The 57,671-nt window shown below is 45.0% G+C and carries 49 protein-coding genes, 1 tRNA gene and 1 other annotated feature (1 of these 51 running past the window's edge); of the genes, 34 read left to right on the top strand and 16 right to left on the bottom strand.

What is annotated here, in order from left to right; all coding sequences use genetic code 11:
- The 3 genes in view from K9H14_01910 to K9H14_01900 are tightly spaced (at most 10 nt apart) and all read left to right on the top strand, a layout consistent with a single transcriptional unit that may run on beyond the window.
- Positions 1-657, top strand: the 3' end of a protein-coding gene (locus K9H14_01910; GenBank protein ID MCG9478946.1) for a TIGR04190 family B12-binding domain/radical SAM domain protein. The gene continues 1,062 nt to the left of window position 1, outside the view; the window shows 657 of its 1,719 coding nt (coding positions 1,063-1,719); the start codon falls outside the window, past its left edge; it ends in the stop codon at positions 655-657.
- Positions 658-667: 10 nt separating this feature from the next.
- A complete protein-coding gene (locus tag K9H14_01905) occupies positions 668-1,633 on the top strand; it encodes a polyprenyl synthetase family protein (GenBank protein MCG9478945.1) in 966 nt (321 codons plus the stop codon).
- Positions 1,630-2,580, top strand: a complete 951-nt coding sequence (locus K9H14_01900) for an AEC family transporter (protein MCG9478944.1) — start codon at positions 1,630-1,632, stop codon at positions 2,578-2,580. The genes K9H14_01905 and K9H14_01900 overlap by 4 nt, the downstream gene beginning before the upstream one ends.
- On the opposite strand, the gene K9H14_01895 is transcribed toward K9H14_01900, so the two are convergent.
- Positions 2,577-4,676 (bottom strand): transglycosylase SLT domain-containing protein, encoded by a 2,100-nt coding sequence (locus K9H14_01895; protein ID MCG9478943.1) that lies wholly within the window; start codon positions 4,674-4,676, stop codon positions 2,577-2,579. The genes K9H14_01900 and K9H14_01895 overlap by 4 nt on opposite strands.
- Positions 4,677-4,940: 264 nt before the next feature.
- On the opposite strand from K9H14_01895, the gene K9H14_01890 reads away from it, so the two are divergent.
- Both K9H14_01890 and K9H14_01885 read left to right on the top strand, forming a co-directional pair.
- Positions 4,941-7,415, top strand: a complete 2,475-nt coding sequence (locus K9H14_01890; GenBank protein MCG9478942.1) for a PAS domain S-box protein — start codon at positions 4,941-4,943, stop codon at positions 7,413-7,415.
- Between the two features lie 42 nt (positions 7,416-7,457).
- Entirely contained in the window at positions 7,458-8,336 is an 879-nt protein-coding gene (locus K9H14_01885; GenBank protein MCG9478941.1) for a patatin-like phospholipase family protein, read from the top strand.
- 1 nt (position 8,337) lies between these two features.
- Here the strand turns inward: K9H14_01885 and nadC are convergent, their stop codons facing one another.
- The 3 genes from nadC to nadA are packed head-to-tail and all read right to left on the bottom strand — an operon-like array spanning position 8,338 to position 11,744.
- Positions 8,338-9,168, bottom strand: a complete 831-nt coding sequence (gene nadC / locus K9H14_01880; protein MCG9478940.1) for a carboxylating nicotinate-nucleotide diphosphorylase — start codon at positions 9,166-9,168, stop codon at positions 8,338-8,340.
- A 19-nt stretch (positions 9,169-9,187) separates the two neighbouring features.
- Positions 9,188-10,819 carry an L-aspartate oxidase gene (gene nadB / locus K9H14_01875; protein MCG9478939.1) on the bottom strand — a complete coding sequence of 544 codons (1,632 nt, stop codon included), beginning with the start codon at positions 10,817-10,819 and terminating at the stop codon, positions 9,188-9,190.
- Between the two features lie 4 nt (positions 10,820-10,823).
- Entirely contained in the window at positions 10,824-11,744 is a 921-nt protein-coding gene (gene nadA, locus K9H14_01870) for a quinolinate synthase NadA (GenBank protein ID MCG9478938.1), read from the bottom strand.
- Positions 11,745-11,932: 188 nt separating this feature from the next.
- Between nadA and K9H14_01865 the strand changes: the two genes are divergently transcribed.
- Positions 11,933-14,002 (top strand): DNA topoisomerase I, encoded by a 2,070-nt coding sequence (locus K9H14_01865; protein MCG9478937.1) that lies wholly within the window; start codon positions 11,933-11,935, stop codon positions 14,000-14,002.
- The gene (locus tag K9H14_01860) at positions 13,947-14,813 is read left to right on the top strand and encodes a fumarate hydratase (protein ID MCG9478936.1); all 867 of its coding nucleotides are present in this window, start codon (positions 13,947-13,949) and stop codon (positions 14,811-14,813) included. Before K9H14_01865 ends, K9H14_01860 begins: the two co-directional genes overlap by 56 nt.
- On the opposite strand, the gene K9H14_01855 is transcribed toward K9H14_01860, so the two are convergent.
- From K9H14_01855 to K9H14_01830, 6 genes are all read right to left on the bottom strand, one after another.
- Complete coding sequence (locus K9H14_01855) at positions 14,762-15,310, bottom strand: FumA C-terminus/TtdB family hydratase beta subunit (GenBank protein MCG9478935.1); 549 nt, start codon at positions 15,308-15,310, stop codon at positions 14,762-14,764. The two genes, K9H14_01860 and K9H14_01855, sit on opposite strands and share 52 nt — an antisense overlap.
- Positions 15,306-16,136, bottom strand: coding sequence for a hypothetical protein (locus tag K9H14_01850; GenBank protein MCG9478934.1), 831 nt, complete (start codon positions 16,134-16,136; stop codon positions 15,306-15,308). Before K9H14_01850 ends, K9H14_01855 begins: the two co-directional genes overlap by 5 nt.
- A gap of 69 nt (positions 16,137-16,205) precedes the next feature.
- On the bottom strand, positions 16,206-16,985 hold the full coding sequence (locus tag K9H14_01845; GenBank protein ID MCG9478933.1) for a Cof-type HAD-IIB family hydrolase: 780 nt from the start codon (positions 16,983-16,985) through the stop codon (positions 16,206-16,208).
- Between the two features lie 267 nt (positions 16,986-17,252).
- Positions 17,253-18,131 (bottom strand): diguanylate cyclase, encoded by an 879-nt coding sequence (locus tag K9H14_01840; protein MCG9478932.1) that lies wholly within the window; start codon positions 18,129-18,131, stop codon positions 17,253-17,255.
- Complete coding sequence (locus K9H14_01835; GenBank protein MCG9478931.1) at positions 18,132-18,359, bottom strand: DUF2442 domain-containing protein; 228 nt, start codon at positions 18,357-18,359, stop codon at positions 18,132-18,134. It lies immediately after the preceding gene.
- Positions 18,360-18,759: 400 nt separating this feature from the next.
- Positions 18,760-18,945 carry a hypothetical protein gene (locus tag K9H14_01830; protein ID MCG9478930.1) on the bottom strand — a complete coding sequence of 62 codons (186 nt, stop codon included), beginning with the start codon at positions 18,943-18,945 and terminating at the stop codon, positions 18,760-18,762.
- A 42-nt stretch (positions 18,946-18,987) separates the two neighbouring features.
- Between K9H14_01830 and K9H14_01825 the strand changes: the two genes are divergently transcribed.
- From K9H14_01825 to K9H14_01725, 21 genes are all read left to right on the top strand, one after another.
- Entirely contained in the window at positions 18,988-23,253 is a 4,266-nt protein-coding gene (locus tag K9H14_01825; protein MCG9478929.1) for an acyl-CoA dehydratase activase, read from the top strand.
- Between the two features lie 46 nt (positions 23,254-23,299).
- On the top strand, positions 23,300-23,935 hold the full coding sequence (gene tmk, locus K9H14_01820) for a dTMP kinase (GenBank protein MCG9478928.1): 636 nt from the start codon (positions 23,300-23,302) through the stop codon (positions 23,933-23,935).
- A complete protein-coding gene (locus K9H14_01815) occupies positions 23,919-24,938 on the top strand; it encodes a hypothetical protein (GenBank protein MCG9478927.1) in 1,020 nt (339 codons plus the stop codon). The genes tmk and K9H14_01815 overlap by 17 nt, the downstream gene beginning before the upstream one ends.
- On the top strand, positions 24,935-25,768 hold the full coding sequence (locus K9H14_01810) for a stage 0 sporulation family protein (protein ID MCG9478926.1): 834 nt from the start codon (positions 24,935-24,937) through the stop codon (positions 25,766-25,768). The genes K9H14_01815 and K9H14_01810 overlap by 4 nt, the downstream gene beginning before the upstream one ends.
- Positions 25,769-25,775: 7 nt before the next feature.
- Positions 25,776-25,851 (top strand) — tRNA-Thr (locus K9H14_01805).
- 13 nt (positions 25,852-25,864) lie between these two features.
- Positions 25,865-27,502 (top strand): arginine--tRNA ligase, encoded by a 1,638-nt coding sequence (gene argS, locus K9H14_01800; protein ID MCG9478925.1) that lies wholly within the window; start codon positions 25,865-25,867, stop codon positions 27,500-27,502.
- A 24-nt stretch (positions 27,503-27,526) separates the two neighbouring features.
- Positions 27,527-28,840: a diaminopimelate decarboxylase gene (gene lysA / locus K9H14_01795; GenBank protein ID MCG9478924.1), complete on the top strand. Its 1,314-nt coding sequence runs from the start codon at positions 27,527-27,529 to the stop codon at positions 28,838-28,840.
- Positions 28,830-30,146: a homoserine dehydrogenase gene (locus tag K9H14_01790; protein ID MCG9478923.1), complete on the top strand. Its 1,317-nt coding sequence runs from the start codon at positions 28,830-28,832 to the stop codon at positions 30,144-30,146. Before lysA ends, K9H14_01790 begins: the two co-directional genes overlap by 11 nt.
- Entirely contained in the window at positions 30,146-31,645 is a 1,500-nt protein-coding gene (gene thrC / locus K9H14_01785; GenBank protein ID MCG9478922.1) for a threonine synthase, read from the top strand. The genes K9H14_01790 and thrC overlap by 1 nt, the downstream gene beginning before the upstream one ends.
- Positions 31,645-32,862, top strand: coding sequence for a cofactor-independent phosphoglycerate mutase (locus K9H14_01780; protein MCG9478921.1), 1,218 nt, complete (start codon positions 31,645-31,647; stop codon positions 32,860-32,862). Before thrC ends, K9H14_01780 begins: the two co-directional genes overlap by 1 nt.
- On the top strand, positions 32,855-33,739 hold the full coding sequence (thrB, locus tag K9H14_01775) for a homoserine kinase (GenBank protein MCG9478920.1): 885 nt from the start codon (positions 32,855-32,857) through the stop codon (positions 33,737-33,739). The genes K9H14_01780 and thrB overlap by 8 nt, the downstream gene beginning before the upstream one ends.
- A 126-nt stretch (positions 33,740-33,865) precedes the next feature.
- Positions 33,866-34,783 carry a signal peptide peptidase SppA gene (sppA, locus tag K9H14_01770; protein ID MCG9478919.1) on the top strand — a complete coding sequence of 306 codons (918 nt, stop codon included), beginning with the start codon at positions 33,866-33,868 and terminating at the stop codon, positions 34,781-34,783.
- A 194-nt stretch (positions 34,784-34,977) separates the two neighbouring features.
- Complete coding sequence (locus tag K9H14_01765) at positions 34,978-37,590, top strand: diguanylate cyclase (protein MCG9478918.1); 2,613 nt, start codon at positions 34,978-34,980, stop codon at positions 37,588-37,590.
- 74 nt (positions 37,591-37,664) lie between these two features.
- Positions 37,665-37,916 (top strand) — a binding site (T-box leader).
- Positions 37,917-37,966: 50 nt separating this feature from the next.
- The gene (locus tag K9H14_01760) at positions 37,967-39,319 is read left to right on the top strand and encodes a TrpB-like pyridoxal phosphate-dependent enzyme (GenBank protein ID MCG9478917.1); all 1,353 of its coding nucleotides are present in this window, start codon (positions 37,967-37,969) and stop codon (positions 39,317-39,319) included.
- A gap of 328 nt (positions 39,320-39,647) precedes the next feature.
- Positions 39,648-41,027 (top strand): transcription termination factor Rho, encoded by a 1,380-nt coding sequence (gene rho, locus K9H14_01755; protein ID MCG9478916.1) that lies wholly within the window; start codon positions 39,648-39,650, stop codon positions 41,025-41,027.
- An 86-nt stretch (positions 41,028-41,113) separates the two neighbouring features.
- Complete coding sequence (gene rpmE, locus K9H14_01750; GenBank protein MCG9478915.1) at positions 41,114-41,320, top strand: 50S ribosomal protein L31; 207 nt, start codon at positions 41,114-41,116, stop codon at positions 41,318-41,320.
- Between the two features lie 9 nt (positions 41,321-41,329).
- Positions 41,330-42,013 (top strand): FAD-dependent thymidylate synthase, encoded by a 684-nt coding sequence (gene thyX / locus K9H14_01745; GenBank protein MCG9478914.1) that lies wholly within the window; start codon positions 41,330-41,332, stop codon positions 42,011-42,013.
- Positions 42,006-42,914, top strand: coding sequence for a DUF1385 domain-containing protein (locus tag K9H14_01740; GenBank protein MCG9478913.1), 909 nt, complete (start codon positions 42,006-42,008; stop codon positions 42,912-42,914). Before thyX ends, K9H14_01740 begins: the two co-directional genes overlap by 8 nt.
- Complete coding sequence (gene prfA / locus K9H14_01735; GenBank protein ID MCG9478912.1) at positions 42,908-43,978, top strand: peptide chain release factor 1; 1,071 nt, start codon at positions 42,908-42,910, stop codon at positions 43,976-43,978. Before K9H14_01740 ends, prfA begins: the two co-directional genes overlap by 7 nt.
- A gap of 2 nt (positions 43,979-43,980) precedes the next feature.
- Complete coding sequence (gene prmC, locus K9H14_01730) at positions 43,981-44,877, top strand: peptide chain release factor N(5)-glutamine methyltransferase (protein ID MCG9478911.1); 897 nt, start codon at positions 43,981-43,983, stop codon at positions 44,875-44,877.
- A 54-nt stretch (positions 44,878-44,931) separates the two neighbouring features.
- A complete protein-coding gene (locus K9H14_01725) occupies positions 44,932-46,236 on the top strand; it encodes a hypothetical protein (protein ID MCG9478910.1) in 1,305 nt (434 codons plus the stop codon).
- On the opposite strand, the gene K9H14_01720 is transcribed toward K9H14_01725, so the two are convergent.
- Genes K9H14_01720 through K9H14_01705 form a run of 4 tightly spaced genes read right to left on the bottom strand, consistent with a single transcriptional unit; the run spans position 46,233 to position 49,248 of the window.
- Positions 46,233-47,489: a serine hydroxymethyltransferase gene (locus tag K9H14_01720; protein ID MCG9478909.1), complete on the bottom strand. Its 1,257-nt coding sequence runs from the start codon at positions 47,487-47,489 to the stop codon at positions 46,233-46,235. The genes K9H14_01725 and K9H14_01720 overlap by 4 nt on opposite strands.
- Entirely contained in the window at positions 47,482-47,940 is a 459-nt protein-coding gene (gene rpiB, locus K9H14_01715; GenBank protein ID MCG9478908.1) for a ribose 5-phosphate isomerase B, read from the bottom strand. The genes K9H14_01720 and rpiB overlap by 8 nt, the downstream gene beginning before the upstream one ends.
- On the bottom strand, positions 47,937-48,596 hold the full coding sequence (locus K9H14_01710; GenBank protein ID MCG9478907.1) for a hypothetical protein: 660 nt from the start codon (positions 48,594-48,596) through the stop codon (positions 47,937-47,939). The genes rpiB and K9H14_01710 overlap by 4 nt, the downstream gene beginning before the upstream one ends.
- Before the next feature lies 1 nt (position 48,597).
- Entirely contained in the window at positions 48,598-49,248 is a 651-nt protein-coding gene (locus K9H14_01705; protein ID MCG9478906.1) for a threonylcarbamoyl-AMP synthase, read from the bottom strand.
- 319 nt (positions 49,249-49,567) lie between these two features.
- On the opposite strand from K9H14_01705, the gene K9H14_01700 reads away from it, so the two are divergent.
- From K9H14_01700 to K9H14_01675, 6 genes are all read left to right on the top strand, one after another.
- The gene (locus K9H14_01700; protein MCG9478905.1) at positions 49,568-50,689 is read left to right on the top strand and encodes a cold shock domain-containing protein; all 1,122 of its coding nucleotides are present in this window, start codon (positions 49,568-49,570) and stop codon (positions 50,687-50,689) included.
- Positions 50,690-51,182: 493 nt separating this feature from the next.
- Positions 51,183-52,619, top strand: a complete 1,437-nt coding sequence (locus K9H14_01695) for an HlyD family efflux transporter periplasmic adaptor subunit (protein ID MCG9478904.1) — start codon at positions 51,183-51,185, stop codon at positions 52,617-52,619.
- A 14-nt stretch (positions 52,620-52,633) separates the two neighbouring features.
- Complete coding sequence (locus K9H14_01690; protein ID MCG9478903.1) at positions 52,634-53,380, top strand: ABC transporter ATP-binding protein; 747 nt, start codon at positions 52,634-52,636, stop codon at positions 53,378-53,380.
- 2 nt (positions 53,381-53,382) lie between these two features.
- Positions 53,383-54,627: an ABC transporter permease gene (locus tag K9H14_01685; GenBank protein MCG9478902.1), complete on the top strand. Its 1,245-nt coding sequence runs from the start codon at positions 53,383-53,385 to the stop codon at positions 54,625-54,627.
- 56 nt (positions 54,628-54,683) lie between these two features.
- Entirely contained in the window at positions 54,684-55,361 is a 678-nt protein-coding gene (locus K9H14_01680) for a response regulator transcription factor (protein MCG9478901.1), read from the top strand.
- Entirely contained in the window at positions 55,358-56,527 is a 1,170-nt protein-coding gene (locus tag K9H14_01675; protein MCG9478900.1) for a HAMP domain-containing histidine kinase, read from the top strand. Before K9H14_01680 ends, K9H14_01675 begins: the two co-directional genes overlap by 4 nt.
- A gap of 12 nt (positions 56,528-56,539) precedes the next feature.
- On the opposite strand, the gene K9H14_01670 is transcribed toward K9H14_01675, so the two are convergent.
- Positions 56,540-57,160 carry a V-type ATP synthase subunit D gene (locus tag K9H14_01670; GenBank protein ID MCG9478899.1) on the bottom strand — a complete coding sequence of 207 codons (621 nt, stop codon included), beginning with the start codon at positions 57,158-57,160 and terminating at the stop codon, positions 56,540-56,542.
- Positions 57,160-57,671 (bottom strand): V-type ATP synthase subunit B (locus tag K9H14_01665; protein MCG9478898.1); only part of this gene is annotated, 512 nt, incomplete at its 5' end. The genes K9H14_01665 and K9H14_01670, both read right to left, overlap by 1 nt.

Genomic DNA, 57,671 nt, shown 5'->3' with positions numbered 1-57,671 from the left:
AATGAACAGCTTATAGAATCCATAAGCTATGCCCTGGACAGGGGAGCAGTAAGGTTTGACCTTTATTTTATGACCGGGATTGCCGGGCAGGATCGCCAGTCCATACTGGACACGGTTGGTTTCTGTGAGGATATCTATGACCGGCTGGGCTGGGACAGCAGATTTATGCCCTTTATTTCACCCATGGCTCCGTTTATGGATCCGGGAAGCAGGACCTTTGAGCAACCTGAAAAATTTGGATACCGGCTTACCAGAAAGACACTGGCCCAGCATATAGAGGCTATAACCCAGCCTTCCTGGAAATATATTTTAAATTATGAAAGCAAATACATCAGCAGGGACCTTCTGGTACAGTCTACCTATGAGGCTGCCCTGGGGTTGAACCGGCTCAAGGGCAGGGCCGGCTCTATTAGCCGGCAGGTAATGGAGGATAACCAGAACCGGATAATGCAGGCTACCGAAACCATGAAGAAAATTGATTATGCCATGGGTATAGAGGATAAGCTCAAACAGCAACAGCTTCTTCAAAGACTGAAGCAGGAAACCGATAAATACAGCATGTCCACGGTATGTGAAAAAAAAGAGCTGGAATTTCCGTTGTTTAACCGCAGCTTTAATTGGTTTAGAATAATAAAACGGGCATTATTTAAAAAATAGGTAATAGATTATGTTAAGCAAATTCAAGGTATCCGGATTTTTAGCCCATGGACTCCAGCAGCTAGAGCAATACCTGCATGATTTTACCCAGGGGCTGGACGGGGTACTGAAACAGGGGGTTACCAATACCCTGCTTGCCGGGGGTAAAAGAATAAGGCCGGCCCTGTTTCTGATATGTGCCAAAAACAGCAATTACAATCTGGAATACCTTCTTCCGGCCGCTGCTTCTATAGAAATCATCCATACCGCATCGCTGATACATGATGATATAATTGACCGTTCTGCCCTCAGGAGGGGAAAACAGACCATACAGAGCCTGTATAACAATGATACTGCCAAGTATGTGGGTAATTATCTGTTTACCCACACTTTTTCTTTGCTAAACACTTATAACCGGCCGGAAATCTTAAAGCATATGTGCTTGGCAGCCGAGCACCTGGTGAGGGGGGAATTTGACCAGCTTAAGAAGAATAAGAATCTGGATCAGGGGGAGAAGTATTACTTTCAAATGATAAATGAAAAAACTTCTTCTTTGTTTAAGGTCAGCTGTGTGCTGGGGGGCCTGCTGTCTAATTCTGGACCCAGGGAGATTAAAGGACTGGCAAGATTTGGCAAACTTTTAGGCATTGCTTTTCAGATAAATGATGATTTACTGGATATTGATATCGGGGAGAGCCAGGATATCGGCAAACCAGTTGGAAATGATCTGCGGCAGGGAAATCTTACCCTGCCGGTAATTTATGCTTTAAAGAATAAGGAATTTAAAAAAACAGCTTCACAGATTCTTGAAAATAAGCCCTTAACTGAACAGAATATAGAGAAGATACTAAAGATGATAGATAGTACCCGGGCTGCGGATATCGCCAGAGCTAAATTTGAAAACTATATAAGGGAAGCCAGAAGGGCAGTCACTTATATAGGGGGCGAGGAGAGAAAGCAAAATTTGTTAAAAGTATTGGATTATTTTAAATCATGAAGAATATTGTAGGCCTGGTGCTGGAAGTACTGAGTATTACGGTTCCCATATTTGTGGTAATACTTATAGGCTTTTTTCTGAGGCGCAAAAAGATTATCGGAGACACGGCAGTAAGTGGACTGAACCGCCTGGCCTATAATGTGGGCCTGCCGGCGCTGATAATTATCAGTATCATAAAGTATAATCTTTCGGAGATTTTTAATTTCAGGATAATTGTTACCATATACAGTGCTTATTTTGCTTTCCTGCTGGTTATAATGGCGGTGGCCAGCTTTATAAAAGCCCCCAGGAAGACCAAGGGCGCCCTTATGGTTTCTTCTTACCGCTGCAATATGGCTTTTATCGGTTTTCCCATCATTATTTCTGCTTATGGCAACCTGGCCCTGGCCAAAGCCAGCCTTATAGTGGTGTTTTTAACCCCCATAAACATAATTACCAGCGTACTGATATTTAAACTTTTTAATCGGGGAGAGGAAAGGATAAAGGTAAAGAAACTTATTGTGGACCTGCTTTTAGATCCCCTGATTCTGTCAGCGGCAGCAGGCATTTTGATTTCCTCTATCGGTATAAATATCCCTGCGCCGGTAAACAGTGTCCTGGACATACTTTCCTCCATGTCCATAGGTATTGCTTTGCTGGCCATAGGGGCTTCTTTCAGGTTTTTTCATATCAAAAGCAATATCAGGGCCCTGGCATTTGTGAGTCTGGCCAAGCTGATAATCATGCCGGCCATAGCTCTGTTTTTTGCCATGGTGGTGTTTAAGCTGGCACCGGTGGACAGGAACATCATAGTAGTGCAGTTTTCAATGCCCCTGGCAGTTATCGCCTATGTTATGGCCAAGCAGTATCATTCTGATTATGATATGGTTTCTTCTTCCCTGATAATTACTACCATACTGTCTTCGGTAACCATATCCGGCTGGCTGCTGCTTCTAAAACTGTTTTAATCGTACAGCAGGCGGTACATGTAATAGTTGCCCATTACTTTCTTTACATAATCCCTGGTTTCATCATAGGGAATATTTTCCACAAATTCATATAGGTCCTTATCCCCCCAGCGGTTAACCCAGCTGGCCATTGCTCCCGGTCCTCCGTTATAGGCACCGGAGGCATAGAATTTGTTTCCACCAAAGCCGTTAAGCTGCTGTTTTAAGTAATAGGCTCCCATGTTGATACTTACTTCCGGATCAAACAGTTGGTCTGTATCAAATTCCTGTACTCCCAGGTCCTGGGCTATTCCCCTTCCGGTAGCGGGCATAATCTGCATCAGGCCCCTTGCTCCCGCATAGGATCCCGCATCAGGCTGGAATCTGCTTTCCTGCCTCATTACTGCCAGCACGAACAATGGATCTATTCCATAATGGCCAGAATAGTTGTTTACCATTTGCTGGAAGGCATAGGGGTACAAGAGATAGTAATAAAAATCCTTGTAGCTGTCTTCCAGGCCATACCTCAGGCTGCTGGTATTGCGGGATAAGATGCTTATGCTGTCGGTATAATCCTGCGATTGGTGGTAGAGGGTGGACAGTATAAGCAGCTGTACCGGATCATCATCTATCTCCTGCTGTCCGGCAGTTATTTCCAGGGTAGCGCTCTGAAGTAAATCTATTTTTAACAGCTCTAAAGCCTTTCTTATATGCAGCGGGTTTTCAATAGCCGAGACATCGTCATTTAAGACTTCATAGACCGAGGGTACCACCTGTTCAATGTTTGGGTTAAGCGGATTGGCGGAGCTGTCAATGGGAGGTATATACAGGTAGATATCCATCTGTTCCAGTATTTCTCTGGCTACAAAGGTGTAATAGGAATAGGAATTAATGCCCACTATCTGCTTGTATAGTTCCACTGCCTGCTGCTGCTGGCCTGATTTTTGCAGGCATTTGGCCTGCCAGAACAGGCCTTTTTCTTCCAGTTCGCTGCCCTTAAAAGAGGAAGCCATATTGGCAAATATATCCTGGGCCGGCTGGTAATTATGGCTGCTGTAGTGAATCCATCCCAGTTCCCACAGTACTTCGGAAAGACGGTCACCACTGGGATATTTTTCCAGCACCAGGTTGAAGTTTTCTATGGCTGCTTCCATCTGGTCGTCAAAAAAGTATATTCTTCCAATGCGGTAAAGGGCATCATCGCTAAAATTGCTTTGGGGATACCGGCTAACCAGGTCCTGGTAATAGTTAATGGCCTTCTGGTTGTCTCCAAGGTTGGTTGCTGCCCGGCCCAAAAAGTACAGGCTGTCGTCGGCCAGCTGGTGGTCGGCAGCGCTCTGGTAGCATTGGAGCAGGTATTGTTCGGCCTGGGCATAGTCCCTGAGGTTGTAATAACACATTCCCGCCCTGAACAGAGCCTGGGCTTTAAGCTGGGTAGAGAGCTGTGGCTGCTCCAGTATAAGGTTAAGCTGTTCCAGGGCGCTGTAGTAGTTATAGTTTTGAAAAAATATTTCGGCCCGCTGATATAACTGCTCGGGGGTGGCTACAAAGGGCTGCAGGCCGTTTTCTTCTATAAGTTTGTACAGAAAGTCCAGGGCGGTTTCAGCATATTCATTGGTGGGATAATTCAGCCATACCTGTTTGTAATTCTGGTAAGCTTGTTCCAGTTTCTGGTTATTCTGCTGGCATAATGCCAGCTGGAACTGCCCGTAAGGAGAATAGGTTGAATCAGGATGCTGGGTTAAGAATTGCTGATACAGGGTCTCTGCCCGGGGGTAGTCCTGCTGTATAAAAAACAGGTCTGCATATTCCAGAGCTGCCTTTTCGATCCAGATACTTCCAGGATGCAGCTCCATAAGGTCTGAATAATATTTTTGGGATAAAAAATATTTTTGCTGCATCAACAGGGATTTGGCCAGATAGTAATATGTATGGTCCTGAAGCACCAGGTACTGGTCCTTGATTTTGTCTAAATAAAACTGGGCCTGTATGTACTGCTGCTTATGGAAATGTTCTACTGCTTTTAAGAAGAAGTCCCGCTGGGTTTCAATTTCCAGGTTGTGGTAAAGGTCTTTGGGTAAAAATTCATCCTGGCTGTTTTCTTCGTCTTCTATCACCGGGTCCGGCTGCTGGCTTTCTACCGGTTTTTCTGCCTCTGCCGGCTCTTGCTGCGGCAGCTGGTCCTGTTGCTGGGGCGGGGGCGTTTTTATGCAGGCTGAAAGTATAAACAGGAGTAAAAAAGGTGTAAATATAAGGTAGAAATAAGTTTGCCTTTTAAAAATACGTTCCTTCTAATTTATTAATTAATTATTTGAGTAGATTTTATAATCAAAGCAACCATAAAATCAAATATTTTAATAATATGTGTTACAATCACCACTATGGAAAAAGACCATAAAAAATATAGTGATACCGGTATCTGGGTTAGCCTTTTTAATGACAGGGGCCAGGTAATGTTCTGGAGTGAGGAAGCAGAGAAGATAAGCGGATACAGCCATAAAAAGCTGCATGGAAACGACCGGGTGTGGCAGCTGCTGTTTCCTGATGGGGAATACCGGCAGCAGATAAGAGGGGCAGTCAGCAGCCCAGGCAGGGAAGCCGGCGGCAGCATGGAGGTTAGTATAACTGACCGCAGGGGGCAGCCGGTCCGCCTGATATGGAATATCCTGGACTTGTCTGGTTTGGAACAGGGTAAAGTAACCCTGGTAGTAGGAAAGCCGGCATCAGGAGAGCAGGAACAACTCCAGGGGCTGGGTGCTGCCTTTGCTGACAGCCTGCCCCATGTAGCCTATATAAAGGACCGGGATGGCAGGTTTGTTTATGCCAATGATTCATTATGCAGATTACTGGGGCTTGAACGCGGCCAGATTCTGGGAAAGAAGAACAGTCAGCTATGGCCTGAACCGGTGGCCAGGATGCTGGGGGAAAATGATCGCCAGGTTATGGCCCGGAAAAAACTCCATTCTTTTCAGGAGACTGTTGGAGACAATCAAATCTTTCTAAGCTTTAAATTCCCCCTGAAAGAGGCAGGCCGGGATTTGCTGGGGGGAATCTCTATAGATATTTCGGAAAGAATAGAAGAAGAAGAGAGTCTAAAAAGAAGCAGGCAGAGGTATGAGCAGACCCTCAGCCTGCTGCCGGATGTTGTCCTGGAAACAGACCGACAGGGGAAAATAACTTTTCTGAACCAGGCAGCCAAGAAAATTTTAGGTTTAAATCAGGCCGATCTTGAGTCAGGGGTTCATGCCCTGGATATGGTAGCAGAAAAAGACCGTCCGCAGGTAGAGTCTACTTTTTTAGAAATTCTGAAAAAGCCCAGCCAGCAGTCCAAACTTTTGGAATTTACTGCCCATGGCAAGCATGGAAATATTGCTTTAGCCGGCCATATTGCCCCTATTACCTATAATAGGGACAGGGCTGAAGGGGTGAGAGGGGTAATGGTGGATATAACCCGTTTAAAAAAGAAAGAGAAGGCTCTGGCGGATAGTGAAAAAAGATACAGGAGACTTTTTGATAATTTAAGGGACGGAATTTATGTAAGCACCCTGGAGGGTAAATATGTTGATGTTAATCCTTCCCTGGCAAGCATGCTGGGTTATAGCAGCCGGGAGGAGCTCCTTTCCAAGGATATTAAAAAAGATATTTATGTGGATGGCAGCAAAAGGCCCATGCCCACCCAGAGGACGCAGCCTTTTGAAACCCAGTTAAAAAAAGCTGACGGCAGTAAGATATGGGTGGAGATCAGCTGTCAAGTAATCGAGCAGGATGGAATACCGACTTACTATGAAGGGGTAGTAAGGGATATTTCGGTACGAAAGGAATATGAACTGAAACTTAGGTATAAATCATTTCATGACAGTCTGACCGGGCTTTATAACCGGACTTATTTTGAAGAGGAGCTGAAAAGGCTTGACCGGAAAAGGCAGCTTCCTTTAAGTATTATCATCGGGGATGTAAACAGCCTGAAGCTTATCAATGATGCCTTTGGGCACCAGCAGGGAGACCAGCTGCTGAAGAAAGCGGCAGATATCCTCAGGAAAGCCTGCAGAAAAGAAGATATAATAGCCAGATGGGGAGGGGATGAATTTGCTATCCTGCTTCCCCGTACCCCTCAAGAAGTTGCTGCTAAAGTTGTGGCCAGGATCAAGGATATCGCCGGCGGTTACAACATAGCCGATGTCCCGGTAAGCATATCCCTGGGAAGGTGTACCAAGGGTGATTACAGCCAGGATATACAGGAAGTAATAGAAGAAGCAGAAGACAGCATGTATCATCATAAACTGGTGGAAAAAAAGAGATTGAGCGGAGAAGTTATAATGTCCATGGAACAGGCACTGTTGAGAAAGAAGTATGTTAGTCTGGAACATATACAGATGGTAAAAAAAGCTGCCCTGACCATAGGCAGAGCCCTGGGCCTTACCGCAGGCCAGCTGGAGGATCTGTCTCTGCTGGCTGGTGCCTATCAGGTGGGCAAGGTTTCTATTCCTGACCAGGTGCTGAACAAGCCGGGGCCCCTGGAGGAGCTGGAATGGAAATTAGTGAAAAAATATCCGGAGGTGGGCTACAATATTGCAGAGGCTATTCCCCAGATATCCCATCTTTCTGAGGCAATACTCTCCCATCACGAACGCTGGGACGGTACTGGGTATCCCCAGGGCCTTTCCAGGGAAGATATTCCCCTTTATGCCAGGATAATAGCCATTGCTGATGCCTATGCGGCCATGGTGTCCGGGCGGGAATACCGCAGGAAATTAAGCAGCAGCCAGGCGGTAGGGGAGATCAAAAAAAATGCAGGTGCCCAGTTTGACCCCTACATGGTAGAAAAGGCTTCCCCGGCGCTTGAGGATTGTAATTGAAACATTTATAAAAAATGTTTTTGGGATTATAATTTAGCTGTAATGTTTAAGAAGAAGAAAATAGGTTTAGCGCTCTGCGGGGGAGCTGCCCGGGCTCTATGCCATGTGGGGGTACTAAAGGTTCTAACCCAGCTGGATTTAGATATTTCAGCAGTCAGCGGTACCAGCATGGGCGCAATTATTGGCTCATTATACTGTTCGGGAGTGCCCCTGGAGGATATTGAGGATTTCGTCAAAGAAATGGACTGGCGCAGCATGCTGATGTTTTCAGATATAACCCTTCCCCGCATGGGAATGGTTAATGGGAAAAAGGTAGAGAAAATACTGAAAGATTTTCTGGGGACAAGGACTTTTGATCAGTGCCGGCCACAGTTTTGTTGTACAGCCGTAGATATGCTGAGCCAGAAGAGGGTGATTTTATCACAGGGCGGGCTGGTGGATGCAGTAAGGGCTTCCATATCTATTCCCGGTTTTTTTTCTCCGGTAATCTTTGATGGAATGGTTCTGGTGGACGGGGGAGTAATCGAGCCCCTTCCGGCGGAAGCAATTGGCATATTTGATGTAGATTTTACCATAGGGGTATCCATTGTGCTTGACCAGGTTAAAGATTCATCCCAGTATTATAAAAAGCTTACCGATTATGAATCTGAGAGCAGGGCAATGGGGTTTTTCAGGAGAGTGTTTAATCTAAGGAAAAAGAGAAAATTTCCTACCACCTATGAGATCCTGAATACCAGTTTTAATATCATACAGCGGGAAATGGCTAAGAATTACTATAAGTATACGGATATAGTCATAGAGCCAAAAGTAGGGGAATACGGCTTTTTTGATTTTACCAAGGGTTCAGAGATTATAGAAAAGGGATGTATTGCTGCCCGGGAAAAGGTTCCTGAACTTAAGCAGAAACTGGGCCTGAAATAATCTAGACAAATTCCATGGAAAAATCGGCTGCCGGAGCAGAATGGGTTATGTATCCGGTGGAAATCAAATCAATGCCGGTACTGCAGTAGTCTTCCAGATTATTAAGGGTTATATTTCCTGATACCTCGATTAATGTATTTTTATTAGCTTCTGACCTGATTTTTTTTACTGATTCCTCTATCTGGTCCGGGTTCATATTATCCAGCATTATGATGTCTGCCTGTGCAGCTATAGCCTGTTGGAGCTGGCTGCTGTCCTGTACCTCTACTTCAATTTTTAAAGGATGGGGGATACTGCCCTTTATGGCTTTTACTGCCTCTACAATGCCGCCTGCTGCACGGATATGGTTGTCTTTTAGCATTATCCCGTCAAAAAGACCGAACCTGTGGTTATAGCCTCCTCCGATCTCTACGGCGTATTTTTCCACCAGTCTGAGGTTGGGCTTAGTTTTTCTGGTATCCACAATCTTGACTCCCCGGGCAGAGGCAAGGGTAGAAAATTTTTTGGTTATGGTAGCAATGCCTGAAAGATGCTGTATAAAATTCAAGGCAGACCTTTCTGCAGCAAGAAGGGACGCAGTAGGCCCGCTGAGGGTAGCTACTTTCTGGCGGCGGGAAACCATATCCCCGTCTTCTTTAATCTTATTAAGCTTAATACTGCTGTCTACTTCCTCCATCAGCCAGCCTGCAATGTTTATGCCGCAGAGAACCGCCGTATCCTGCTTGCACCAGATATAGGCCTGGCTGTGATGGTCGGAGGGCAAAAGATATTTGGAAGTTATATCACCAAATCCTGCCAGGTCTTCGGACAGGGTCCTGCGGATGAGATCCATAACCTGGCTTTTTTTCAGGCTAATCATTTTTTACCTCTTGGAATAATATTTTGTCTTTTTGCAGCAGTATATGTTTCCGCCAGTTGTTATCATCTGTTTGGGGGAAATCATTTCGCTGATGGGTTCCCCTGCTTTCTTTTCTTATGGCTGCCGCCTTGGTTATAAGGTGGGATACAATAAGCATATTGGCCAGCTCAATGCTTGATTTATCCTTATTATTATAAAGGGAAGGGTTAGTTAAAAATTTTTGCACAAACCCGGCTGCTTCTGAAAGTCCTTTGGCATCTCTCAGTATTCCTGCCTTTTGGCTCATTATCTGTCTGAGCTGGCTTTTAGTTTTTTCAATGTCCAGGTCTTGTTTGCCTTCTGGTATGGAGTCAAAGGTATCAAAAAGGGTATCGATGCCATCCCCGGGGTCAGTTTTTAGCCGGTGGTCTATTTCTTTATATATATTCCAGCCGTAAACCAGGCCTTCTATCAGTGAATTAGAGGCCAGCCGGTTTGCCCCATGGGCGCCGGTGGCCGCTACTTCGCCGCATGAATAGAGCCGGTCTATGGTGGTAAGTCCCTGATAATTGGTTTTTACTCCTCCATTCATGTAATGGGCGGCAGGGGACACTTTTATTAAATCCTGTTTAAGGTCCAGGCCGTTTTCCTTAAGTTTATACAGTATATTGGGAAACCTTACTTTCAAAGTGGTGGCCGGCAAGTGGGTTGCATCCAGGTATACAAAATTACACCTGGTTTCATTCATAACCCTGACCATTTCTTTTACCACTATATCCCGGGGCGCCAGCTCGGCCAGATGGTGCTGATTTAACATAAACCGGTGGCCATTACAGTCTCTCAGATAAGCGCCTTCGCCCCTTAAGGCTTCACTTATCAGAAAAAGTTCTTCATCCCTGGTTTTAAATACGGTGGGGTGGAACTGGATAAATTCAATATCCATTATGGATGCTCCTGCCCGGTAGGCCATGGCAATGCCGTCTCCGGTGGAAATATCCGGGTTGGTGGTAAGTTCAAAGACCTGTCCGATCCCTCCGCTGGCCAGCACCACAAAGGAGGCAGGGTGTATCTGCAGCTCCCCGGTTTTCAGGTTAAGGCCCAGCACTCCGGTGCACTGATTATTATGGGCAAGTATATCTACAGCCAGGTAATCGGGAAAAAACTCTATGTTATTGGCGGTCTTGGAATACTTTACCAGCTTTTTTTCTATCTCTTCGCCGGTAGCGTCTCCACCGGCATGCAGTATACGGGGATAGCTGTGGCCGCCCTCGGTGGTAAGGCTTATTTCTCCTTCCGAAATATCAAAAATTATTCCCAGCTCTACCAGTTTCTCAATCATTTTGGGGGCATTTTTTACCAGTATCTTAACTGCTTCCGGGTCACACAGGCCCTGTCCTGCCACTATGGTATCCTGGTAATGGTTTTTCCAGAAGTCCGGTTTTTTTATGGCTGCTGCTATCCCCCCCTGGGCATACCAGGTAGTGGATTCGGATAATGAGCTTTTGGTCAGTACCTTAACCCGGTGTTTTTCAGACAGCCTTATGGCAGTAGAAAGCCCGGCAATACCGCTGCCTATGACTATGCAGTCACAGTGGTCTGCCTGCTTATCACAGCCTGTGGGATCTATTAAATATCTTGGTATCATATTATTAGCTTACAGCCAGCATCCTGTCTATGGCTCCCCTGGCTTTCTCTATTATGTCCCTGCTCAGCTTAATCTGGTACTGCTGCTCTTCCAGCGCCCAGTAAATTTTTTCCAGGTTAATCAGTTTCATATTGGGGCATATGCTTTTAGGAGAGGCAGGATAGAATATCTTTTTGGGGTTTTCTTTTTTCATGCGGTGAATGATTCCGGTTTCTGTCCCTATTATAAATTCTTTCCTGGATGAATTCTTTACATAATCCAGCATGCCTCCGGTGCTGGCTACCTTGTCGGCTACATCTATAACATCGGGAGGAGCCTCAGGATGCACTATCACCGCTGCATCCAGATGCTCTTTTTTAAGCTGCACTATATGTTTGGCGCTTATGGAGACATGGGTGGGGCAATAACCGTTCCACAGCACCATTTCCCTGCCGGTTTTTCTCTGGACATAGCTGCCCAGGTACTTGTCGGGGATAAAAATTATTTGTTTATGTTTATCGATTGAATTAATTACCTTTACTGCATTGGAAGAGGTGCAGCATATGTCGCTTAAGGCTTTTACCTCGGCAGTAGAATTTACATAACAGACTACTACTGCTTTCGGATATTTCTGCTTGAGCTCTTTTAACTGCCCGGCATTAATCATATCTGCCATGGGGCATCCGCTGTACTGGTCGGGCAGCAGCACCATTCTTTCCGGAGACAGTATCTTGGCTGTCTCGGCCATAAATTTTACTCCGCAGAATACTATGATGTCACTCTTGGTTTCAGCTGCCTTAATGCTTAACTGAAGGGAGTCACCAACAAAGTCTGCTATATCCTGCACTTCCCCTATCTGATAGTTGTGGGCAAGTATGACTGCATTCTTTTCTTTTTTAAGTTTTGCTATCCGGGTGGAAAGCTCTAATTTTGTATTCATAATCATATTATGGTTACTAAACAACAGTTGTTATTTTAGAACAACCTGGCCTAAATTTGAATATGCAAATATTTACTTTAATATTAAATGTTTTTTATCCCGGGAGATAAAGGGCCGGGTTTGTATAAATATTTTTGCCGCTATTTCATTACCCCCGCCTTTTGTGATATTATTTCAAATTCAAGGTGATTTTAATGAAACTTATAATATCGGAAAAAGAAATAGCAGCCAGAAGAATGGCAGACATTCTGTCCGGCGGCAAAGCCAAAGAGGAAAAGGTATATGGAATACCTACCTACCTGTTTGGCCTTGATGGTCAAAACTACCGGACTATCGGGCTGAAAGGTCATATACTGAAGGTGGATTTTCCCAAGAAATATGCTAACTGGTTTAAGGTAGATCCCATGGATCTTATAGATGCCGAGATAGAAAAGATGCCTATACAGAAAAAGATCATACAGGCGCTAAAGAAATCCGCCAAAGAGGTTGACCAGATAATCGTGGCCACTGACTATGACCGGGAGGGAGAGCTTATTGGTTATGATGCCCTTACTCTGGCCCAGGAGGTAAACGGGGAGGCTGATTCCAGGAGGGCCAAGTTTTCTTCCATTACCCCCCGGGAATTGTCTTCATCTTTTGGCAAGCTGGATAGAGTAGATCTGAATCTGGCTTTTGCCGGCAGGGCCAGGCAGGACATAGACCTTATATGGGGTGCCACCCTGACCCGGTTTATTTCCCTTGCCTCTTATCAGGTAAAAGATAAATTTTTATCGGTAGGGAGGGTACAGACTCCCACCCTTACTTTGATAGTGGACCGTGAAGAGCAGATAAAGAGATTTAAACCGGTACCCTACTGGGTTATAAAGGTGCTGCTGTCCACCGAAGACGGCCAGGAATTTGAGGCGGGGCACCGGCAGAAAAGATTCAGCAAGAGGGAGAAGGCAGAGGCAGCTTACAACCGTATGGGCAGCCAGGGAGAGGTTACCCAGATAAAGGAGAGGCAAAAAAAGATTAAGCCTCCCATACCTTTTAATACCACCGGTTTGATAGTAGCAGCCAGTTCTCTTGGCTTTACTGCTAACCGGACCATAAGTACTGCTGAAAACCTGTATATGAATGGATATATAAGTTATCCCAGGACCGACAATACAGTATTTCCGAGCTCTATAGATCTGGCGGAAGTTACCAGGGAGATAGGCAAGTCCTCCTATTTTAAATCCGCCTGCTCGCATATTCTGGCCCAGGATAAGGTAACTGCTACCAGGGGCAGGAAGAGGTCTACCGACCATCCCCCTATCTACCCCACACTGCCGGCAGAAAAGAATAGCCTGTCCAGCGATGAGTGGAAAATATATGAACTGGTGGTAAGCAGGTTTCTGGCCACTCTTATGCCTCCGGCAGTAATGAAAAGCATATCTGCCAGGATTGATATAGGCGGAGAGACTTTTGTGGCCAACGGCAGCCACCTTATAGAAAAGGGATGGGTGGATGTCTATCCCTATTACAAGCATAAGGATTCTTTTATCCCCCATCTTGAAGAGGGACAGATACTTACGGTTAAAAACAAGCATATGCTGGATAAGGAAACCAAGCCTCCGGCCAGGTATACCCAGGGAAAGCTGGTAGAGAAAATGGAGGAGCTGGGCCTGGGCACCAAGGCCACCAGGCATACCATTATCCAGAGCCTGATCAGCAGGGGCTATATAAAGGGAAATCCCCTGGAGCCTTACGAGAAAGCCATATCGGTGATTAAGATGCTGAAAAAACATGCTGAAAAAATATCCAGCCCGGACATGACTGCCGAGCTGGAAATGGATATGGACGGGATAGCCGCCGGCGATGAAACCAGGGAAGAGGTAGTGGATAAGTCCAGGGAAATGTTAAAAAAGGTAATGGCCAGGCTGAAGAATGAAAAAGAAGAGATTGCCAAGGAAATAAAGAATGGGGTAAAGGAAGACCTGAAGGTAGGAAAATGTACCCAGGATGACTGCGATGGGGACCTGATCATAAGGACCAGCAGAAACAAGAAGAGATTTATTGGATGCAGTGCCTATCCCCAATGCAGAAATACCTTTTCTCTTCCCCAGAAAGGCCTTATACTTACTACCAAGGATAAGTGCAAGGAATGCGGTTTTCCCATTGTAAAGGTTATAAACAGGGGGCGGCGACCCTGGAATCTATGCATAAACCCCCAGTGCCCGGCCAAAGATGAAAAGTATAAAAATTACAACCGTAAAAAAGCAGGTAGAAAAGCTGATAGCTGAGGCCAGCTTTAATCTGCCCCCGGATATAATTTCTGCCATCAAACATTCGCTGGCTGCGGAGACCAGCCCGGTAGCCAAAAAGATACTGGGATACATACTGGAAAATGAGCAGGTAGCCAGGAAGGAAAAACTTCCCCTTTGTCAGGATTGCGGTACGGTATATATAAGTCTGGGTATAGGCTCTGATGTGTGCATAGAAGAAAGCGGGCGCCTGTACCGGGAGTTAAATGATGCGGTTGCCAGTGCATACAGCAGTAATTATTTGAGGAAGTCCATTGTGGATGATCCTCTTTATGGCAGAAAAAATACCGGCACCAATACCCCGGCCATAGTCAGCACCAGTTTTACCGGCCGGCAGGGGATATCTGTAGAGGTACACCTGAAGGGAGGGGGAAGCGAGAATTGCTCCTATCTGAGGATGCTAAATCCTTCATCCGGCCCCGAGGCGATAATTGAGGAAGTAAAAAGTATAGTAGAAGAAAATGTTACCAAGTGCTGCCCCCCGGTTATTATTGGCCTGGGTATCGGGTCCACTGCTTCCGGGGTTACTTCACTGGCCAGGAAGGCCAGCTTCAGGAATCTGGATATAAGAAATGCTGATCCCCGGTACCGGCAGCTGGAACAGCAGATTCTAAGCAAGATAAACAGCCTGGGTATCGGACCCCAGGGCCTGGGCGGCAACACTACAGCCCTGGCCTGCAATATTGAGGTAGCTCCCTGCCATATGGCTACTCTGCCGGTGGCTGTATTTTTGGGATGTCATTCTTTGCGCAGGGTTTCAGCAAAGATATCCCCGCCATATACATCATAGGCTACAAATAAGGGGAAACGGTCCAGCTTTATTTCATAGATGGCCTCTGCCCCCAGATCCTGGTAGGCTATAGGCTTTATGCTCTTAATTTTTAATCCCAGGCAGGCAGCAATTCCTCCCACCGCCACCATGTATACCGCCCTGTATTTTTTTAGAAGCCGGCGGTAGGCCGGGCTGCGTTTGCCCTTACCTATCATTGCCCTCAGTCCCTGTTTTAGCAGGGGTTCAGTTAAGCTGTCCATTCTGGCGGAGGTGGTTGGGCCTACTGACCCGCTGGCTCTATGGGGCGGGGCGGGGGAAGGGCCTACATAAAATATAGTGGAGTTCTCCAGGTCCAGGGGCAGCTGCTGGCCTGTTTTTATGGTAGTTATCAGTCTCTGGTGGGCCATATCCCGGGCACCGTAGACGGTGCCGGTTAGAAGTACCATGTCGCCTGCCCTCAAGTTTTTGATTTTGTCTTCAGTCAGGGGGGTATCAAGTTCAATCCCTTTATCAATAGTCATCTAGATGCTTTTCTTTTTTAAAGTAATTGTCATAGGAGTAAAGGGGTTTGCGGCTGTCTTTTTGCCGGCGGCCTCTTCTGGAACTAAAAACCAGGGCAAATATTATGAATATTATGAACAGCCCGATCAGGCCCAGGGCGATAATAAGGAAATAGGATAAAAATTTAGTTTTCTTCCCTTCTATCCTTATATCCCTTTTTTGCCCGTACTTTATGTTCCATATGGCTATATTGTTATCACCAATGACATCGGCATTGGATTCTATAATTTTTACCGGAAACTTAATCTGGTAGGTTATGCTCAGCAGATCAGAATCTGCCTGAATCAGGTCCTCCAGGCGGCGGTAATCGGAGTTCTGGCCGGAAGCTTCAATCAGGCTCTGGTCCACTTCCATATCCACATAGTCAAAGAAGAAATAATCGCTGTAAAAAAAGTAGTCATCGGTGCTCATTTTGGCGTAAAACCGGGGGGTCGGTTCCTGGGAAAAATTATCTATGGATATGTGCTGTAAAAAGTTTATGTCCTTGAAAGTGGCAGTAGATCTAAAGTGGGTATAATCCTGCTGTTCATAAGTGTCTATTTCCCCTTCAGGAAGGGTGGCGGTAAGCTTCTGGTACAGGCTCTGTTCCCCGGACAGCACCACATCACCCTTCTGCAGGTATTCGGTCTTAACTGCCAAATCCACCACTCTGGTTCCGCTGTAATCAGTATTTAATTCGGTGTAAATGTCTATCAGAGTCTGGTTACAGGCAGTGGCGAATATAATAATTACCGTTAGTAGGAATATCAGTGTAATTTTATATGCCAGGGTTCTTTTCATTTGGGTATAATTCTATCATATTAAATTTGTATAGAATAGGAAAAAACCTTTTTATGCCCTGGCTGACAGTTATATGCCCAGGACCCTGCTCAGGGCCTTGCTTACTCCGTCATGGTCCAGGTCCTCGGTTACAAAATCTGCTGCCTTCTTTAGCTGGCTGCAGGCATTGCCCATGGCTACCCCAATTCCGGCCATAGTTATAATTCCCAGGTCATTCTGGCCGTCTCCAATGGCCATTACCTGGCTGCTGTCCAGATTTAGGTAGCCCAGCACTTTTTTAAGGGCAAAGGTTTTTCCTGCCTGGCGGTTGAATATGTTTACATAGTTAAATCCTGCATCCCTTATCTTTATACCCTTTTTATCGGGGGCGATATGATGGTATTTGATAGGTTCGCAGTCCTGCCTTCTTAAAATGGTGGCCAGAAGTACCTGGCTGGTTACCTCTTGGGCCAGCAGGTCTTCAACCTTCCTCATATAGTGCTTATGTTCTATACCATGGAGGGTTTTTTCGTACAGAAGGTCTCCGTCCAGGGTGCTGGTAAGCAGCAGCTGGCCGGTTTTTCTGGCAAATTTTACAATGGCCTTAAAGGAGCCGGGGTCAATCAGCCGGTAGTCAAGATGCTGGAGACCTTGGTCTACTATGAGGGTGCCATTGGATACTACATGGGGGTTGGGCGGAGAAAAGGTATCTATAATCCGCCTGGCTGATTTCAGGTTCTTTCCGGTTATCAGTACTACCTTCAGCCCTGTTTGTATGCATTTATTTATGGCTGCCTGGTTGGCTTTACTTATTTTGGAGCTGGAGTCAAGCAAGGTGCCATCGGCATCTATGGCTATTAATTTAATCATACTTTAATTTCCTAAAAAATTCCTAATAATATATTTTACTTTATATCTACAGCCTTAAATCATCTTTTGCCCGGTTTAAAAATAGTATAACTTCATTTTTTTTAAAATCAATCTGTTAAAAACTGCCATAAAATGTTGGCATGAGATTACATAATGGTTTCGACTTCTATATTGGTGAGGGTTATGTAGATTGTGGTGGTGGAGATGTCGGAGCATACATTTAAATATGTCTGAAATTGCTTAAGCTTTGTGGGCGAGACGTGATTTTTAAGGTATGGAGCATGATTTAATCAGGCCTCTACCGCCCTGCTTTGCTTCATACATTGCCATATCCGCTTTTTTTATTACACCATCGGCTTCCAAGCCTTTCTGGTATTGGCATATCCCTACCGAAAGCGAGGTACCTTGAACTTTTAGGTCATTGTAGTTTTTAGTTATCCTTTCTGCTATTTCTTTGGCTGGGCCTATGTCGGTATTTATCAATATTACAACAAATTCATCTCCTCCATACCTTGCCACAAAATCTATTCCCTCCCTGATGTTGGCCATTAATATAGAAGCTACATCCTTTAGCAGCACATCTCCTTTTAAGTGGCCGTAGGTATCATTTACCTTTTTAAGACTATCTATGTCTGCCATCAGTAAACAGAAAGGATTTTTATACCTGTCAAACCGTTTAATTTCCCTATGCAGACAGTTATAGAAAAATCTTTGGTTGTAGGCACCGGTTAGAAAGTCCCTTATGGATTGCTCTTTAAATGCGTTCAGCAACTTGATGTATTCTGTTAATTCCTTAAAGATAAAAATTTTACCAACTGCCTCTTCCTTGGCTTCTGTAAGTGGGGAAACTGATATACTAAAAGTCAAATCTTGCCCTTTGTTTTTAAAAGCAGCATCTATCCTAAAGCTTTCCATTGATACATCTTCTAAAGCGCTGACCAACTTTGATGCTTTCTCTTTGTCAATTATGGCTTTATTTAGAAGAGATTTAACATTTTCTATAGTCAATTTTTCTTTGGAACTATACAAATGGCCGGCATCCAGTAAATTGTACATGGCGGTGTTAAGCTGTGCTGTATGTTTTTGGCTGTCTATAACCAGTATAGGATCTTGTGATTTTCCAAAGTATTTCCTAAACTCAGACATTTATTTACTCCATCCGTAGAATTTGCTTTTGGCCCAGAGGTCGTAGTCGCTTATAGCTGTGTTGCCATTTAGGACTGTTCCTTCGGGATTGAGTTTTATTTCTGTAAGAGTGGGGTGCTGTGTGTTATCCAGTAATGGCTTTAAGTCAAAAATTTTTATGATTCCGTTATTGAAGTATACCAGGATCGTGGAGTCGGTATTATTCTTAACGGCTTCTATTTCTGGCATTAATGGCATAGTGGTTTCTGGTCCTATTTATGTAAATACGGGTTGCGTTTCTGTGTTTAATATAATAACAGAAATCTGTGAAGGTGGAAGAGGGAAATTGGTAAATTTTTGGAAACTATTTGATGTTGTTTGGAAGGAGGCGAAATATGAAGCCATAAAATGGCATATAAGGGGAGAAAATGGGGTGGGGTATGGTTTGCACATGGGGTTGATATTCTAAAGGTATTGAGAATAGGGAATGCATTTTTAATTACCGAAGAAGGGCATAAGCCGTTTTCAACTTATATGGACAGCTTGATAGAAGGCCTATCTACATTATAGAGAGAACTATCTTTTTTATGTATAAAGAACCAGAGAAGTTGTAAACATGGTGGTTAAAGGAAGAGGGGTAAAGAGCAGGTTAAAACAGTTTTGGCTTGGAAGCACTGGCTGCAGGTTTGGCTTCTGAAGCTGTATTGTGATATTGGTTTCTGACCAAAAACAGGTTCTGTTTTGCTCCCCTTATACAGGCCTGTTCTTTCCTGATTATCTTTTCTAAAGCCAACAATTTCAATTCATTGACGTTTATTTTTAATGTTGTTAGCATTACATAATCAAAATCTGTAATAAACATATAAAAAAGGCAGACATGGAATTATATATCGGTTATGACATTGGTTCAGTAAGCGTAAACCGCGCTGTTGTAGATAACAATTTGGAAGTGGTTGATGTCCTGGAATATACCCGCCATCACGGCGAACCCTTACAAATTATACAAAAAGATCTATCCCTGCTGCTGGAAAAATATGCAGACCAGGATATCTCGGGTTTGGCCTTTACCGGTTCGGGAGGCAAAGGGGTAAGCCTGGCACTAAAGGCACAGTTTATAAACGAGATTGAAGCATTGATGAATGCCTGCAGGCAGTTTATGCCTGAGGCTTCTACAGTTGTTGACATAGGTGGACAGGATTCCAAATATATTGATCTGGCTATCGGGGATTATGCCATGAATGAGTTGTGTGCGGCTGGCACCGGGTCTTTTCTGGACCAGCAGGCCTCAAGATTTGGCTTAGGTATTGAAGAATTTGCCCGGGTGGCATTGCAGTCCGAGAGCCCGGAGACCATAGCCGGAAGGTGCAGCGTATTTGCCAAGTCGGATATGATACACCTGCAGCAGGAAGCGGCCAGGGATGAGGATATTATGCTGGGCCTCTGCTATGCCATGGCCAGAAGTTTCAGATCAGGTATAGTCAAGGGCAAAAAATTCAAGCCCCCGGTGATTTTCTGCGGGGGAGTTTCCAATAACCAGGCCATGGTTAAAGCCTTTGGCGATGTACTGGATTTACCAATTACCGTACCCCGGCATAATGAATCCATGGGAGCCATAGGTTCGGCCCTTTCAGCAGCTTCTGCCAGAAAGAAAGTAGGAGAAGAGACCCTGCAGGCATTGGAACAGTATATTGCCGGGTTAAAATATGAAAGGGACACTTTTGAGCCCCTGTCTCTGGAAGAATCAGAGCTTCCTTCCTATTCGGAACAGGAGTATGAGTTCGGGGAGGATAAGGTTGATGCCTATATAGGCATAGATGTAGGGTCTATCAGCACTAATGTGGTGGCTATAGACAGCAATAAAAACCTTATAGCCAAGTGCTACCTGAGAACTGCGGGAAGGCCCATTGAGGCGGTTAGAAAAGGTATTTCCATTATAGGGGATAAAATTGGAGATAAAATCAGGGTAAAGGGAGCCGGAACCACCGGATCGGGAAGATACCTTATCGGTGATTTTGTGGGCTCGGATATAGTAATAAATGAAATCACTGCCCAGGCCACGGCTGCAGCAGCTATTGACAGCAGCGTGGATACCATTTTTGAGATCGGGGGACAGGATTCCAAGTACATATCTCTGGAAAACGGAGTGGTGGTAGATTTTGAAATGAACAAGGTCTGCGCTGCCGGCACCGGTTCTTTTCTGGAAGAACAGTCGGAGCGATTTGATATGGCCATAGAGGAGTTTGCTCCCTTGGCCCTTAAGGCAAAAAACCCCCTGGATCTGGGTGAAAGATGTACCGTGTTTATGGAAACCAATGTCTATTCCCATTACCAGAAAGGGGCCAGGGTGGATAATATCCTGGCCGGGCTGGCTTATTCTATAGTAATGAATTACATAAACCGGGTAGTGGCCAGGAAAAAAATAGGAAACAGGATATTTTTCCAGGGAGCGGTAGCTTTTAACCATGCAGTGGTAGCGGCTTTTGAGAAATACCTGGGCACCAAGATAATAGTGCCTCCCCATCATGAGGTAACCGGAGCCATAGGTACGGCTATAGCCGCCATGGAAAATGCTCCGGCCAGCACCAACTTCAGGGGATTTGACCGGATTTCTGAGGTAAGCTACAAACAGAAATCTTTTGAGTGCAAGGGCTGCGCCAACCATTGCGATATAAAGGTGGTATCCATTGAAGGAGAAAAACCCCTTTACTATGGCGGCAGGTGTGAAAAGTACGAGCAGCCCAACCAGGCCAAAAGCGGCCTGCCCGATTATTTCCAGGACCGGGAAGATATACTATTAAGCACCTATGAGCCCAAAGAACATAAAGGGGCAAAGAAGGTGGGCATACCCTTTACCATGCTGACATATGAATTCTATCCCTTCTGGAGTGCTTTCTTTGATAGCCTCGGTCTACAGGTGGTACTTTCTGATAAAACCAATAAACAGATCATTTCAGAAGGCCTGTCATCGGTTATAGCGGAGACCTGTTTTCCCATGAAAGCAATGCTGGGCCATGTGCATAATCTTATGGATAAGGGGGTTGATTACCTGTTTTTGCCTACCATAAGGGATATGCCGGCCAAAGAGCATGCCATAAAGGGAGACCGGACCGGCAGCTACCCCTGTCCTTTTGTACAGGGCATACCCTGTGTGGCCAAGGCAGCTATCGATCTGGACCAGGCGGAGATTTTAGACCCCATAATTAATTTCAGTTTTGAAGGTTATGCCAAGTCCAGGCAGCTTAAGCAGCTGGGATCAAAACTGGGCGCAGGCAGAGCAACTATAAGCAGGGCTGTGGATATAGCTTATCAGGCCCAGAACGATTTTTATAAAAAATTAAGGCAGAAGGGCAGCGAGGTGCTGGATGAGCTGGCTGAAGATGAGCCGGCTATTGTGGTAACTGCCAGATCCTATAACAGCTGTGACCGCTCCATTTCCATGGATATACCCAACAAGCTCAGGGATTGCGGAATAAAGGTCATACCTCTGGACTTTTTGCCGCTGGAAACCGTGGACCTGTCCGGGCAGTGGCCCAACCTTTACTGGGAGTTCGGGGACCGGATAATGAGTGCGGCCAAGCTTATAAAGGAAGATGAAAGGCTTTACCCCGCTTATTTGACTAATTTTGGCTGTGGACCCGACTCTTTCATACTGCAGTATTTTGAAAGGGAAATGGATAAGCCCTTCTTGAAAATCGAGATAGATGAGCATACCGGAGGGGCGGGAGTGGTTACCAGGTGCGAGGCCTTTATTGATTCTTTAAAGAATTACCGCAAACTTCACCATGTCAGAAAGCAGGAGCAGGAGCAGGCTCCGGTGGTGTTTAAGCAGAATGAAGCCCGTACCATATATGTTCCCTATATGAGCGATGGTTCCTTTGCCATAAAAGCAGCTTTTAAAAGCTCGGGTATAAAGGCAGAGGTAATGATATCTGATGATGAAACCCTGGAGCTGGGCAGAAGGCATACCCTGGGCAAGGAGTGCTACCCCTTTATCATCACTACCGGGGATATACTTAAAACTTTAAAATACAATGATCCGGATAAATGCGCGTTCCTTATGCCCTTAACCTACGGGCCCTGCAGATTCGGCCAGTACAACCAGCTGCAGAGGATAATAATTTCAGAGCAGGGTTATAAGGGAGTGCCCATAGTATCTCCCGGGGCCCCGGAAAGCTCCCGGTTCTATGAGGAATACGATATGGATAATGTGCGGGGGTTAAGGCTTCTGGGCCGGGCCATGCAGGGGATATTTACCATGGATAACCTGGACAAGATGGCCAGAAAGATAAGGCCATATGAAAAGAATGCCGGCCAGGCATCGGCCATATATGACCGTTACCTGCAGCAGATTATAATGCTGCTGGAACAGGAAGAGCATAAAGCGCTGTTTAATAAATTGGTAGATGTATTATATGAAGCTAGAAAAGAGTATGAAGCGGTAGAGGTGGATAAAGTGCATAAGCCCTTAATCGGGATAGTGGGAGAGATCTATGTAAGAAACCATCCCTACAGCAATAATGAAATTATAGATAAGGTGGAACAGCTGGGAGGAGAGGTGGATATACCCACTATTTCTGAATGGCCCAGCCATACCACTGCCACCAGCAGGCTGGACAATTCGGTCAAGCAGGCTGACCTTAAGTACAAGATTCTGGGGTCGCTGGGCCTTAACGCCAATGTAGGCAGGACCAATGGAGGCTTATCTTCGCTGGTGGGCGATTATGTTAAGACCATACGATTTTATATGCTTAACCGGGCAAATAACCGGATAATAGCCTCTTACCTTAAAAAACTGGCCCGGCCGGTGGAGGGCTTTGTAAGGGGTACCGATGATCATGATATTTACCATACCTGGGACGCTGCCGAGCCCTATATTATTAAATGGTTCGGGGAAGCGGCCTTGAGCGTGGGTAAATCGGTAAACTGGATTGAACAGGGTTATGACGGCATCATAAATGTGATGCCTTTTACCTGCATGCCTGGAACCATAGTTACTGCTACTTCCAAAAGGATAAGGGAAAAATACAAGGTACCCTGGCTTAACCTTTCATTTGACGGCCTGGAACAGGGCACTACCGAAACCAGGCTGGAAGCCTTTATGTACCAGGCCAGGCTTTACTCTGAAAACAAGGCTAAAAAATAGGGTGTTCTGTGATTTAAGCTCTTATCCGTGTTAAAATGTTTTCATCATGAAAGATAAAGACAAGGGTTGGTTTATAACATTTGAGGGCCTGGACGGCTCCGGCAAGAGCACCCAGATAAACATGGCCGAAAAATACCTTCAGTCCAGGGGTTTTGAGGTGGTATCTACTTTTGAGCCCGGAGGCACTCCTATAGGGGATAAAATCCGCAAGATTCTTCTGGACCGGGATAATGACGGTATGTGTGATAAGACCGAGATATGCTTATTTTTAGCTTCCAGGGCCCAGCTGGTATCCCAGGTTATAAAGCCGGCTTTAAGTGAGAAAAAAATAGTGCTGTGTGACCGGTTTTTTGATTCATCGGTGGCCTATCAGGGATTTGCCAGGGGACTGGGCGCGGACGAGATACTGGAGCTGAGCCTGTGGGCTACCGGAGGCCTGGTGCCTGACCTGACTTTTCTGCTGACCGTGGATATGTCCCATTCGGAGGCAAGGAAAAAGGAAAGAGGGTCTAGGCAGGACCGCCTGGAGTCACAGAAAGATGATTTCAAGCAGCAGGTACATGAGGGTTATCTGGAGATGGCGGTCCAGTTCAGGAACCGTTTTACAGTCATAGACGGAACCAGGAGCGTAGATGAGGTTTTCGAACTGGTCAGGGAAAAGTTAGATGAAATTGTTGGATAATTTAAATTATTTGGACAGTTCGGCCAGAAACCAGCTTAACTTAAGGCTGCTGGATTCGATGATAGGGGGCAAACTGCCCCACGCCTTCCTTTTCTGGGGGGCCGGCAGCAATCTTTACCCCCTGGCTCTGGCTTTTGCTGCCAGCATTAACTGCAGCAAGGGTGGTTGCGGCCACTGCCAGGTTTGCAGAAATACCTTAAAGGGCATTCATTCCAATCTGCTGGTAGTGGAAGCTGACGGCAACATACTTACCGTGGACAAGATAAAGCAGATACAGGATTATTGCAGCCTGACTCCCTTTGACGGCCAGAAGAAGGTGGTAATAGTCAGGGAGGCAGAGAGATTAAATGATGAAGCCTCCAATAAGTTTCTAAAAACCCTGGAGGATCCTCCGGGACCGGACTGCGTATTTATCCTCCTGTCGCCGCAGCCGGGAAGGCTGCTGGCAACCATTCAGTCCAGGTGCCTGCAGTTTGAATGGTCATTTACAGATGAAGACAGCCAACAGGTGCAGGTGGAAGAGCTGGAGGAGATTATTCATGCGGGTATGAAGAAAATAATACAGGGGGATCTCAAGACCATTCTGGGCCTGGGCAAACAGATAGGTGACATGCTGGACAGTTCAGCTCAGGAGCTTAAGCAAAAGCTAAAACAGCAGGCGAAAGATGAACAGGACCAGGACAGCCCGGACAAAAACCTTATAAAAAGAAAGGCAGCCCGGTTTAACCGGTTGGGCATGGAAAAGGTTTTTGATATAATAGTGGCCTGGCTGGAAGACATGGTGGCAGTTATGCTGGGTGCCGGCAGCAATGCACTGCATTATGGGAAAAATTATTCTTTTCTGGATTCCAGTCTTATGGGTGGCAGTGTGGATGATATTCTGGGCATACTGGAAAACATAGAGGAAAACCGGTACTATTTGAACCGCTCCATTAATTGCGAGCTGGTTTTGGACAGTATATTTCTAAGCCTGAGAAAGGCATTAAGAGGTGATAACAAATGAAGCCATGTATAGGCATAATATTTAGGGAAAACGGCAGGATACATTATTATGACTGCAACAGCATATGTGTGGAAGTAGGGGATAAAGTAATTTGCCATGTTGATGATTCCATAGAAATAGGAGAGGTAGCCAGCCCTCCCCAGGATATAGACGAGGAAGGCTTTCCCGAGCCCCTGACCAAGGTTATAAGGAAGGCCACCCATTACGATCTTTCCGTGGATGAAATAAATAAGAACAAGGAGGCGGAAGGCAATAAAAAATTTGAGCAGCTGGCCTCCAAGTACAAACTGCCCATGAAGCTGGTGGATGTTCACGTGATGTTTGATAAAAGCAAGATGATCTTCTATTTTACCTCGGAGAAGAGGGTGGATTTCAGGGATATGGTAAAGGAACTGGCCTCTACCTTTAAGATGCGTATAGAGCTAAGGCAGATCGGGGTAAGGGATGAAGCCAAAATAATCGGGGGGCTGGGGCCCTGCGGAAGGAAACTCTGCTGCAAGAGTTTCCTGTCCGATTTTGATTCCATATCCATCAAGATGGCCAAGGACCAGAACCTGCCCCTTAATCCCTTGAAGATTTCCGGTATTTGCGGCAGGCTGATGTGCTGCCTTAAATACGAGTATGAAGATTATGAAAAATTTATGGATAATGCTCCCGAGAGGGGAACCAGGGTAATGGTGGAACAGAAGGAAGGCTACATCTGTGGCTATGAGCCCCTGAAGGACTCGGTTATTGTAGAGATGGATAATAATAACCGTAAAACGGTTCCCCTGGACCAGATTACGATTATAGGCAAAGCACCTTACAGCGGAGACCGCACTGAAGATTAAACAATTTGCCGATGTAGCTCAATTGGCAGAGCAGCTCATTCGTAATGAGCAGGCTACCGGTTCAAGTCCGGTCATCGGCTCCAGGAAGGAGAAGCATTGATTATAAAGGATTTGTCCTCACGGCTTTCCCGTTATATAGGACAAATGGAAGCTGAAGGCACCGAAGAGGTACTGGATTCGGTAACCATAGGTGTTCCCAAGAATAGAAAATTCGGGGACCTGTTTACCAATGCAGCCATGGTGCTGGCCAAACCTTTAAGAAAAAACCCGATGCTTATAGCCGATCAGATGATTGAACAGCTGGAGCCGGTATGGGAACAGGCAGAAAATATGGAGGTGGTCAAGCCGGGCTTTATAAATTTCAGGCTTAAGGATGAGTTTATAAAATCCAGGCTGGCAGATATCGGCAGGCTGACCGGCGATTATGGACGAAACCGGGAGGGAGATTCGGTAAAGGTAAATATTGAATATGTAAGCTCCAACCCTACCGGGAACCTTCACATCGGCCACGGCAGGTGGGGGGTTCTGGGGGATGTGCTGGCCCGGCTCTATGCAGCTAACGGATACCAGGTAACCAGGGAATACTATGTAAATGATTATGGTACCCAGATACAGAAATTTGGGCAGTGTGCAGTCAGTCTGTACCGCAGCCATTTTGGGCAGGAGTGTGTTTATCCTGAAGATGGTTATCCCCGCGAGGCGGTACTCAGGGTGGTAGAATCCATTATTGAGAAGCAGGGAAGCCGGTTTCTGGAAGATATTAAAGACCTGGAAAAGTCGGCGGTGGATGCCATGGTGGGCGCCATCAGGGATACTCTTTCCAGCATGGGGGTAGATTTTGATGTATGGTTTAAGGAAAGCAGTCTGTACCAGGACAAAAATTTTGAGAAGGTTATAGATAAATTAGAAAAAAAAGATCTGGCTTACAGCAGCGAGGGCGCATTGTGGTTCAGGTCCAGCGACTATGGCGATGAAAAGGACCGGGTCATTGTGAGGAAGGAAGGGCAGCCCACCTATTTTGCTTCGGATATCATGTACCTTATGAACAAGGCGGAACGCGGGTTTGACCGTTTATTCTATATACTGGGAGCCGATCATCATGGATATGTGGACCGGCTGAAGGCTACAGCCCGGGCGCTGGGGCTACAGAAGGCAGAGCTCAATATCATTATCGGGCAGCTGGTAAGATTGGTTAAGAGCGGAAAACCGGTTAAGATGTCCAGGCGCAAGGGCAAGGTTTATACCCTTTCCGACCTTATAGATGAAGTGGGCAGGGATGCGGTGAGGTACTTTTTTGCTGCCAATTCATTTGATACCCCTATGGATTTTGATATAGATCTGGCCAAGCAGAAATCCAATCAGAATCCGGTTTTTTATGTGCAGTATGCCCATGCCAGGATAGAAAGCATACTGGATAAGGTAGGCAGGGAGCTGTCAATGGAAGATATAGACAGCGGTATGATTGATTTCAGCTCGGAAACCGAGAGGGAAATTGCCAAAAAACTGATATTTTTTCCGGATGAAGTATATAACGGGTGCGTAAATAATGCCCCTTATTTTCTAACCCAGTACCTTTATGGTCTGGCTTCCGATTTTCACTACTTTTATAACCATTACCGGATTATGGAGGGTGAAAAGATTAATACCCGGAGGCTGGCACTGGTGCTTTTAACCAAGCAGGTACTGGTAAATGGACTGGATATGCTGGGCATCAGCGCGCCATCTAAAATGTAATAATTTAAACAAGGGCGGTATTTTATGTTGTTACCTATAACCAGTACTGTAGATGATACAGGAATGCTGCATATAGCAGGCTGCAGCGCAAAAAGCCTGCAGGAAAAATATGGCACCCCTGTCTATATTATGGATGTGGCTACTATAAAGGAGCAATGTTCTCAGTACAGGTCCAGCTTTGATTTTGATGACTTGGAGTCAGAGATTATTTATGCTTCCAAGGCTTTTAGCAGTATTGCCATATGCCAGCTTATAGCTGAACAGGGACTCAGCATTGATGTGTCTACGGGAGGAGAGCTTTTTGTAGCTCTGGAAAGCGGTTTTGATCCGGCCAGGATTTATTTTCACGGTAATAACAAATCTTTGCAGGAGATACAGTACGGGCTGGAAAGTAATGTGGGGACGTTTGTAGTAGATAACCTGGATGAACTGGAGCAGCTGGCCAGTCTGGCCGATAAACAGCAGAAAAAACAGGATATCTTCTTAAGGATAACTCCGGGCATCAAAGCCTCTACCCATGAATATATTCAGACCGGAAAAATTGAATCCAAGTTTGGTTTTGGCATCCATAAGTCTATTGCCAGCCAGGCGGTTAAGAAGGCTCTGGAGTACGGCAGCCTTAATCTGGTAGGATTGCACAGCCATATCGGATCCCAGATCTTTAATCTATCCAGCTATGAAAAGCTTATAGATGTAATGCTTAAGTTTATACATTCTGTAAACACCACTATGGGTGCCGGTATAGCAGAGTTAAATATCGGGGGAGGCCTGGGAATAAGCTACACCCGTCAGGACAAGCCTCCGGCAATAAGCGAATTTGCCGATTTGGTGCATAATGCAGTAAGCAGGTATGGAGCCAGACATGGGGTAAAATTGAAGAAAATATATCTGGAACCGGGGAGATCCATAGTGGGCAATGCCGGGATTACCCTGTATGAGGCGGGAACTATTAAGCATATTCCCCATGTAAAGAACTATATCTCGGTTGACGGGGGGATGTCGGATAATATAAGGCCCATTCTCTACCAGGCCAGATATGATGCTTTCCTGGCAGAACGGATGAACGACAGGTTTCCTTCCGCTACCTATACCATAGTGGGCAAACACTGCGAGAGCGGTGATATACTGATAGAAGGCATTGATTTGCCAATTATAAATAAAGGTGATTTAATTGCAATTACAGCCACCGGTGCATATTGTTATTCTATGGCCAGCAATTACAACGGACAGACCAAAAGTGCGGTGGTGGCGGTAGAAGACGGCCAGAGCTGGCCCTGGATTGAAAGGCAGTCTTACCAGGATTTGGTAGCACATAATAAGGAGCTTTATGAAAAATAATGATTGGCAGCCGGTTAATATAGGAATGATAGGTTTTGGCTACATTGCCAGCGGGGTTTATTCACTGATAACCAACCAGGCTGAATATATAGCTAAAAAAATTGGCAAAAGGCTGAATGTAGTACGGATAGCAGAAAAGGACAGAAATAAGCTTAAGGATATCCCCGGCTTATCTTCGGTCAAGGTTTCCACCGATGCCAATGATATACTGCAGGATGACAGTATTGATATCGTGGTGGAGCTGATAGGGGGCATTGTGCCTGCCTATGATTTTGTTTCCAAGGCCCTTAGCGGGGGAAAATATGTGGTAACCGCCAACAAGGATTTGATTGCCAATAAGGGAAAGAAACTTTATGAGATGGCCCAGTCCTCTAATGTGGATATACTGTTTGAAGCCAGTGTTGGTGGCGGAATACCTATTATCGGGCCCATGAAATCTTCCCTTGCTTCCAATAATATCCACAAGATTGTGGGGGTGGTAAACGGAACCACCAATTATATACTCACCAGGATGGAGAAGGAGGGCCTGTCTTTTGCCGATGCTCTGAAGATGGCCCAGGACCTGGGTTATGCTGAAAAGGCCAATCCCTCTGCGGATATAGAGGGTTACGATGCAGCCTGCAAGCTGGCTATCCTGTCTTCAATAGCCTTTAATTCCAGGGTAGTTATGGATGATGTCTACCGGGAAGGAATTACTTCCATCACCATAGATGATATACGGAACGCGGAGGAAATGGGCTACAGGATAAAGCTGCTGGCCATAGGTGAAGAAAAAGAGGGCAGGATAAGCGCCAAGGTGCACCCGGCATTGATTCCGGCAAACCATATACTGGCCTCCATAGAAGATACCTATAATGCGGTATATGTGTACGGCAATTATGTGGGGGAGATAATGAGCTATGGAAGAGGCGCTGGTGACAGGCCTACTGCCAGCTCGGTAGTGGGGGATATTATAAAGATAGCCCGAAACCTGGACCGGGAAAATAAAGGCCCGATTTATGGCTGCAGCTGTTTTGAAGAGAAGAAGATAAAGCCTATTGATGATGATATCAGCAAGTTTTATCTGCTGGTTGATGTAGAGGACAGGCCTGGCGTGCTGGCCAAGATCGCCCGGGTGTTCGGGGATAATTCGGTAAGCATTAAATCCATGATACAGAAGCAGTCGGATAAGCAGCATACCGCCCGGCTTATATTTATTACCCATGAAGTGTTAAACAAAAACCTTTATAAGTCCATAAGCCAGGTGTCCAACCTGGATGTGGTGAATAAGGTATTAAATGTAATCAGGGTAGAGGATCTAAGCTGATGAAAAAGGGTATTGGCTACAGGAGTACCCGGGGCGGAGAGCCGGTTAGCTGTATCCAGGCCATACTAAGGGGTATTGCTCCAGACGGGGGCCTGTATGTGCCTGACCGCTTTCCCCGGTTTACGGGCAGCCTTAACCGTCTGGCCAAACTTGATTACCGCCAGGTGGCCGCTGAGGTTATGGGTGCCTTTTTCAGTGATTTCAGTACTGCTGAAATTGAGTCGGTGACAGAAGCTGCCTATGATGAAAAATTTGACCATCCTGATTTTGCCCCACTGGTAAAAAAGGGAGATTATTATTTCCTGGAACTGTTCCACGGCCCCACCCTGGCTTTCAAGGATATGGCTCTTTCAGTGTTGCCCCACCTGGTTAAACTGGCCCGGGACAAACAGGGCAGAAAAGAAGAAATGGTTATCCTTACCGCTACTTCCGGGGATACTGGAAAGGCTGCTTTGGAAGGGTTTGCAGATGTTCCGGGGACCAGGATCATTGTTTTTTATCCCCGTAGCGGGGTTAGCAGAATCCAGGAGCTGCAGATGATAACCCAGAAGGGGTCCAATACCCATGTGGTGGCTATCCAGGGCAATTTTGATGATGCCCAGAGGGGAGTAAAAGAGGTTTTTAGTGATGCTGGATTCAGCAAGCTGGCCTGCCAGAACGGTTTTTCTTTTTCTTCTGCCAATTCCATTAATATCGGCAGGCTTATTCCCCAGGTGGTTTATTACCTTTACTCTTACCTGAAACTGCTAACCAATGGTGATATCGGACCGGAAGAAGACTTTAATGTATGTGTTCCCACCGGAAATTTTGGCAATATACTGGCTGCCTATTATGCCAGAAGGTCAGGGGTGCCCATAGGCAGGCTCATATGTGCTTCCAATATAAATAATGTACTCTATGATTTTATAAATACCGGTACCTATGACAGTAACCGTAAGCTTATGCTTACCTCTTCTCCTTCCATGGACATACTGGTTTCCAGTAATCTGGAAAGGCTCCTTTACCATATAAGCGTAGCCGACTACAGGCTGGTGGCAGGGCTTATGGACAGCCTGGGTAAAAGCGGAAGCTATACCATAACCGCAAAGATGAAAGAGGGGCTTTCTGATTTTTATCCCGGTTTTGCTACCGAAGAAGAAACCAGGCAGGCTATCGCCAGGGCCTATAATAATCTGGGTTACCTTATAGATACCCATACTGCAGTAGGTTTTGATGTATGCCTGAAATATATGGCCAGGGGCGGGGACCGAAGAAAGAATGTTATTGTATCTACTGCCAGCCCTTTCAAGTTCCCGGCAGCGGTGCTTGAAGCTATTGGAGAAAAAGCGGAAGCTGCCGATGAGCTGGAGCTTATTGGCAGACTGTCGGAAGTTACCGGGGTACCTGTGCCTGAAAGCTTGAAACAGCTGGGCCAGCTGCCCATAAGGCATAAACAGGTTTGCAGCAGAGACCAGATAAAGCAACAGATTTCAAAGCTGCTGGGTATTGAGGGTGGATAATGAAATATGCAGTCATATTGATGGATGGAGCCGCCGGTTATCCCTTAAAGCAGCTGCAGGGTAAAACCTGTCTGCAGGCAGCCAGAAAGGTTAATATTGATTATCTGGCCAAGAGGAGCCTGCTGGGCATGGTTCGGACGGTACCCCGGGGTAAGGCTCCCGGCAGCGATATTGCCAACCTTTCGGTAATGGGCTATGATCCTTTAGTTTACCATACCGGAAGATCCCCCCTGGAAGCAGCCAGCATGGGTATAGACCTGGGCCAGGACCAAATTACTTTCCGCTGTAATCTGGTTACATTGGGCCAGGCAGAAAGTTATTCTAAAAGGCAGATGATAGATCACAGCGCAGGAGAAATAACTACCGCGGAATCCAGAAAACTTATAGCTGACCTGGCTGCAGAGCTGGAAAGCGACGGCATCAGGCTTTATCCGGGGGTTAGCTACCGGCATATAATAGTGTGGGACCAGGGGCCGGTGGATATAGAGTGCACTCCTCCCCATGATATACTGGGAAAGGAAGTGACCGGTTATTTGCCCCGGGGCCAGTCAGCGGACCTGGTCCTATCCATGATGGAAAAGAGTGTAGAATTTTTAAGCAGCCATCCTATAAATATGGCCAGGCAGTCTGAAGGCAAGAAGCCGGCTAATTCTATCTGGATATGGGGACAAGGCACAAAACCCAGGCTGGATTCTTTTTATGACAAATACGGGTTGCAGGGCGCAGTTATATCTGCGGTGGATTTGGTTAAGGGAATAGGAATATGTGCCGGGCTTGAGCCGGTAGAGGTTCAGGGAGCCACCGGCAATTTACATACCAATTTTGAAGGCAAGGCCAAGGCAGCCGTAGACCAGCTTAAAAAAACCGATTTTGTATATGTACATATCGAAGCTCCGGATGAATGCGGGCACCAGGGAGACTTCCAGGGCAAGATAGAAGCTATAGAACGAATAGATGAGCGGGTGATAGGGCCGATTTACAGCTGGCTTGATTCAAGCAGGAAAGATTTCAAGATTATGGTTTTACCCGATCATCCCACACCCATAGCTTTGCGGACCCATACCGCCGAGCCGGTTCCTTTCCTGATATATAACCATCAGGAAAAAACAGGTGAATCCGGCGCTTCCTATGATGAATTTTGGCCTGCCGAATACGGCATGCATATAGATGAAGGCCATAAGCTTATGGATTTACTTATAGGTAAAAAAAATGAATAAAAAGTATCTGTTTTCGGTTAGGGCCTGCGCCAGCTCTGCCAATCTGGGGCCGGGTTTTGACCGGGCGGCTATAGCTTTAAACATTTTTAACCGGTACCGGGTTGCTGGTTTTAAGGCTGGATTTGAAGTGAGAGATTTAAGGCGGGGCCAGCCAGCTGCTGTTGAAGGCAGCCTGATGGTTAAAGCCATAAAGCATACCCTCAAAACATGCGGCCATAGTCTGGAGAAGGGGCTGGCAATAGATTTTGAGCAGGATATTATCCCCGGTGCAGGGTTGGGGAGCAGCGCTGCTGAGATAGTGGGGGCAATAATGATAACGGACCGGGCATACCGCCTGGGACTGGATGCCGGCAGCAGGCTGGATATAGCCCAGGCCCTGGAACATCATCCTGATAATGTGGCAGCAGCTCTGGGGGGAGGGATGGTGGTTTGTTACCGGGATAAGGGCCGGTATCATTACCAGAAGGTTGCTGTATGCCCCCAGCTTGAAATTCTTTTGTTTGTACCCCGGTCCGGGGTAGTAACCGAAAAAGCCAGGCACCTTATACCGCAAAAAATTCCGGTAGCTGATGCTACTGACAATATTGCCAATTTCTGCCTGTTAACCGAAGCTCTCAAGAAAGGGGATCTGGAGCGGGCTGCAATTTTTATCAAAGACAGGATTCACCAGCCTTACCGTTCAGGCATTTATCCCCGCTCCATGGAGCTGGTTAACCGGCTCCTTGATGATTATGGTATTCCTGCTGCCATAAGCGGTTCGGGGCCGTCGGTAGTTGCCTTTTTTCACCGGAACATCCGGTTGGCAGAAGGCCTGGAATTTGAGGGCTTTAACCTAATCCGGACCAGCATAGATTTTAATGGCAGTATGTACTATTGATTACCGGGGGCAATATTTAGGCAGTGCAGGGGTTAAAGAAACTTCCAGCAGGGAAGTTTTAGCCGGAGAAGATAATTATTAGATAATTTGTTAAAATAAATTTAATTTGATAGGGATTAAAATATTATGGCAAAGATGAGTACAGGTAAAATAGCGGGCATAGTTATTGGCAGTCTTCTGGTTCTGTTTCTTTTTTGTGGCGGCTGCTTTATCCTGGGATTATTGTCTTCAAGTTTTTCATCAGGCTATAGCGGAGGGGCAAATATATACCAGATCAGGATAGACGGGGTTATATCCGCTACCTCCCAGGCCAGCCTGCTAAGCGGGCAGACCACTACTCCCGAACAGATAATATCCCAGCTGGAGGCAGCGGAGAGAGACAGGGCTATCAGGGCTATACTGTTAAGGATCAACAGTCCCGGGGGCAGCCCCGCCGCTTCCCAGGAAATCTATGAAGAAATAAAGCGGGCTTCCAAGCCGGTAGTAGTATCGGTTGCCGATACCTGCGCTTCTGGCGCTTATTACATTGCCTGCGCAGCCGACCATATTGTGGCTAACCGTTCTTCGTCGGTGGGAAGTATCGGAGTGATTCTGCAGGTAGCCAACCTGGAAGGGCTCTATGATAAGCTGGGGGTAGAATATACCACTATCAAGCAGGGAAAGTATAAGGATATCGGCAGTTCCAGCAGGGATATGACTGCAGAGGAGAAACAGCTTTTAGAACAGCAGACCAAACAAATTTATAACCAGTTTATACAGGATGTGGCAGAAAGCAGGGGCATGGAGACAGAGGAGGTCAGGCAGCTGGCTACCGGCTGGACCTATATAGGAACCGAAGCTTTAGATCTGGGTCTCATAGACCAGCTGGGAAATTACAAGGATGCCATAGACACAGCTGCCAGCCTGGGAGGTATAGAAGGGGAGCCGGTAATAACCGGCAGACAGCAGTTTTCTCTATGGGACATGGTGTTAGGTTATTATGTCAGCGGCCTTTATGAGCGGATTTACGGCAGTAATGTGCTGGAAGGATATGTCTACCGGTAGAACAGATGTTTTGATATAATAATAGTATAACAGGCGGCCTGGCTTGGTGGTTTTTAACCGCCAGGCCATTATTGTTTTACAGGTTTATAAAAATTTTTCTTTATATAATCAATCATATAAATAGTAGACAAATAATTAATAATTAGTTATTATAAATTTTGTAATAATAATTAATTATAATATTTATACATTGCATGAAGGATTTTAAGAAAATCACCGATTCCCTGGTCTACCCCCTGTTTGTAATAAATCCCGCCGGAGAAATACTTTTTGCCAGCAAAGCTGCCTGTAAAAAATGGAAGAGGGATTTTAACCATAACCATAAAACTTTAAGTTTTTTTAAATTGTTTGAGGAAAACTGCGCTCTGGTGCTCTCAGATATTTTAGACCACTTGGGCGCCTCGGACCAAAATGAGACCATCACCTGCAATATGGCAGTGAGCCAGGAGGAAGAAAAAGTTCTGATAAACCTGGGAACCATAAGTGGCAGTACTAATTTCAGCGCCACTATACTGGAGCCTGAATTTACCGGAGAGGAAAGGGAGCAGGTATATTATCAGCTTGGTTTTGAAAAAATGGTAACCAGGCTGTCCAATGAATTTATTGCTTCCGGCCGCCAGGATCTGGGGTCAAGGTTGACCAGGGTGCTCCGGCTGCTGGACCAGTATACGGGCATTGACCGGAGCCTGGTTTATCTGCTGGACCAGGACGGAAAGAAGTTTGTAAAGAGTTTTAGCTGGGGCATAAAGGATGATAAACCGAAAAATATGGATACCCGCCGTTACCAGTGGTGGTTTAATAAGATCAATAATCTGGAGTCCATTTATGAGCAGGACATCAATAACCTGCCCCAATCTGCAGAGCCGGAAAAAAAATTGCTGAAGCGCCACCAGGTCAAATCATTTCTGACCTTACCGCTGGCGGTAAACAATCAGGCTTTTGGGTTTATAAGGTTTGATTTTTTAAACAGAGACGGGAGTTTAAACAACTACCAGCTTTATCTTCTCAAAATGATAAGTGAAGGGATAGCCAATTATCTGGAAAGACATCGGCTGGAAAAAGAACTGGATAAGAAGAGCAACCTTTATAATATTTTCTTTAACAATACCATGGATATGGTATTTCTAAAGGATGCAAAATTCAGGTATGTGATGGTTAATGATGTCATGGCCCAGTTTTACAGCAGGCCTGCCTCAGAGGTTGCAGGCAAGACTGATTTTCAGCTTGTGGATAGACAATCTGCCAGAAATTGCCGTAAATCCGATATCCAAGCCTTAAACAGTGTAAAGGTGGTTACCAGCGTAGAAAAAATTGGGGGTTCCATATATGAGACCAGGAAATTTGGGCTGGATGTATCTGAGGGGCAGAAAATGATAGGAGGTTATATCCGGGATGTAACTTATTTAAGTGATATATTGAAAAAACTGAATGAAAGCAGGGAAAAATACCGCCTTATAGTGGATAACCAGACCGAGCTTATAGATAAACTGGATTTTGAGGGAACGATACTATATGCCAGCCCCTCCTATTGCAGGTTTTACGGAAAAAGTGAACAAGAAATCCTGGGCACTAACTTTTTAGATAATGTAGAGCCCCGGCAGAGAAAAGAAGCCAGGGAAGCTTTTAAACAGGCTACCAGGCCCCCCTATATCTCCTATTCTCTGCAGCCGCATAATGTAGGAGGCAGAAAAAAATGGGTATCCTGGATTAACAAGGGGGTGCTGGACAGCCAGGGCAGCCTTCTGTATGTAATTGGCTCGGGAAGGGATGTAACCGAACACAGAAAAACCGAACAGCAGAGAGAATTTTTATCTTTCCATGATAATTTTACCTCCCTTTATACCCGTAGCTATTTTATGGAGGAGCTTAAGAAGCAAATCAGGCAAAAAAGGTATCCCTTAACCCTGGTACTGGGAGACATAAACGGGCTGAAGCTGGTAAACAGCAGCTTTGGCCAGGACGAAGGAGACAATATTATTCTGGCTGTTTCCCATGTATTAAAATCAGCCTTGAGAAAAGGTGAAGTAATTGCCAGGTGGGGAGGGGATTCTTTTGCCATCCTTTTATCCTATACCGGGAAAGAGCAGTCGGAAATTATAATTTCCAGGATTAACCAAAAGTTAGCCGAACAGGATTTTGTGGTACCTATAACCATATCTTTTGCAGTTTCCACCAAGACCAGGCATGATGATGAGGTTAACCTTATTAAGGATGCCGAGGATCGCTTGATGGGCAAGAAACTGTTTAACAAAGCCAGCTCCCACAGCGCCATAATTACCTCCCTGGAGAGGGCTTTAAAGGAAAGGGATTATGAGACCGAAGAACATGTACGGAGGATGAAAAAATACAGCCTGAAGCTGGGCAAGACCCTGAGACTGTCGGAAGACAAAATTAATCACCTTATACTCCTGGCCACCCTGCATGATATAGGGAAGATCTCCATTCCTGACAATATTGTATTAAAACCGGGTAAACTGAGCAGCGAAGAGTGGAAAATTATGAAAACCCACTCCGAGATAGGTTATCGGATTGCTGAATCCAGCCCCAACCTGAAGCATATTGCCAGGGGCATCCTTAACCATCATGAAAGATGGGACGGCACCGGTTATCCTGAAGGCCTGAAAGGGGAAAACATACCGCTCCTGCCCCGCATCATTGCAGTGGTAGATGCCTATGATGCCATGACCAATGACCGCCCCTACAAGGGAGCTATGAGCAAGCAGCAGGCTATAGAAGAGCTGAAGCGGTGTTCAGACAGCCAGTTTGATCCCTATATAGTAAAGAGATTTATAGAGCTTATAAAATAGGGGCGAAAAAAATATTAGACAAAACAATTTGGTTGTGCTATATTTCAATTTACCTTGAAAATTGAATAGCGCCAATAAAGCCTGAGAGCAGAAGTAGTAAGTGCCAAGCGGCATACAGAGAGCCACTAGCCGGTGAGAAAGTGGCTGCAGTGCTGGTTACTGAATGGGTCTGTGAGGCGCCCGGCTAAAATCAAGAGAAAGTAAGCCGGGACGGATTCCTCCGTTATCAAAGGATAGGGTATGGTTATGTACCCGATGAGAGCACTTTAAACCAGGTTTAAAGTGAAGTAGAGTGGCACCGCGAGAATCAACCTCTCGTCTCTACATACAGTAGAGATTATGAGAGGTTTTTTTATTTTACCAAGAAAGGAGAAACATGAGTGATAAAAAAATAATACTATCAGAAAGTGAAATGCCCCGGCAGTGGTACAATATTAATCCTGATCTGCCCAAACCGCTGGACCCCCCCCTGAACCCCCAGACCGGTAAACCGCTTACCCCCGAGGATCTGTCGGTGCTGTTTCCCATGGAACTTATTAAACAGGAGGTAAGCATGGAAAGATTTATAGACATTCCGGAGGAACTTCTAAAAATCTATTCCATCTGGAGACCCACCCCCCTGGTAAGGGCAGAAAGGCTGGAACAGTACCTGGATACCCCGGCCAAAATTTTCTACAAGAATGAAAGCGTCAGCCCTCCCGGAAGCCATAAGCCCAATACGGCAGTAGCCCAGGCTTATTTCAATAAGAAAGAGGGAATAAACCGGCTTACTACTGAGACCGGAGCCGGCCAGTGGGGAAGCGCTCTGGCTTTTGCCTGCAATATGCTGGATATGGAGCTTATCGTTTATATGGTAAGGGTAAGCTATGACCAGAAGCCCTACCGTAAATACATGATGAAGATATGGGGTGCAGATGTTTTTGCTTCTCCTTCTGAAAATACTGAAACCGGCAGAAGGATACTGGCTGAAGACCCCAATACTTCAGGCAGTCTGGGTATGGCTATCAGTGAAGCGGTAGAAGATGCGGCAAAGGATGAAAAAACCCATTATTCTCTGGGCAGCGTTCTCAATCATGTGCTTATGCACCAGACCATTATCGGGCTGGAAACCAAGAAGCAGTTTGAAAAGGCCGGGCTTTCTCCTGACATCCTTATAGGATGTGTAGGTGGAGGAAGCAATTTCGGAGGATTTGCTTTCCCCTTTGTAACTGATAAGATGGCGGGCAAAGACATAAGGATTATTGCTGTAGAGCCTATTGCCTGCCCTACCTTAACCAAGGGCCCATTTGCCTATGATTATGGAGATACGGCCAAGATGGCTCCTATTGTTAAAATGTATACTCTGGGCCATGATTTTGTTCCGGCTCCCATACATTCGGGAGGTTTGAGGTATCATGGTATGTCACCGCAGGTAAGCCTGCTGCATAATGAGAAGATTATAGAGGCAGTGGCTTATCCCCAGAATCCGGTTTTTGAAGCTTCCCTCATGTTTGCCAAGACTGAAGGAATAATACCGGCGCCGGAGACCGCACATGCCATAAAGGCTGCGGTAGACGAGGCCTTAAATTGCAAGGAAAGCGGCGAGGAGAAGGTAATTGCCTTCAATTTCAGCGGGCATGGACATTTCGATCTGACTTCCTACCAGAAATATCTGGAAGGCGATCTGGAGGATTATGAATATCCTGATGAAATGATTAAGAAATCCTTGGATAAGCTGCCAAAATACTAAAATAGCTTTAATTGATGCCCCGGTATAATTGTTATACCCATTATACCGGGGCATTTACAGAAAATAACATGACAGAAAATAACTCTTGATTTTTTTATTATTTGCATATATTATCAATTAAATTAACCAATATTTAATTTATGGGCTTTCTTCGTCCTTGACTGTTTTTTTTCAAAAAGTGGTGATAGTTGTGCAGATTTGCACTGACCCAAGTAATATCTAATTATATCCTATTTAAACGACTTTAAATTAAACAAATTTTAAAAGAAATTACATAAATACAGGTACATCTAAAAACTTTATTTAGAAAGGTGAGGTATGTTTTAGCATGAATGAATTTAATAAAGAAATGTTAAGCTCAAAAAAATTGCTGAGCTTAAGGGAGATGGCTAAAGAGCTTGATATTAGCGGTTTTTCAAAATATAAGAAGGATGAACTGATAGAGAAGATACTGGAAACTATATCCGATGATGGCAGGAAAACAGAAACCAGAGAAAAACCCAAACCAGAACCAAAACCAAAAGCAGCCACTGAAAGGACTTTTATAAAAAGTGAGGGAAGAACCAAGGAGCTGGAGGTATATGAAGAGAGAATGGTAGGCATTCTGGATATACTTGCCGACGGCTATGGTTTTTTGAGGGTAAGCGGATACCTTCCCGGAGCCAAGGATATCTATGTTTCCCAGTCACAGATCAGAAGGTTCAAACTGCGTCAGGGCGATGAGGTGTTTGGCCAGGTAAGGCCGCCCAAAGATAGTGAAAAATACAATGCCCTTATAAGGATTGAGAAGGTTAATGGCGGAGACCCCGAGTTTATAAGGAGGAGGGCTCCTTTTGAAGTCCTGACTCCTATATATCCCCTGGAAAGGATGAGGCTGGAAACTACTGCCGGCGGGCTGGCTCCCAGGGTAATTGACCTTATAGCTCCCATAGGAAAGGGACAGAGGGGATTGATAGTTTCTCCTCCCAAGGCAGGAAAGACTACTATTCTAAAAGAGATAGCCAACAGTGTTTCTGTAAATAATCCGGAAGTACATATAATTGTACTGCTGGTCGATGAGAGGCCGGAGGAAGTTACCGATATGGAAAGATCGGTAAAGGGAGAGGTAATTTCTTCTACTTTTGACCAGCCGTCAGATAACCATATCCAGGTGGCCGAACTGGTGCTGCAGAGAGCCAAAAGGCTGGTAGAGCATGGTAAGGATGTATTGATACTGCTGGACAGTATTACCAGGCTGGCCAGGGCTTACAACCTGTCTATTCCCGCCAGCGGAAGGGTTCTTTCCGGTGGTGTAGATTCTACTGCCCTGTTTCCACCCAAGAGTTTCTTCGGGGCGGCCAGAAATATTGAAGATGGCGGAAGCCTGACCATACTGGCTACCGCCCTTATTGAAACCGGCAGCCGTATGGACGATGTAATTTTTGAAGAATTTAAGGGTACCGGAAACTTGGAGATAAAACTGGACAGGATGCTTGCCGATAAGAGGATATTCCCTGCTATTGACATAACCAAGTCCGGAACCAGAAAAGAAGAGCTGCTCATGGACGATGATGAAGCTTCCCAGGTATGGAGGCTCAGAAGAATCATACATGAAAAAGAGCCGGAGGTAGCTATAGAACAGCTGATAGATTATGTCAGGAAGACCAAGTCCAACCAGGATTTCTTAAATGCGCTTAAGGCCAGTTTCCAGAATAATAAAACTTTCTAGCCACATATAGGTTAGTGACTTAGTTGCATTTTTATGCTATCATGTTTGATTTGAATAATTTGAATATTTACTAAGAGGTGTTTTTTATGAAAAGCGGAATACATCCACAATATTATGACTGTAAGGTTACCTGTTCCTGCGGCAATACTTTCCAGACCAGGTCAACCCAGAAAGAGCTAAAAGTGGAAATATGCTCTAACTGCCACCCATTTTATACCGGCAAGCAGAAGCTGGTAGATTCAGGCGGCAGGGTAGAGAGATTTAAGAAGAGATTAACTAAAAAGAAAAAGTAAGGCCGGCTCATGAAATTAAAATTATTAAGGCATACCCCCCAGCCGGAGAGAATGGTCGCTCTTGCCGCCAGACTTTGTTATTCTCCGGTAGGGATAGAAGAGCTGGATGAAAAATTAAGTGATGAGGAAGTTAACAAGCTGGTCAGGTTTGTAGTTAAAAGCGGCCATCTTTCAACTATCGAACATATCAGTTTTACTTTCGCCATAGAGGGAGTCTCCCGGGCACTTACCCATCAGCTGGTAAGACACCGTCTGGCTTCTTATAACCAGCAGTCCCAGAGGTATGTAAAGTTTAAAGAAGGGCTTGACTATGTTGTGCCCTTCAGTATACAGGATGATGCCAAGGCCAATGCATTGTTTGAGGATATGGTCGAATCCACCCATAAATTGTATAAGCAGATGCTGGATATGGGCATTGAGGCAGAAGATGCCAGGTATATACTTCCCAATGCTTCGGAAACTAAAATTGTAGTTACCATGAACGGCAGGGAACTGCTTCATTTTTTTACGGTCCGATGCTGTAACCGCGCCCAGTGGGAGATAAGGGAACTGGCTACTGCCATGCTCAGAATGGTTAAGAAAGTTAGCCCGGTAGTGTTTGAAAAGGCAGGTCCCAACTGCCTTAGTGGCCCCTGCCCGGAGGGCAAGTTCCAGTGCGGCCACCCTCCGAAAGCCAGTGATTTTGATGCATAACCACAACTGCCAGATAGGGGGTCAGGCAGTTATAGAGGGAGTAATGATGAAAAGCCGCCATTTCTGGGCACTGGCGGTAAGACGGCCGGACAAAACCATTTCTACCTCTGTTTACAGGTCAAGTCCCCTGCAGGAGAAATATCCTTTTTTAGGATGGCCTTTTATCAGGGGTATTGTTACTCTGGTGGAGACCATGACTCTGGGTTTTAAGGCTATCAGCTTTTCGGTGAATGAAGCCACCGAAGAAGAGATCCAGTTTTCCAAAAAAGAGATGGTTATATCCATAATTATTGCTTTAATATTTTCAGTGGGTGTATTCTTTGTGCTCCCTACTTTGATTGGCAGGACTTTCAGTGAAAGCTTTCCCAATGCTTTTGTTTACAATCTGCTGGAGGGCTTGATCAGGATAGGATTTTTCCTGGCCTATATTGCCATTATATCTTCCATAAAGGATATAAAAAGGCTGTTTCAGTATCATGGGGCAGAGCATAAGACTATCCAGGGATATGAGGGCGGAGCAGACCTGATTCCGGATAAAGTTAGAAATTACAGCCGGCTGCATGTAAGATGCGGGACCAGTTTTCTGCTGATAGTGATGGTGGTGGCTATATTTGTATTTGCCCTGCTGGGGAAGCCTCCTCTGGCACTGCGCCTGCTTTCCAGGATTGTGCTTATACCGGTTATTTCCGGTATATCCTATGAATTGATAAAACTGGCGGGCAAATTCAGCCGGAACAAGATAGTCAATGCCATTTTTTATCCCGGTCTGCTGTTGCAGAGGATGACCACCAGAGAACCGGATGACAGCCAGCTGGAGGTTGCCATACAATCTTTTAAGACTGTGCTGGAAGCAGAACAGAGTCTAGATAAAGGAAGTGATAAACAATGCCAGAACTGTTAGAGAAACTGGAAGTTTATGAGCAAAAATACAAGCAGCTGATGAAAAAAATGAGCGATCCGGAAGTAAGCTCGGATCCATCAAAGATAAAAGAATACGGCAAAAAAATTTCTGAACTGGAACAGGCGGCCAAAACTTCTGCAGAATACCGCAACCTACTGAGTTCCATAGATGATATCAAAGAAATGCAGCAGACAGAAGAAGACAGCGACATGAAGTCTTATCTGGAAGAGGAGCTCAATAAGAACCTTCAGCAGAAACAAAAACTGGAAAAAAACATCAAATTGCTGCTGTCTCCCAAGGATCCCAATGACCAGAAGAATGTAATTATTGAAGTCAGGGCGGGAGCAGGCGGAGATGAAGCTGCCCTTTTTGCCGGTGACCTGTATAGGATGTATACCAAATATGCTGACAGTAGAGGCTGGAGACATGAAGTATTAAGCTCAAATTCACTGGGCATTGGCGGTTTCAAGGAGATAATTTTCAGTGTTGAGGGCAAACAGGTTTACGGAACCATGAAGTATGAATCCGGGGTGCACCGGGTACAGAGAATACCGGTTACCGAGTCGGGAGGAAGGATTCACACTTCTACAGCTACAGTGGCAGTTATGGCTGAAGCTGAAGATATAGAGGTAACCCTGGACCCCCAGGACGTAAGGGTAGATGTCTACAGGTCCAGCGGCCCCGGAGGCCAGTCGGTTAATACTACTGATTCAGCAGTAAGGCTTACCCATGTGCCTACCGGTATAGTGGTAAGCTGCCAGGATGAGAAGTCCCAGCTGCAGAATAAGGAGAAGGCATTCAGGATACTCAGGACCCGGATCAGGGAGATAGAAGAACAGAAGCAGATGGATAAGCAGACTGAAAACAGGAGGCTGCAGATAGGCAGTGGTGACAGGAGCGAAAGAATCAGGACCTACAATTTTCCCCAGGGAAGGATTACCGACCACCGCATAAACCTGACTGTCTATAAGCTGGATAATGTTTTAAACGGCGATTTGTCTGAACTGATTGAATCTCTTAAGGTCGAGGACGAAGCCAAAAAAATTGAAAAAATAGGGGCATAATCTTGCCGGCCTGGACTGTAAAGAGGTTACTGGAATGGGGGATAGAATACTTTTCCCAGAAACAGGTTTCCCAGCCCCGGCTTTCTGCCGAACTTCTTCTAAGTTCGGTACTGAATCTTTCCCGGATGAAGCTGTACCTAAATTATGACTACCAGCTTTCAGAACCGGAACTCAAGCAGTTTAAAAAACTTATACTCAAGAGGCTGGACCATGTCCCCATACAGTATATACTGGGCCAGGCTCATTTCAGGAACATCAGCCTTAAGGTGAACAGCCAGGTGCTGATACCCCGGCCCGAAACCGAGTTGCTGGTGGATAAGGCCCTGGAGATTATAACTGACTTAAAACCGAGCAAGATAAACATACTGGAGGTGGGCACCGGCAGCGGAGCCATAGCCATAAGTCTGGCCCAGGAAATTGCCGAGGATATAGATATTAACCTGGTGGCTACCGATAACAGCAGCCAGGCTATAGAGCTGGCCACTGAAAATGCTGAAGCAGTACTGGGGTCTAAGGCTACAAAAATTGAATTTATCACTGCGGATGTGGTTCCCGGGGATAGCAAATTCTTAGAAAAATACAGGCAAAAAATTAATGTGGTAATATCCAATCCTCCCTATATTTCAGAGGAGAACTATAAGCAGCTGGATCGGGAGATAACAGAATATGAGCCCCGCAATGCCCTGGTGGGAGGAGCCACCGGCAGTGAGGCTTATGAGCATATATTTGAAGCAGTGAAGCCGCTTTTATCTGATTCTTGCGGCTATTTGGTATTAGAGGTGGATCCGCTGGTATCAGATAAAGCCCGGGATTTATGCCGGAATATTATTAATCCGGTTTCGGTGGAGATAAAAAAAGATTATAATCAAAAAGATAGAATACTTTTAGCCAGAACCTAGTGGTGGCATTATAGGGTTGGGCCGGCAGGCTTCTGCTGGCTGATAGGAGGAAAAGTGAATAGTGCAGTAGTAGCAGTAATAATATTTATTTTAACCTATATAGCTATAGCTTCAGAAAAGGTTAACCGTACGGTGATAGCCTTTCTGGGGGCGCTGTCCCTTCTGCTGTTTAACGTTTTTAATATCAACCAGGCTATAGATTTTATCAGCTGGGAAACCCTGGGACTTTTATTTGGAATGTTTCTTATAATAGCAGCCCTCTCGGAGGCTGGCTTTTTTAATTTTCTGGCCTTAAAGATGGCCAAACTCTTGAAGTATTCGCCTACCAAGATATTTATTTTCTTCCCCCTTCTTACCGGGGTGCTTTCCGCTTTTATAAATTCAATTACGGTAATGCTTTTCTTTGCTGTCCTTACCTATGAGCTGTGCAAGATGCTTAAGATAAAACCTACATCTATGATCATTACAGAGGTACTGATGGCTAATATAGGTGGTTCTGCCACACTAGTAGGGGATGCCCCTAATGTTATACTGGGTTTAAAATTGGGCTTTTATTTTAATGATTTTGCCGTGCATAATGGTCCTATAGCCATACTGGCTGGAGCAGCTACCCTTCTGTTCTGCTATGCGGTAAGCAGAAAAGAGCTGGTTCCTACCGAAGAAGTAGCCATAAGTGAGATAGCGCAGATGGATCCCCGGGAGGCCATAGAGGATATGAGTCAGCTGAAGATATCCCTGGCGGCTTTCTTTACCGTCATCTTCTTTTTAATAACCCATACCTACATAGAGAAATACTTAAATATTCCCCTGACTGTACCCCTGGCGGCCATGATACCTGCCTTTGTCATGCTTATAGCTTTGGGATCCAAGGCGGAAAGGGTTATAGAAAAGGTTGACTATGACATAATTTTGTTCTTTATGGGTCTGTTTATAGTGGTGGGAGGCCTGGAGGCTACTGGGGTTATTGAAAATATCGCCAATACCCTTGTAAATGTATTCAGTGGAAAAGATCTGGGATTACTGGCTACCCTGGTTTGGGGGTCAGGACTGTTAAGTGGTGTAATTGATAATGTTCCCTTTGCTCTATCCATGTCCTATGTCCTGGAAAATATGGTAAAATTTGCCGGGGTTCCAGCCCTGTCCATTCTGGTGTGGGCGGTATCCCTGGGAGCAGACATAGGCGGAAATTTTACCCCTATCGGGGCATCGGCTAATGTAGTGGCATATGCCTCTCTGGAGAAAAGAGGCCTTTCTATTGGCTGGGGCAAATGGTTAAAACTGGCAGTGCCTGCTACCATAATAGCCTTAACTGTGTCCAATCTGGGCATATTTATAAAGTATCTTATCGGCTTCTATTAAAAATTCTGATAGATAGGAAACCCGGCAACTAGATCATCTACCTTCTTCTTAGCATCTTTCAGCCTGGCCTGGTCATCTATATTGTGAAGGATATAGGATATTATATCCCCAATCTGGTGCATCTGCTCTGCTCCCATTCCCTGGGTGGTAACTGCTGCGGTCCCAACCCTTATGCCGCTGGTTATAACCGGGCTTTTCTTATCATAGGGAATAAGATTCTTGTTGATAACTATGCCGCATGATCCCAGGGCACCGGTAGCGTCAAAGCCGGTGATATCCTTGTTTGAAAGGTCTACCAAAAACAGGTGGTTATCGGTACCTCCGGACACTATCCTGAAGCCCTCATCCTGGAGGTGCTGGCACAGGATTTTGCAGTTATCAACAATATTTTGTGCATATTGCTTGAAGGAATCAGACAATGCTTCCCTGAAGCATACTGCCTTGGCAGCTATCACATGCATCAGGGGCCCTCCCTGGATACCGGGGAAAACAGCAGAATTAAGCTTGGCTGCATATTTTTGGTCAGCCATCAGCATTCCTCCCCGTGGTCCCCTCAGGGTTTTATGGGTGGTACCGGTGGTAAAGTCAGCCAGACCTACTGAGGTTGGATGTACTCCGCCCACTATCAGTCCTGCTATGTGGGCTATGTCTGCCATGAGGTAAGCCCCTACTTCATCGGCGATTTCTCTGAACTTTTTAAAGTCTATGGTCCTTGAATAGGAGCTGGCCCCGCAGATTATTAATTTGGGCTTTACTTTTTTTGCGATCTCCATTACCTGGTCGTAGTCTATAAGTTCGGTTTCCGGGTCCAGCCTGTAATTATATATATCAAAGTATTTACCTGAAATGTTGTGACTCTGGCCGTGGGATAGGTGCCCGCCATCGGCCAGGCTCATGCTTAGAATTCTGTCACCGGGGTCGAGTATGGATAAAAATACTGCGGTGTTGGCGTTAACCCCGCTATGGGGCTGTACATTTACATAATCGGTGCCAAACAGCTGTTTGGCCCTATCTATGGCCAGCTGTTCTGCCTGGTCTACAAATTCACACCCTCCGTAATATCTTTTCCGGGGGTAGCCTTCCGCATATTTATTGGTCAGCACTGAACCCATGGTCCTTATGACTTCCTGGGAAGTAAAGTTTTCGGAAGCTATAAGCAAAAGCTTTGATTGCTGCCGTTTTAATTCATTAGCTATTATAGTCCTGATTTCCTGGTCTGCCTGTTGGTTTAAGGTATGGTTGTTGTTATTCACCGGTACAAGTCCTTTCTTCAATATTCATTATTTTTTCAACTCTTCTGGCATGCCGGTCCTGGCTGCTGGAAGCGTTGGCCAGAAAAGCTTCCATTATTATTTTACAAGACTCTTGGTCCAGTATCCTGGCTCCCAGGCACAATATATTGGCATTATTGTGCTGGCGGGCCAGCCGGGCGGTCTCCTGGTTCCAGCATACTGCTGCCCTGATGCCCCTGACTTTATTGGCGGCCAGGCTCATGCCTATGCCTGTCCCGCAGATAAGTATTCCTATTTCTGTCTTGCTGTTAAGTATATTGCAGGCAACCTGGAAAGCAATATCGGGATAGTCTACGCTCTGCTTATCATAGGTGCCAAGATCGGTAACCTTATGGCCCAGGCGGGAGGCAATATCTGCAAGATAGGCTTTGTGCTCTATTCCCGCATGATCGGAGCCAATAATTATATTCAATCTTTTTGTTCCTCTCTGTTTATTTTGGTGTCAAACAGGTAGTTAAAAACAATAATTATATTATCCTTTATTTTTTTTGCAACCTGTAAGTAGGTGGCTGAGGACCGGCCGAACGGATCCTGTATGTCCAGCTTGTTGGTGGTAAGCAGTACTTCGCGGTTTATGTTCTTTAATACATGGATTTTATTTTTTAAATCCTGAAGGGTTTTTGTCGGTTTGGGCTGCATATCATGTTTGGGTTTTCTACGGTATATCTTCTCTGATTCCAGGTACAGTATTATATTGGCCATTTCCAGCAGGGTAAATATTTTTTCTTGGTCAATGTTTCTGTAATTTTTAATTATATTGCTCCGGTGGCTGTCGGCCATGGTGAGTACCAGGTCAGAGTACCGGAGCTGGTTGCCGCCTATCTGGGTAGGATCGGAATCAACAGCCGGTATATCCATTTTGGCCAGGGCATCTTTGGAGCTTTTGGGTACTGATTTCAAGATGGTAAAGGTTCCTGCGCTCAGGATGTTTATCTTATTCAGTAGATCATCCTGGTTTTTTAGGTAGGTGGTTTTTAGCAGATGCTTGGTTATGGCTTCTGCCATATAGCTCCTGCAGGTATTGCCGCTGCATACATAGGTTATATTCAGTTGGTTTTTTATACCCATTCTAGTTATTTTTCAGCATTTTCATTATATGTTCATATTTTACAACACCCTCCCTTACCAGTGAAGGGCGCAAGGTAGTTATATTGATAATAGTTGATTCTTTTCCTGCCAGTGGCTGTCCTGATTGTACTATAAGGGGGACACCCTGCCTGATGCTCTCCGGTATATTTTCAATCCGATCTGGATAGTTTTTGGAGCCGGAGATGGTGGCGCTGGTTGAGGTTATGGGCCCGGTTTTATCTATCAGCCTGCGTAAAAAATATGAGCCTGTGTACCGGATAGCGATATGGGGGCTGGATGCGGTTATGTATGGGGGCAGGCTGCTTCTTTTTTCAAGTATCAGGGTTACTGGAAGGGGAGAAGAAGAAAACCAGCAGAGATCTATTAGTTTTTTGGCTGCTGGGGTGGGTTTTTCTATAAGAGTGTTTAGTTGCTGCCGGCTGGATACGAGGAGTATAAGGGGCATGGACTGGCTTCTTTGTTTCAGCTTATAGATTTCTTTTACGGCCTGGTAATGGTCATATCTGCAGCTTAATCCGTATATGGTAGAGGTAGGGAGGATTATTACCTGTCCCCGGTTTAGGCTTTCGCCTGCTGCGTTTATGGCCGGCAGGTTATGGCCGTTCAGGTTTTTTATTTTAATTATTTTCATAAGGGTGATTATATCAGTATATGGGGAGAGGTTATAGGGGGAAGGGAAAAAATGAGGGTAAAAGAAAAGGGTTGACTAAACAGGAATGTATATTATACTTATGTTATATAAGTATAACAAAATTAAATAAAGTATTAGTAGCGACGAAGCTTAACCCTCGCAAGTGGGCGCTAGGGAAAGTGGAGCTAATGGCGAAACCGGCTAATTTCATATGAAATTGGACGGTTTTTATATATATAAAGAAAATTATATAAGAGAGAGGAAGTAGATTATGAAGAAAAAAGCCTTAATATTAAGCACGCTTGTTTTGGTAATTACTATGATCATTTTTGGTATGTCCCTGGGTTCACTTTCAGCTGATCCTAATGGCACTCCCCAGCTTACAGTACATGTACAGAAAACAGTATTTGGGACTTTATCAGGTAATGTTGAGTTTGAATTGTGGGGCGACGATGGCAGTGGCAGCGGTTTCATTGAAAGAGATTCTGACAGTTGTGAGGGTACCGCAGGAGGGAAAGATATTTACCTGCATTGGACGGGATATGAAGGAGGCGGTGACGTCAATTTTTACGTCATTGAGTCTGACACTGCTGGAGCAACTTTAGTTAGATGTGGCTCTAATAATTCCGTTTCGATTACTGGTGTACAAACAGACACTGATACTGTTAAACTTGATCAAAATAAAACCGTAAATGTATATTTCAAAAATTGGGCAGAAGGTGAGGAACCTGAAAAATCTGCCAGCTTGGATGTTGACACCGAAACCTGCGAAGAAGTGACACTAACGGCTTGTGCAGATGAATATAACGGAGAGATCTTTAGAATTAGGATACGGGAAGAAGGGGTTAAAATATGGGATGATCGAGGTACTATTGATTCCAATGAATGGTGCGATGGATGGACAATACCCCTGGTTCCGGGAGATTATGAGGCAACTTTTAATATTCCGGATGAAGGCATTACCATCACAGAGCTCTTTACTGTTATAGAGTGTACAACCCCACCACCTCCACCACCTCCTACTGCCACAGTTACCGTAGCTGGTATAATGAACTATACTATTACCGCGTCCAGCGGCAGTGGCGGTTCCATTTCTGATGAAGGCGTAACTACTTTAAATGAAGGAGACGATAAAGCCTATACAATGCATCCTGAGGATGGATACGAGATTTCTGATGTAATGGTAGATGGAGTATCAGTAGGAGCTGTAGAAAGTTATAGTTTTATGGACGTAGCAGCAGACCATACCATCTATGTTGACTTTGGCATTATCGGTACGGTAGAGCCAGCTGCAGTTGTAGCTGATGTGGAAGTACTGGGAGTAACCGAAGAGCTGCCTTATACCGGTATGGATGTAACCTTCCTGTTATTAGGCTTTGCGGCCTTAGCTTTGGGTTCATCACTTCTAACCTTTAAGCTGGTAAAAAGAAGCAAGGCATAAATATTGTTATGAATATATCAACTGATTAGTTATTGCTAACTGGTTGATGGTAAGTAACCTATTCATACCAGGCCTACTTACATTATTATGCCAGGGACAAACGCCCCTGGCATAATTGTTTAGAGAGAGAGTGATCTCTTAAGTATCGTTTTTCTAAATAACTAGGAACGCTTCTATATTCTATATTTTTCTTCCCCCTTTACTCATTTACAAAAGACATCTATCTTAATGGGCTATCATTTTCAATACCATTAATTTAACAAAAGAATATGAAGGTATTATGGAGTTTGGAAATATTTTTAATGCTTATCTCCATATTCTCTCCATATTTAGTTTGTATACTGAGAGCAAAAAAGTTTAAAAGGAGAAAGCAATGCCCAGAACGTTGATAATAAATAAGAAGAAAAATACGGCATTTATTATCCTTGTATCTATCATTACTGTTATAGCCACGATTAGTTTAACTTCCTGTATGGGTGGTCGAGGCGGTTTAATGCCTAATAGTAATCTTGTACAGGAAAATGAAGAAAGCAATACAGCCCGGGTAGAAGTGGGAGATATTATAAAGGAGGCAGCAGTCACCGGATCGGTGGAAACCAGGACTTCCAATACACTTATTCCCCAGGTATCCGGAAATATATTGCGGGCCGCAGAAGTAGGTGATGAATTCAAGGAGGGGGATCTGCTGATTGAGATAGACTCTTCCAATGCAGCTCAGGCAATAGAAGATATAGAAACACAGCTAGAACTGGCCAGAAATTCATTATCCCAGGCCCGGATCAATTATCAAAGTGCCCTGGATTCCAACCATATTGCTGTGCAGATGGCAGAGCTGGATAAGGGAAAGGCAGAGCTCAGTGCTGAAAGCGCCCTTCAATCTTATCAGGAAGCTGGGGAGCTGGCGGATATATCCTCTGCTAATGCCCAGACAGCTTTAGAAATATCACAAAATTCCTTTAATAATTCGGTTATTTCCCTGGAACAGGCGCAGCAGAACCTGGAATATGCACAGAAGTTATTGTCTGATGCCAAGGCTGACTCTAGCAGCACCAGTGAACAAATAATGCAACTGGAAGATAATGTAAATACTGCCAGCAAAAATGTGCAGAAAACGGAGCTGGCTCTGGAGTCATCCGAACTTAGCCTGCAGCAAGCTGAAAATTCAAAGCAACAAACCGAAATACAGTTAGGATCCCAGGTGGAATCGGGAGAGATTTCCTACCAACAGTCTTTGAAAAACCAGAGCTCTACTTACTGGTCAACTCTGGAAAGTATGCAGAATGGCCAGAAACAGATTGAACTGGCCAACCTGAGCATGCAAAAGGCTAAAATAGATCTGAAGATGGCAGAGACTGAGTTGGAGCTGGCAGGGCAGGAACTGGCAGAACATACCATCTATGCCCCTTATCAGGGGATGGTGGTGGCTACTGATTTTAAACCGGGAGAAGAAGCCACTGGAGCAAAAACCATCAGCATTATAAAAGATGACTATATAATGGAGGCTTTGATTAGTGAAAGCGATCTGGTCAATATCTCTGAAGGTGCAGAAGCGGTAGTTAGTCTGGATTCTTATCCTGGGGTTGAATTTAAGGGTATAGTAGAAAAAATAATCAGGATACCGGTAGAAGAGAACCAGATTACTTATTATGAAACCTGGATAAGTTTTGAAGCCAGCCAGGATATTGAAATCATATATGGACTATCAGCCAGCATATCTATAGTAACTGAAAAGGCAGAAGATGTGTTGTATATACCCATAAGGGCAGTTTACACTGAACAGGGCAAAAATTATGTGGATGCGGTAGTGCAGGCGGAAGAAAGCCAGATGACCACCAGGAAAACCGAAATAACTACCGGCATAAACGATTACTATAATATAGAGGTTACCTCAGGCCTTAAGGAGGGAGATATAGTTATTACCTCCAGGTAATAAAGGAAGGAATTATGGAAAATAAAATCATAGCCATAAAAGGCATAGAAAAAATATACAGCATTGGTAACACCAGACTGCATGCATTAAGGGAAGTTGACCTTAATATAGGGGAAGGAGAATTTGTAACAGTTATGGGTCCTTCAGGATCGGGCAAGTCTACCCTTATGAATATAATAGGTTGCCTGGATACGCCCACCTCTGGCTCCTATATCCTGGATGGAGAGGATGTAGCCGGACTGGAGGATAACCGGCAGGCGGAGATACGGAGCCATAAAATAGGATTTGTATTCCAGACCTTTAACCTGCTGGTCAGGTCCAGTGTGGTAGAAAATATTGGTTTACCTCTGGTATACGGGCATACCCAACCCTTGTTGTCCAGACATGATCTTATAAGCAGGCTTATAGATTCAGTGGGACTTACCGGATGGGAGAGACATAAGCCCAGCGAACTTTCAGGAGGGCAACGGCAGAGGGTGGCTATTGCCAGGGCACTTATAAATGACCCGGCTATTATATTAGCCGATGAGCCCACAGGTAATCTTGATTCCAGAACAGGAGCCGAGATCATAGCCATACTGCAGCGGCTTAACAGGGATGGCAGGACTATCTTGATGGTTACCCATGAGGAGGAAATAGCCAAACACAGCCAGAGGGTAATTCACTTGAAAGATGGCTATATTGTGAATCAGCAGCACATAGATAATCCTCTGAATGCAGAACAGATATTAAAACATATGCCCAGGCTGGAGGTGGACTGATCATGAGGAGGATAGCGGAAAATATAAAGGTTGCCTTTAAATCCCTTTTTGCCAGCAAGCTTCGTACCTTCCTTACCATGCTGGGTATTATCATTGGCGTAGGGGCGGTAGTGGCAGTTATATCAGTAGGCGCCGGTGCAGAAGTCCAAATAACCGAGAATCTGCAGAGTGCTGGCACCAATATACTAACTATAAGTCCCGGCAGGGAGATGCCTGACGGAGCCCAGAGAGCCCAGGGAATGTTTTCTGATGAACAAGAGGCGGTGGCCGGCAAGCTTTATATGCAGGATGCCTATGCATTGGAAGAGTCTAATTTGCTGGAACAGGTAGTACCGGTAGTAAACATTCCCAATGGCACCCTTTCCTATAAGAGCTGGGGAGGGCAGGTGTCTATTCTTGGGACCACCCCCCAATATTTTGAAGTTATGGACTACAATGTCTATGCTGGCAGCTTCTTTACTGAAAGTGAAATTCAGGGACTGGCTAATGTAGCAGTAATTGGCGACAATATTGTAGATGACTATTTTGGAATGGTAGATCCAATTGGGGAAACCATAAAGATGGGCGGAAACAATTTTGTAGTGGTAGGAGTGATGGAGGAAGTAGGTACGGGAACTTTTGGTTCCAATCCGGATAATTCTGCCTACATTCCTGTAACCACTGGTCAAAATAAAATGCTGGGCACAGATACTGTAGACAGCATTATAGCCAAGGTAAAAAACGAACAGCTTATGGATCAGGCCACCGCCCAGGTTACTTCCATACTGCAGCAGCAACATTTTATACTTCCTGGAGATCCCAATGATTTTGAGATATCCAGCTCTTCCCAGCTACTGGAGATGGCTTCCTCTATTGCTGATACCCTGTCTATAACCCTGGGTGGTATTGCAGCTATTTCTCTACTGGTAGGAGGAATAGGGATTATGAATATAATGTTTGTCTCTGTAACCGAGAGGACCAGGGAGATAGGCATTAGAAAAGCGGTAGGTGCCAAGAATAGAGATATCCTTATACAGTTTATTACTGAAAGCATAGTGCTTAGTTTTACCGGTGGCCTTATGGGGGTAGGATTTGCCTATCTTCTATCCTGGGGCTTGCAGTCTTTTACTTCCATAACCTCTCTTGTAACTGTTTACCCCATAGTTTTAGCCTTATCTTTTTCTACAGCTATAGGACTGGTATTTGGAATCTTTCCTGCTATGAGGGCAGCCAGGCTTAACCCCATTGAAGCTTTAAGATATGAATAAAATGTTATAGGGATTTATTTATCTGCATAAAATAAATAAAATGAGTGTAAGTGAAGATGAAGATATTAATAATAGAAGATGAAAAAACAATTGCTGACAGCCTGAAACAGGGACTGCAGCAACATAATTTTACTATAGACGTGGCTTATAGCGGAGGACAGGGTTACGACCTTGTTAACCAGTACAATTACGATGTGATCATTCTGGATCTTATGCTGCCGGATATGAAAGGAGAAGAGTTATGCAGGCGGATAAGAAAAGAAAAGATTGACAGTTTTGTAATTATGCTTACTGCTAAAAAACAGCTGGTTGATATTGTAGATGGCCTTAACTGCGGGGCTGATGACTATCTTACCAAACCCTTTGAATTCTCAGAACTGCTGGCCAGGATAAGAGCATTGCTCAGAAGGTACTCAGAGAATAAACAAAACAAACTTTATTGTAAAGAAATTGAAATCAATGTGGACACCGGCCAAGCCTTTGTAGACAATAAACTGGTCAGGCTTACCAGGAAAGAATTCATGATACTGGAATATTTTTTAAGGAACCGGGGACAGCTGCTTACCAGGAACCAGATTCTGGAGCATGCCTGGGACAGGAATGTGGATATTTTTACTAATGTAGTGGATACCCATATCAAGAATCTAAGAAAGAAACTGGGAAAATCCGGAAGGATCATCCAAACCGTATATGGTAGCGGATACCGGATTCCGGACGAGGATCAAATAAAATGAAGTGGTCATTAAAATCAAAACTGATTTTCTGGTTTATTTTAATAATAGTTATAGCTGTAGTTATTTATGGGTTCATGTTGTTTTCAGTATACCGGTTTACTCTGGCAGGGGAAAACTATTCTCAGGCCTTAAGAGACCATCCGGGTATGGACCAGGAACTCATAGACCGCCTGAGAGAGATGGAGAGGCCTCCCGAATGGAGGGCAATTCCTCTCCAGGTTACCGTTTTGCCTTTTACTTTGTTTATGAGGATTTTCTATATTATTACTGCAGGGGTCCTGTTTATTATACTGGTCTCTGCTTCCGGTGGTTTTATAGTGCTTATCAGGATGCTTAACCGTGTTGATTTTATAACCAGAAATGTACAGGAGATAGATGAGAAGAGGCTTCATCTGCGCTTAAATTTAAAAGACGGGGATGCTATTTCCAAGATGGCTCAGACTTTTGACCATATGCTGGATAAAATAGAAGCCTCTTTTCGTAACCAGAAGCAGTTTATACAGCATGTTTCTCATGAATTGAATACCCCCCTTACCATTATCAAGAGCAAAATAGATGCCTTAAAGCAGCAAAAGAAGACCAGTGTGGCTGAGTACCGCCAAACCCTGGATCTGGTAGACAGTGAAGTGATGAGACTGTCCAAGATAACCGAGGAGTTGCTGATTCTCTCAGAACTGGAGGATAATATAAAAAGCACCGGTTTTAAGGCAGTGGACGTAAAGGAGATTATAGACAGGCTGATTAAGCTGCACCGCAACCAGATTGATGCCAAAGAGCTGGATATTAAGCTCAACTATGGCAGCACATATACAGCATGGGGAAGTAATGTTCATATTGAGCAGCTTCTGTTTAATATCCTAAACAATGCAGTAAAATATAGCCTGCCTGGAAGCGATTTAATGGTGGATTTAAATGTAGACAAGAGTAAAAAACTGCTGCATATTTCTGTAAAAAATAAGAGTGAAGAGATAACCGGGGAAGATATTCCCTATATATTTGAAAGGTTTTATACTGCTGCCAGAAAAAAAGGCAAAAGGGGATCCGGGCTGGGTCTTTCCATAAGCAAAAGAATTGCCGAAAAATTAAATGGAAACCTGATAGCTGAATATGATGAAAAAAATAAATTGGTTAGCTTTACTATAACCCTGCCTATAGTCAGGCAGTAAGTGGATACAGGCTTAATGGCTTCTTACAATATCCTTTAGTTTCATCAGCCTGACTGTATTGGAAAGCTCGTTTTCAGCCAGCTTCATGGTTATGTATTTTATGCTCTCTTCCAGTTCGGGGATCATCTTGTATTCCAGGGCATTGACCCTTCTTCTGGTTTCTTCAATCTCATCGGCCATGAGCTGCACCGTTTTTTCCTTTTCCGCCAGGTTCAGAAGCTGCTCTAAAAACTTGTCAAAATTAATCAGGGCCTGATCCATGGACCCGGAAGTATTAAGGTAACCATAAGGAATAATCTGGCCTTCCACCTCTCTCTTATATAAAGGTACTTTAACGCTCATCAGGTTTCTCTTCTCCACAGAAAGAGATATTTTCTTGGTCGGCCTATACAAAGCTTCTTCGGCCTGGCCCGGCCCCATCTTGGCTTTGGCCAGGGTAAAGCGGGCCAGTATTGACTGAAATTCCCTTTCAATGGTTAGCCTGGATTCTTTTACCTCGTCAATCATTTCCAGCAGCTGACGCATCAATTCATCCTGCTTGTCCTTGAGAAGCTTGTGGCCTCTACGGGCCAGATTCAATCGCTGCTTCAGCCGAAGCAGCTCCATCCTGGTTGCATTAACATTACCCAGCATTAGCTTACCTCTTCCTTCTGTTCTTCTTTTTTGAACCGGGGAAGATATTTATCCAGGTATTCATCCCTTATTCTCTTCAACCTGTCCCTGGGGAATATGGACAGCAGTTCCCAGCCCAAATCAAGGGTCTGCTCTATGGTGCGGTTGTCATACTCTCCCTGGGATATATATCTTTTTTCAAACTCATCAGCAAACTTAAAGTATATTTTATCAATATCTGTAAGGGCAGCTTCCCCCAGTATGACTGCCAGTTCCTGTACTTCTTTACCCCGGGCATAAGCGGCATACAGCTGATTAAACATATCTGCATGGTCTTCCCTGGTCTTGTCTTTTCCGATACCCTTGTCCTTTAACCTGGAGAGGGAAGGCAGTGCATCTACTGGCGGGGATATCTTTTTCTTGTTAAGGGACCTGGAAAGTATTATCTGGCCCTCGGTAATATAACCGGTAAGGTCAGGTATGGGATGGGTTTTATCATCTTCAGGCATGGTCAGTATGGGTATTAAGGTTA

The sequence above is a fragment of the Actinomycetes bacterium genome (assembly GCA_022396035.1).
In the GTDB taxonomy this organism is placed as follows: domain Bacteria; phylum Actinomycetota; class Humimicrobiia; order Humimicrobiales; family Humimicrobiaceae; genus Halolacustris.
Note: the sequence above shows the minus strand (reverse complement) of the source record. Positions and strands in the feature narration are given on the sequence as shown.

What these genes read in the sequence shown, in the direction of transcription:
- K9H14_01905 (MCG9478945.1), top strand. Translation starts at nt 668, where the DNA reads ATGTTAAGCAAATTCAAGGTATCCGGATTTTTAGCCCATGGACTCCAG.
- K9H14_01900 (MCG9478944.1), top strand. Translation starts at nt 1,630, where the DNA reads ATGAAGAATATTGTAGGCCTGGTGCTGGAAGTACTGAGTATTACGGTT.
- K9H14_01890 (MCG9478942.1), top strand. Translation starts at nt 4,941, where the DNA reads ATGGAAAAAGACCATAAAAAATATAGTGATACCGGTATCTGGGTTAGC.
- K9H14_01885 (MCG9478941.1), top strand. Translation starts at nt 7,458, where the DNA reads ATGTTTAAGAAGAAGAAAATAGGTTTAGCGCTCTGCGGGGGAGCTGCC.
- nadC (MCG9478940.1), bottom strand. Translation starts at nt 9,168, where the DNA reads ATGGATCTCATCCGCAGGACCCTGTCCGAAGACCTGGCAGGATTTGGT.
- nadB (MCG9478939.1), bottom strand. Translation starts at nt 10,819, where the DNA reads ATGATACCAAGATATTTAATAGATCCCACAGGCTGTGATAAGCAGGCA.
- nadA (MCG9478938.1), bottom strand. Translation starts at nt 11,744, where the DNA reads ATGATTATGAATACAAAATTAGAGCTTTCCACCCGGATAGCAAAACTT.
- K9H14_01865 (MCG9478937.1), top strand. Translation starts at nt 11,933, where the DNA reads ATGAAACTTATAATATCGGAAAAAGAAATAGCAGCCAGAAGAATGGCA.
- K9H14_01860 (MCG9478936.1), top strand. Translation starts at nt 13,947, where the DNA reads ATGAAAAGTATAAAAATTACAACCGTAAAAAAGCAGGTAGAAAAGCTG.
- K9H14_01850 (MCG9478934.1), bottom strand. Translation starts at nt 16,136, where the DNA reads ATGAAAAGAACCCTGGCATATAAAATTACACTGATATTCCTACTAACG.
- K9H14_01845 (MCG9478933.1), bottom strand. Translation starts at nt 16,985, where the DNA reads ATGATTAAATTAATAGCCATAGATGCCGATGGCACCTTGCTTGACTCC.
- K9H14_01840 (MCG9478932.1), bottom strand. Translation starts at nt 18,131, where the DNA reads ATGTCTGAGTTTAGGAAATACTTTGGAAAATCACAAGATCCTATACTG.
- K9H14_01835 (MCG9478931.1), bottom strand. Translation starts at nt 18,359, where the DNA reads ATGCCAGAAATAGAAGCCGTTAAGAATAATACCGACTCCACGATCCTG.
- K9H14_01830 (MCG9478930.1), bottom strand. Translation starts at nt 18,945, where the DNA reads ATGCTAACAACATTAAAAATAAACGTCAATGAATTGAAATTGTTGGCT.
- K9H14_01825 (MCG9478929.1), top strand. Translation starts at nt 18,988, where the DNA reads ATGGAATTATATATCGGTTATGACATTGGTTCAGTAAGCGTAAACCGC.
- tmk (MCG9478928.1), top strand. Translation starts at nt 23,300, where the DNA reads ATGAAAGATAAAGACAAGGGTTGGTTTATAACATTTGAGGGCCTGGAC.
- K9H14_01815 (MCG9478927.1), top strand. Translation starts at nt 23,919, where the DNA reads ATGAAATTGTTGGATAATTTAAATTATTTGGACAGTTCGGCCAGAAAC.
- K9H14_01810 (MCG9478926.1), top strand. Translation starts at nt 24,935, where the DNA reads ATGAAGCCATGTATAGGCATAATATTTAGGGAAAACGGCAGGATACAT.
- lysA (MCG9478924.1), top strand. Translation starts at nt 27,527, where the DNA reads ATGTTGTTACCTATAACCAGTACTGTAGATGATACAGGAATGCTGCAT.
- K9H14_01790 (MCG9478923.1), top strand. Translation starts at nt 28,830, where the DNA reads ATGAAAAATAATGATTGGCAGCCGGTTAATATAGGAATGATAGGTTTT.
- thrC (MCG9478922.1), top strand. Translation starts at nt 30,146, where the DNA reads ATGAAAAAGGGTATTGGCTACAGGAGTACCCGGGGCGGAGAGCCGGTT.
- K9H14_01780 (MCG9478921.1), top strand. Translation starts at nt 31,645, where the DNA reads ATGAAATATGCAGTCATATTGATGGATGGAGCCGCCGGTTATCCCTTA.
- thrB (MCG9478920.1), top strand. Translation starts at nt 32,855, where the DNA reads ATGAATAAAAAGTATCTGTTTTCGGTTAGGGCCTGCGCCAGCTCTGCC.
- sppA (MCG9478919.1), top strand. Translation starts at nt 33,866, where the DNA reads ATGGCAAAGATGAGTACAGGTAAAATAGCGGGCATAGTTATTGGCAGT.
- K9H14_01765 (MCG9478918.1), top strand. Translation starts at nt 34,978, where the DNA reads ATGAAGGATTTTAAGAAAATCACCGATTCCCTGGTCTACCCCCTGTTT.
- K9H14_01760 (MCG9478917.1), top strand. Translation starts at nt 37,967, where the DNA reads ATGAGTGATAAAAAAATAATACTATCAGAAAGTGAAATGCCCCGGCAG.
- rho (MCG9478916.1), top strand. Translation starts at nt 39,648, where the DNA reads ATGAATGAATTTAATAAAGAAATGTTAAGCTCAAAAAAATTGCTGAGC.
- rpmE (MCG9478915.1), top strand. Translation starts at nt 41,114, where the DNA reads ATGAAAAGCGGAATACATCCACAATATTATGACTGTAAGGTTACCTGT.
- thyX (MCG9478914.1), top strand. Translation starts at nt 41,330, where the DNA reads ATGAAATTAAAATTATTAAGGCATACCCCCCAGCCGGAGAGAATGGTC.
- K9H14_01740 (MCG9478913.1), top strand. Translation starts at nt 42,006, where the DNA reads ATGCATAACCACAACTGCCAGATAGGGGGTCAGGCAGTTATAGAGGGA.
- K9H14_01710 (MCG9478907.1), bottom strand. Translation starts at nt 48,596, where the DNA reads ATGGGTATAAAAAACCAACTGAATATAACCTATGTATGCAGCGGCAAT.
- K9H14_01705 (MCG9478906.1), bottom strand. Translation starts at nt 49,248, where the DNA reads ATGAAAATAATTAAAATAAAAAACCTGAACGGCCATAACCTGCCGGCC.
- K9H14_01700 (MCG9478905.1), top strand. Translation starts at nt 49,568, where the DNA reads ATGATCATTTTTGGTATGTCCCTGGGTTCACTTTCAGCTGATCCTAAT.
- K9H14_01695 (MCG9478904.1), top strand. Translation starts at nt 51,183, where the DNA reads ATGCCTAATAGTAATCTTGTACAGGAAAATGAAGAAAGCAATACAGCC.
- K9H14_01690 (MCG9478903.1), top strand. Translation starts at nt 52,634, where the DNA reads ATGGAAAATAAAATCATAGCCATAAAAGGCATAGAAAAAATATACAGC.
- K9H14_01685 (MCG9478902.1), top strand. Translation starts at nt 53,383, where the DNA reads ATGAGGAGGATAGCGGAAAATATAAAGGTTGCCTTTAAATCCCTTTTT.
- K9H14_01680 (MCG9478901.1), top strand. Translation starts at nt 54,684, where the DNA reads ATGAAGATATTAATAATAGAAGATGAAAAAACAATTGCTGACAGCCTG.
- K9H14_01675 (MCG9478900.1), top strand. Translation starts at nt 55,358, where the DNA reads ATGAAGTGGTCATTAAAATCAAAACTGATTTTCTGGTTTATTTTAATA.
- K9H14_01670 (MCG9478899.1), bottom strand. Translation starts at nt 57,160, where the DNA reads ATGCTGGGTAATGTTAATGCAACCAGGATGGAGCTGCTTCGGCTGAAG.